Origin of the sequence: Sneathiella aquimaris, assembly GCF_026409565.1 — a bacterium.
GTDB classification, from domain to species: Bacteria; Pseudomonadota; Alphaproteobacteria; order Sneathiellales; family Sneathiellaceae; genus Sneathiella; species Sneathiella aquimaris.
On the sequence record NZ_CP112881.1, the window covers coordinates 57672 to 113432 of the forward strand.

63 protein-coding genes and 1 tRNA gene (2 of these 64 running past the window's edge) are annotated in these 55761 nt (G+C 50.1%); 21 read left to right on the forward strand and 43 right to left on the reverse strand.

The annotated features are described in order from the left end of the window. The 3 genes from OIR97_RS00295 to OIR97_RS00305 form a co-directional block, all read left to right on the forward strand. Window positions 1-173, forward strand: the 3' end of a protein-coding gene (locus OIR97_RS00295) for a porin (RefSeq protein ID WP_169543764.1). Its footprint begins 919 nt before the window's first position; only the last 173 of its 1092 coding nucleotides appear in the window; the start codon falls outside the window, past its left edge; it ends in the stop codon at window positions 171-173. Between the two features lie 122 nt (window positions 174-295). Continuing rightward, window positions 296-1120, forward strand: a complete 825-nt coding sequence (locus OIR97_RS00300; protein ID WP_169543765.1) for a sulfotransferase domain-containing protein — start codon at window positions 296-298, stop codon at window positions 1118-1120. Window positions 1121-1128: 8 nt separating this feature from the next. Next, window positions 1129-1965 carry a sulfotransferase domain-containing protein gene (locus OIR97_RS00305; RefSeq protein ID WP_169543766.1) on the forward strand — a complete coding sequence of 279 codons (837 nt, stop codon included), beginning with the start codon at window positions 1129-1131 and terminating at the stop codon, window positions 1963-1965. Between the two features lie 9 nt (window positions 1966-1974). Here the strand turns inward: OIR97_RS00305 and OIR97_RS00310 are convergent, their stop codons facing one another. Beyond that, the gene (locus OIR97_RS00310) at window positions 1975-2532 is read right to left on the reverse strand and encodes a thiamine phosphate synthase (protein ID WP_169543767.1); all 558 of its coding nucleotides are present in this window, start codon (window positions 2530-2532) and stop codon (window positions 1975-1977) included. Between the two features lie 101 nt (window positions 2533-2633). Between OIR97_RS00310 and OIR97_RS00315 the strand changes: the two genes are divergently transcribed. After that, window positions 2634-3305, forward strand: coding sequence for a YggS family pyridoxal phosphate-dependent enzyme (locus tag OIR97_RS00315; RefSeq protein ID WP_246201883.1), 672 nt, complete (start codon window positions 2634-2636; stop codon window positions 3303-3305). Here the strand turns inward: OIR97_RS00315 and OIR97_RS00320 are convergent. Further along, complete coding sequence (locus OIR97_RS00320; RefSeq protein ID WP_169543768.1) at window positions 3302-4708, reverse strand: MATE family efflux transporter; 1407 nt, start codon at window positions 4706-4708, stop codon at window positions 3302-3304. The genes OIR97_RS00315 and OIR97_RS00320 overlap by 4 nt on opposite strands. A 122-nt stretch (window positions 4709-4830) precedes the next feature. On the opposite strand from OIR97_RS00320, the gene OIR97_RS00325 reads away from it, so the two are divergent. Further along, window positions 4831-5454: a TetR/AcrR family transcriptional regulator gene (locus tag OIR97_RS00325; RefSeq protein WP_169543769.1), complete on the forward strand. Its 624-nt coding sequence runs from the start codon at window positions 4831-4833 to the stop codon at window positions 5452-5454. Here the strand turns inward: OIR97_RS00325 and OIR97_RS00330 are convergent. Then, window positions 5441-5953, reverse strand: coding sequence for a L,D-transpeptidase family protein (locus OIR97_RS00330; protein WP_169543770.1), 513 nt, complete (start codon window positions 5951-5953; stop codon window positions 5441-5443). The genes OIR97_RS00325 and OIR97_RS00330 overlap by 14 nt on opposite strands. 44 nt (window positions 5954-5997) lie before the next feature. Here OIR97_RS00330 and OIR97_RS00335 point away from each other — a divergent pair, with 44 nt between their 5' ends. Further along, complete coding sequence (locus OIR97_RS00335) at window positions 5998-6897, forward strand: DMT family transporter (protein WP_169543771.1); 900 nt, start codon at window positions 5998-6000, stop codon at window positions 6895-6897. Here the strand turns inward: OIR97_RS00335 and OIR97_RS00340 are convergent. Together OIR97_RS00340 and ribA are read right to left on the reverse strand one after the other, a co-directional pair. After that, window positions 6894-7841: a hypothetical protein gene (locus OIR97_RS00340; RefSeq protein ID WP_169543772.1), complete on the reverse strand. Its 948-nt coding sequence runs from the start codon at window positions 7839-7841 to the stop codon at window positions 6894-6896. The genes OIR97_RS00335 and OIR97_RS00340 overlap by 4 nt on opposite strands. Before the next feature lie 119 nt (window positions 7842-7960). Continuing rightward, on the reverse strand, window positions 7961-9079 hold the full coding sequence (gene ribA, locus OIR97_RS00345) for a GTP cyclohydrolase II (RefSeq protein ID WP_169543773.1): 1119 nt from the start codon (window positions 9077-9079) through the stop codon (window positions 7961-7963). 311 nt (window positions 9080-9390) lie between these two features. On the opposite strand from ribA, the gene OIR97_RS00350 reads away from it, so the two are divergent. Further along, a complete protein-coding gene (locus OIR97_RS00350) occupies window positions 9391-10080 on the forward strand; it encodes a response regulator transcription factor (protein WP_169543774.1) in 690 nt (229 codons plus the stop codon). Between the two features lies 1 nt (window position 10081). Here the strand turns inward: OIR97_RS00350 and OIR97_RS00355 are convergent, their stop codons facing one another. The 7 genes from OIR97_RS00355 to OIR97_RS00385 form a co-directional block, all read right to left on the reverse strand. Then, window positions 10082-11383, reverse strand: a complete 1302-nt coding sequence (locus OIR97_RS00355) for a bifunctional folylpolyglutamate synthase/dihydrofolate synthase (RefSeq protein ID WP_169543775.1) — start codon at window positions 11381-11383, stop codon at window positions 10082-10084. Between the two features lie 16 nt (window positions 11384-11399). Next, window positions 11400-12347 (reverse strand): acetyl-CoA carboxylase, carboxyltransferase subunit beta, encoded by a 948-nt coding sequence (gene accD, locus OIR97_RS00360; protein WP_169543776.1) that lies wholly within the window; start codon window positions 12345-12347, stop codon window positions 11400-11402. A 13-nt stretch (window positions 12348-12360) separates the two neighbouring features. Next, window positions 12361-13176, reverse strand: coding sequence for a tryptophan synthase subunit alpha (gene trpA, locus OIR97_RS00365; RefSeq protein WP_169544357.1), 816 nt, complete (start codon window positions 13174-13176; stop codon window positions 12361-12363). Then, window positions 13176-14387, reverse strand: coding sequence for a tryptophan synthase subunit beta (gene trpB, locus OIR97_RS00370; protein WP_169543777.1), 1212 nt, complete (start codon window positions 14385-14387; stop codon window positions 13176-13178). The genes trpA and trpB overlap by 1 nt, the downstream gene beginning before the upstream one ends. A 14-nt stretch (window positions 14388-14401) precedes the next feature. Further along, entirely contained in the window at window positions 14402-15058 is a 657-nt protein-coding gene (locus OIR97_RS00375) for a phosphoribosylanthranilate isomerase (RefSeq protein WP_169543778.1), read from the reverse strand. A 1-nt stretch (window position 15059) separates the two neighbouring features. Continuing rightward, window positions 15060-15767: an orotidine-5'-phosphate decarboxylase gene (gene pyrF, locus OIR97_RS00380; protein WP_169543779.1), complete on the reverse strand. Its 708-nt coding sequence runs from the start codon at window positions 15765-15767 to the stop codon at window positions 15060-15062. A gap of 90 nt (window positions 15768-15857) precedes the next feature. Further along, window positions 15858-16562, reverse strand: a complete 705-nt coding sequence (locus OIR97_RS00385) for a helix-turn-helix transcriptional regulator (protein WP_169543780.1) — start codon at window positions 16560-16562, stop codon at window positions 15858-15860. 98 nt (window positions 16563-16660) lie between these two features. Between OIR97_RS00385 and OIR97_RS00390 the strand changes: the two genes are divergently transcribed. Then, on the forward strand, window positions 16661-17434 hold the full coding sequence (locus OIR97_RS00390; RefSeq protein ID WP_169543781.1) for a glutathione S-transferase family protein: 774 nt from the start codon (window positions 16661-16663) through the stop codon (window positions 17432-17434). 103 nt (window positions 17435-17537) lie between these two features. Here the strand turns inward: OIR97_RS00390 and OIR97_RS00395 are convergent, their stop codons facing one another. The 6 genes from OIR97_RS00395 to aroA form a co-directional block, all read right to left on the reverse strand. Then, window positions 17538-17870: a LapA family protein gene (locus OIR97_RS00395; RefSeq protein WP_169543782.1), complete on the reverse strand. Its 333-nt coding sequence runs from the start codon at window positions 17868-17870 to the stop codon at window positions 17538-17540. 28 nt (window positions 17871-17898) lie between these two features. Next, on the reverse strand, window positions 17899-18186 hold the full coding sequence (gene ihfB / locus OIR97_RS00400) for an integration host factor subunit beta (protein ID WP_169543783.1): 288 nt from the start codon (window positions 18184-18186) through the stop codon (window positions 17899-17901). A gap of 51 nt (window positions 18187-18237) precedes the next feature. Beyond that, window positions 18238-19143, reverse strand: coding sequence for a signal peptide peptidase SppA (gene sppA, locus OIR97_RS00405; RefSeq protein ID WP_169543784.1), 906 nt, complete (start codon window positions 19141-19143; stop codon window positions 18238-18240). Window positions 19144-19188: 45 nt separating this feature from the next. Beyond that, entirely contained in the window at window positions 19189-20898 is a 1710-nt protein-coding gene (gene rpsA / locus OIR97_RS00410) for a 30S ribosomal protein S1 (RefSeq protein WP_169543785.1), read from the reverse strand. A gap of 152 nt (window positions 20899-21050) precedes the next feature. Further along, window positions 21051-21674: a (d)CMP kinase gene (cmk, locus tag OIR97_RS00415; protein ID WP_169543786.1), complete on the reverse strand. Its 624-nt coding sequence runs from the start codon at window positions 21672-21674 to the stop codon at window positions 21051-21053. Continuing rightward, on the reverse strand, window positions 21671-23023 hold the full coding sequence (aroA, locus tag OIR97_RS00420; protein ID WP_169543787.1) for a 3-phosphoshikimate 1-carboxyvinyltransferase: 1353 nt from the start codon (window positions 23021-23023) through the stop codon (window positions 21671-21673). The genes cmk and aroA overlap by 4 nt, the downstream gene beginning before the upstream one ends. Window positions 23024-23224: 201 nt before the next feature. Between aroA and OIR97_RS00425 the strand changes: the two genes are divergently transcribed. The 6 genes from OIR97_RS00425 to OIR97_RS00450 all read left to right on the forward strand — a co-directional run bounded on the left by OIR97_RS00425 (window position 23225) and on the right by OIR97_RS00450 (window position 25863). Beyond that, a complete protein-coding gene (locus tag OIR97_RS00425; protein WP_169543788.1) occupies window positions 23225-23545 on the forward strand; it encodes a TIGR02300 family protein in 321 nt (106 codons plus the stop codon). Between the two features lie 114 nt (window positions 23546-23659). After that, window positions 23660-23735: transfer RNA gene (locus tag OIR97_RS00430), tRNA-Ala, on the forward strand. Between the two features lie 141 nt (window positions 23736-23876). Beyond that, window positions 23877-24497: a nitrile hydratase subunit alpha gene (gene nthA, locus OIR97_RS00435; protein ID WP_169543789.1), complete on the forward strand. Its 621-nt coding sequence runs from the start codon at window positions 23877-23879 to the stop codon at window positions 24495-24497. Next, window positions 24497-25159 carry a nitrile hydratase subunit beta gene (gene nthB, locus OIR97_RS00440; RefSeq protein ID WP_169543790.1) on the forward strand — a complete coding sequence of 221 codons (663 nt, stop codon included), beginning with the start codon at window positions 24497-24499 and terminating at the stop codon, window positions 25157-25159. The genes nthA and nthB overlap by 1 nt, the downstream gene beginning before the upstream one ends. Then, complete coding sequence (locus tag OIR97_RS00445; protein ID WP_169543791.1) at window positions 25156-25521, forward strand: nitrile hydratase accessory protein; 366 nt, start codon at window positions 25156-25158, stop codon at window positions 25519-25521. The genes nthB and OIR97_RS00445 overlap by 4 nt, the downstream gene beginning before the upstream one ends. Before the next feature lie 66 nt (window positions 25522-25587). Then, window positions 25588-25863 carry a hypothetical protein gene (locus OIR97_RS00450; protein ID WP_169543792.1) on the forward strand — a complete coding sequence of 92 codons (276 nt, stop codon included), beginning with the start codon at window positions 25588-25590 and terminating at the stop codon, window positions 25861-25863. A gap of 32 nt (window positions 25864-25895) precedes the next feature. Here OIR97_RS00450 and OIR97_RS00455 read toward each other — a convergent pair whose 3' ends face one another. Further along, window positions 25896-27407 (reverse strand): 3-hydroxyacyl-CoA dehydrogenase, encoded by a 1512-nt coding sequence (locus OIR97_RS00455; protein ID WP_169543793.1) that lies wholly within the window; start codon window positions 27405-27407, stop codon window positions 25896-25898. A gap of 210 nt (window positions 27408-27617) precedes the next feature. Here OIR97_RS00455 and OIR97_RS00460 point away from each other — a divergent pair, with 210 nt between their 5' ends. Then, on the forward strand, window positions 27618-28064 hold the full coding sequence (locus OIR97_RS00460; RefSeq protein WP_267177747.1) for an Hsp20 family protein: 447 nt from the start codon (window positions 27618-27620) through the stop codon (window positions 28062-28064). A 44-nt stretch (window positions 28065-28108) separates the two neighbouring features. Beyond that, window positions 28109-28327 (forward strand): hypothetical protein, encoded by a 219-nt coding sequence (locus OIR97_RS00465; RefSeq protein ID WP_169543795.1) that lies wholly within the window; start codon window positions 28109-28111, stop codon window positions 28325-28327. Window positions 28328-28349: 22 nt separating this feature from the next. Here OIR97_RS00465 and OIR97_RS00470 read toward each other — a convergent pair whose 3' ends face one another. The 9 genes from OIR97_RS00470 to OIR97_RS00510 form a co-directional block, all read right to left on the reverse strand. Next, complete coding sequence (locus OIR97_RS00470) at window positions 28350-29366, reverse strand: M23 family metallopeptidase (protein WP_169543796.1); 1017 nt, start codon at window positions 29364-29366, stop codon at window positions 28350-28352. A 105-nt stretch (window positions 29367-29471) separates the two neighbouring features. Next, complete coding sequence (gene ptsN, locus OIR97_RS00475) at window positions 29472-29930, reverse strand: PTS IIA-like nitrogen regulatory protein PtsN (RefSeq protein ID WP_169543797.1); 459 nt, start codon at window positions 29928-29930, stop codon at window positions 29472-29474. Window positions 29931-29983: 53 nt separating this feature from the next. Continuing rightward, window positions 29984-30577 carry a ribosome hibernation-promoting factor, HPF/YfiA family gene (gene hpf, locus OIR97_RS00480; protein WP_169543798.1) on the reverse strand — a complete coding sequence of 198 codons (594 nt, stop codon included), beginning with the start codon at window positions 30575-30577 and terminating at the stop codon, window positions 29984-29986. Window positions 30578-30708: 131 nt separating this feature from the next. Beyond that, a complete protein-coding gene (gene rpoN, locus OIR97_RS00485; RefSeq protein WP_169543799.1) occupies window positions 30709-32262 on the reverse strand; it encodes an RNA polymerase factor sigma-54 in 1554 nt (517 codons plus the stop codon). Between the two features lie 42 nt (window positions 32263-32304). Beyond that, on the reverse strand, window positions 32305-33084 hold the full coding sequence (gene lptB / locus OIR97_RS00490; RefSeq protein WP_169543800.1) for an LPS export ABC transporter ATP-binding protein: 780 nt from the start codon (window positions 33082-33084) through the stop codon (window positions 32305-32307). 18 nt (window positions 33085-33102) lie between these two features. Further along, complete coding sequence (gene lptA, locus OIR97_RS00495) at window positions 33103-33639, reverse strand: lipopolysaccharide transport periplasmic protein LptA (RefSeq protein ID WP_169543801.1); 537 nt, start codon at window positions 33637-33639, stop codon at window positions 33103-33105. A gap of 24 nt (window positions 33640-33663) precedes the next feature. Continuing rightward, on the reverse strand, window positions 33664-34344 hold the full coding sequence (lptC, locus tag OIR97_RS00500; RefSeq protein ID WP_169543802.1) for an LPS export ABC transporter periplasmic protein LptC: 681 nt from the start codon (window positions 34342-34344) through the stop codon (window positions 33664-33666). A gap of 11 nt (window positions 34345-34355) precedes the next feature. Beyond that, window positions 34356-35357, reverse strand: coding sequence for a KpsF/GutQ family sugar-phosphate isomerase (locus OIR97_RS00505; RefSeq protein ID WP_169543803.1), 1002 nt, complete (start codon window positions 35355-35357; stop codon window positions 34356-34358). A gap of 175 nt (window positions 35358-35532) precedes the next feature. Then, on the reverse strand, window positions 35533-36147 hold the full coding sequence (locus tag OIR97_RS00510; RefSeq protein ID WP_169543804.1) for a ribonuclease D: 615 nt from the start codon (window positions 36145-36147) through the stop codon (window positions 35533-35535). 205 nt (window positions 36148-36352) lie between these two features. Between OIR97_RS00510 and OIR97_RS00515 the strand changes: the two genes are divergently transcribed. From OIR97_RS00515 to eda, 3 genes are all read left to right on the forward strand, one after another. Beyond that, window positions 36353-36706, forward strand: coding sequence for a YigZ family protein (locus OIR97_RS00515; RefSeq protein ID WP_169543805.1), 354 nt, complete (start codon window positions 36353-36355; stop codon window positions 36704-36706). A gap of 175 nt (window positions 36707-36881) precedes the next feature. Beyond that, window positions 36882-39182 (forward strand): methyl-accepting chemotaxis protein, encoded by a 2301-nt coding sequence (locus tag OIR97_RS00520; protein WP_169543806.1) that lies wholly within the window; start codon window positions 36882-36884, stop codon window positions 39180-39182. 206 nt (window positions 39183-39388) lie between these two features. Continuing rightward, window positions 39389-40030, forward strand: coding sequence for a bifunctional 4-hydroxy-2-oxoglutarate aldolase/2-dehydro-3-deoxy-phosphogluconate aldolase (gene eda, locus OIR97_RS00525; RefSeq protein ID WP_169543807.1), 642 nt, complete (start codon window positions 39389-39391; stop codon window positions 40028-40030). Window positions 40031-40060: 30 nt separating this feature from the next. On the opposite strand, the gene OIR97_RS00530 is transcribed toward eda, so the two are convergent. The 5 genes from OIR97_RS00530 to OIR97_RS00550 are packed head-to-tail and all read right to left on the reverse strand — an operon-like array spanning window position 40061 to window position 45159. After that, window positions 40061-40861: an FAD binding domain-containing protein gene (locus tag OIR97_RS00530; protein ID WP_267177748.1), complete on the reverse strand. Its 801-nt coding sequence runs from the start codon at window positions 40859-40861 to the stop codon at window positions 40061-40063. A 1-nt stretch (window position 40862) separates the two neighbouring features. Then, window positions 40863-41363, reverse strand: a complete 501-nt coding sequence (locus tag OIR97_RS00535) for a (2Fe-2S)-binding protein (RefSeq protein WP_267177749.1) — start codon at window positions 41361-41363, stop codon at window positions 40863-40865. After that, window positions 41356-41826 (reverse strand): SRPBCC family protein, encoded by a 471-nt coding sequence (locus OIR97_RS00540; protein WP_267177750.1) that lies wholly within the window; start codon window positions 41824-41826, stop codon window positions 41356-41358. The genes OIR97_RS00535 and OIR97_RS00540 overlap by 8 nt, the downstream gene beginning before the upstream one ends. Before the next feature lie 13 nt (window positions 41827-41839). Next, a complete protein-coding gene (locus OIR97_RS00545) occupies window positions 41840-42793 on the reverse strand; it encodes a dihydrodipicolinate synthase family protein (RefSeq protein ID WP_169543808.1) in 954 nt (317 codons plus the stop codon). Further along, entirely contained in the window at window positions 42790-45159 is a 2370-nt protein-coding gene (locus tag OIR97_RS00550) for a xanthine dehydrogenase family protein molybdopterin-binding subunit (RefSeq protein WP_219821609.1), read from the reverse strand. The genes OIR97_RS00545 and OIR97_RS00550 overlap by 4 nt, the downstream gene beginning before the upstream one ends. A gap of 157 nt (window positions 45160-45316) precedes the next feature. Between OIR97_RS00550 and OIR97_RS00555 the strand changes: the two genes are divergently transcribed. After that, window positions 45317-46117 (forward strand): aspartate dehydrogenase, encoded by an 801-nt coding sequence (locus tag OIR97_RS00555; RefSeq protein ID WP_169543809.1) that lies wholly within the window; start codon window positions 45317-45319, stop codon window positions 46115-46117. Between the two features lies 1 nt (window position 46118). Here the strand turns inward: OIR97_RS00555 and OIR97_RS00560 are convergent, their stop codons facing one another. After that, on the reverse strand, window positions 46119-47084 hold the full coding sequence (locus tag OIR97_RS00560; RefSeq protein WP_219821610.1) for a LysR substrate-binding domain-containing protein: 966 nt from the start codon (window positions 47082-47084) through the stop codon (window positions 46119-46121). 138 nt (window positions 47085-47222) lie between these two features. Here OIR97_RS00560 and OIR97_RS00565 point away from each other — a divergent pair, with 138 nt between their 5' ends. Next, window positions 47223-47783, forward strand: a complete 561-nt coding sequence (locus OIR97_RS00565; protein ID WP_169543810.1) for a 3-hydroxyanthranilate 3,4-dioxygenase — start codon at window positions 47223-47225, stop codon at window positions 47781-47783. Window positions 47784-47901: 118 nt separating this feature from the next. Here OIR97_RS00565 and OIR97_RS00570 read toward each other — a convergent pair whose 3' ends face one another. From OIR97_RS00570 to OIR97_RS00610, 9 genes are all read right to left on the reverse strand, one after another. Then, complete coding sequence (locus tag OIR97_RS00570) at window positions 47902-49170, reverse strand: TRAP transporter large permease (RefSeq protein ID WP_169543811.1); 1269 nt, start codon at window positions 49168-49170, stop codon at window positions 47902-47904. Beyond that, the gene (locus tag OIR97_RS00575; protein ID WP_169543812.1) at window positions 49171-49737 is read right to left on the reverse strand and encodes a TRAP transporter small permease; all 567 of its coding nucleotides are present in this window, start codon (window positions 49735-49737) and stop codon (window positions 49171-49173) included. A gap of 78 nt (window positions 49738-49815) precedes the next feature. Further along, window positions 49816-50802 (reverse strand): TRAP transporter substrate-binding protein, encoded by a 987-nt coding sequence (locus OIR97_RS00580; RefSeq protein WP_169543813.1) that lies wholly within the window; start codon window positions 50800-50802, stop codon window positions 49816-49818. A gap of 263 nt (window positions 50803-51065) precedes the next feature. Beyond that, window positions 51066-51782, reverse strand: a complete 717-nt coding sequence (locus OIR97_RS00585; protein ID WP_169543814.1) for a copper resistance protein B — start codon at window positions 51780-51782, stop codon at window positions 51066-51068. Further along, the gene (locus OIR97_RS00590) at window positions 51779-53557 is read right to left on the reverse strand and encodes a copper resistance system multicopper oxidase (RefSeq protein WP_169543815.1); all 1779 of its coding nucleotides are present in this window, start codon (window positions 53555-53557) and stop codon (window positions 51779-51781) included. The genes OIR97_RS00585 and OIR97_RS00590 overlap by 4 nt, the downstream gene beginning before the upstream one ends. Before the next feature lie 58 nt (window positions 53558-53615). Continuing rightward, window positions 53616-54182: a cupredoxin domain-containing protein gene (locus tag OIR97_RS00595; RefSeq protein WP_169543816.1), complete on the reverse strand. Its 567-nt coding sequence runs from the start codon at window positions 54180-54182 to the stop codon at window positions 53616-53618. Between the two features lie 152 nt (window positions 54183-54334). Continuing rightward, complete coding sequence (locus tag OIR97_RS00600) at window positions 54335-54673, reverse strand: hypothetical protein (protein WP_169543817.1); 339 nt, start codon at window positions 54671-54673, stop codon at window positions 54335-54337. 138 nt (window positions 54674-54811) lie between these two features. After that, window positions 54812-55471 carry a ChrR family anti-sigma-E factor gene (locus OIR97_RS00605; RefSeq protein ID WP_169543818.1) on the reverse strand — a complete coding sequence of 220 codons (660 nt, stop codon included), beginning with the start codon at window positions 55469-55471 and terminating at the stop codon, window positions 54812-54814. Beyond that, window positions 55468-55761 carry the end of a sigma-70 family RNA polymerase sigma factor gene (locus tag OIR97_RS00610; RefSeq protein ID WP_219821611.1) on the reverse strand. 318 nt of this gene lie beyond the right edge of the window, so 294 of the gene's 612 nt are visible here — the last part of the coding sequence; its start codon lies off the right edge, out of view — the gene reads right to left on this strand; the stop codon is at window positions 55468-55470. The genes OIR97_RS00605 and OIR97_RS00610 overlap by 4 nt, the downstream gene beginning before the upstream one ends.

Consider the following 55761-nt stretch of genomic DNA (forward strand, 5'->3'; position numbering starts at 1 on the left):
CAAACGTTGGTGACGGTACTCTGCACGCTGTTGTACTCGGCGGTCAGTACGTTCTTGGACCAGGAATCACTGCTTTCGGTGGTATCCAGTTCTGGGATGGTGACGAAGATACAACTGGTTCAGAAGGCGAAGATGCAACAGTATTCTTCGTAGGTACTTCACTGTCCTTCTAATTTGAAGAACAGATACCAATTAAAGAGGGGTGGGCTTCGGTCTGCCCCTTTTTTTATTCTATGATTGATTACCCATCGACGCCCGCTACAATGCCCTGACGTAAATAAGAGGTACTGGCTTAATGGGCGGCATTATTTGGTTGGCATCCTATCCCAAATCGGGAAATACATGGATGCGGTCCTTTCTTCACAATCTGATTCAAAACCGGACGCAATCCGTTCATATCAATGAACTGGCAAACTTCACTTATGGGGATAGTCAGAAATACTGGTATGAAAAGGCCTATGGGAAACCGCTGACAGGTCTTACCCCTGAAGAGGTAATGCGGCTTACCCCCAAGGCACAGGAAGCTATGGTGCGCTCTAAACCGGAATCCGTTTTTGTCAAAACCCACAATGCCCTGATCAAAAACTGGAATGTACCGTTTATTACCCCTGAACAAACGGCCGGCGCTCTTTTTATCGTTCGAAATCCTTTGGATGTGGTGATCAGTCTAGCCCATCATTTTGACTTTTCCATCGATGAAGCCATCGACTTTATGAACGACCCCCAGGCGCAGACCCCGGAAGATGACTATAAACTTCCGCAGATTTATGGCACCTGGACGGATCATTGTAAAAGCTGGGAGAAGTTCAATCCGGACTTCATGCATGTGGTCCGGTACGAAGATATGCTGTTTAAACCGTCAAAAACCTTTGGCGGCGTCGCAAAATTTCTGCAGATACCCGCGACCAAAAATACATTGAATAAGGCGATCAAGCAGTCTTCGTTCAAGGTATTGCAAAAACAGGAACAAAAAGACGGATTTACCGAACGGTCCGATAAGACCGAAAAATTCTTTCGTTCAGGTAAAGCCGGCCAATGGAAAACAACCCTGACAGATGATCAGGTGAAGCGTATAACCGATGTTCATTCACAAATGATGGCGCAGCACGGCTATCTATAGAGGGTTTAATGGGCAAAATCGTTTGGCTGGCCTCCTATCCGAAGTCAGGAAACACCTGGGTTCGGATGTTTCTGAACAGCTATTTCAAAGGACAGGAAGAGAAACAGGATCTCAACACCCTTGATCTGTCCACTTTTGGCGGTTCCAGTAAAACATCCTACCGCGCGGTGACCAGCAAAAATGTAGATAGCCTGTCAGATGCGGAAATCATGGCGCTAACGCCACTGGCGCATTCCCACATTGCTGCTCAAAAGCCGAACGAGGTTTTTGTAAAGACCCATAACCTGCTGTCCACCTATTACGATATTCCGCTGATTACACCCACTGTTACGGCATCGGGCCTGTATATCATTCGAAATCCACTGGATCTTGTATTGTCCGTTGCTGATCATTTTGGGCTGACAGTGGACAAAGCCATCGATTTTATCAGTAATCCCAATGGTAGCACGGCCCCGACCGAGACAATGGTCCGCCAGATATTCTGTTCGTGGACCGAAAATGTGAAAAGCTGGTCAGAAAATCCGCCTTTTCCTGTTTTTGTCGTTCGGTATGAAGATCTTCATGCAACCCCGATTGATATGTTCAGTGAAATACTGAGTTTTTTAGGCACGCAACCGGATGTGAAACAGGTTCAGAAAGCCGCCAAACAATGCTCGTTCAAGGCCTTGCGCCAGATGGAAAAACGGGATGGGTTTACCGAAAAATCCCAGCATAGCAAAAGCTTTTTCCGGGTTGGGAAAACCGGTCAGTGGAAATCCAAGCTGACGGAGACCCAAATCGAACGGATTATTCGGCCCAATTATGCCCAGATGAAACGGTTCGGATATCTACCGGACGGATATTAATGGCAGGCCTTACAGATATCTGTTTTCCAGCTCACTGATTGCCCCATATCCTGAATATCCCAGACCTTTTAAAAACTGCCCCTTTTGATTTGTAACGCCACCAAGTCCGAAAACAGGCATGGTTAGCTTTTGACGGGCGCTGCAAAGAGAATAGGGACTATATGTCCGATCGCCCGGATGGCTTTTGGTTGGAAAAAGAGGGGATAAGAAAGCTCCATCCGCCCCATTTCGCTGCGCTTGAAGGACCTGCCGGACAGAATGGCAGGCAACACTGAAATACAGATCCGGATATTGATGTTTCAATAGGGGTAATCGCTGCATCATATATTCCGGTAAATGACACCCAAAGGCCCCGATCTTTTTAGATAACTCCGGATTTTGCGCGATAATCAGCTTTAATGTCCTTTTTTTGCACAAAATAGACAGTTTATGCGCTAAGGATGTCCGATTACCCGTCTGGTAGTGGCGAAAGATAATTCCCGTATTGGCGGGAAGTTTTTCTGCCATTTTGACGGGATCGGTCCCGCGTTGGTCATCGGTAAAGTAAAAGAGTTTGGGGTCTGTCATGGTTACAGGCTATCATTGTCACGGAAGAGGCTTAAAGGTTTTTTTTAAACGCAGCCTCTGCTATTTGCTATGGAAACAGGTCCGCAATCGGAATTGAGTGAATGATGAGTGAAGTTTCTGAAAATCTGGCATCCTTAAAAAAGAAAATCGCCAAAATTGCCGTTAAATGGCAGCGTAATCCTGAGGATGTGGCCCTAATCGCCGTTTCCAAAAAACAGCCTGATGAGCGTGTACGCGATGCGTTAGAGGCGGGTCACCGGGAGTTTGGGGAAAACAGGGTTCAGGAAGCACAAGGCAAATGGCCTGGTTTCAAGTCAGAATTTCCAGACATAAAACTTCATCTTATTGGTCCTTTGCAAACCAACAAAGCAAAGGAAGCCGTTGCACTGTTTGATATTATTCAGTCGGTTGACCGCCCAAAACTTGCGAAAATACTGGCAGCAGAGATAAAAGCGGCGAAAAAGGATCTGCCTGTTTATATCCAGGTGAATATTGGGGAAGAGGAGCAAAAGTCCGGTATTCCGATTGATGAGGCGGATGCGTTCATTCAGGAATGCCGGGAAATCCATGGTTTGACGGTGGAAGGGCTTATGTGTATTCCGCCCAATGTAGAACAGGTTGCCCCGTATTTCGCACTGCTTGGCAAAATCGCCGCCCGGAATGGCCTCAGAAAATTAAGTATGGGCATGAGCGGCGATTTTGAAACAGCTGTTCAGTTTGGAGCAACATCGGTCAGAGTGGGGACCGGTGTTTTTGGCACCCGTACGTCCTAGTCTGCGGATGCATTGGCGGCGCGGGTTTCCAAAAAGGCTTTTCCGCGCTTCCCTTTGCTGAAAACCTGCCATAATACAAGAGCCGACAAAGAGAACGCGGCAACTTCAGTCACCACCCCGGCATACCAGATCCCCATTTCGCCGATCAAGGTTGGCAGAAACAGAATAAACGGAATTCCGAAGACATAAATTTTGGTAAGACCCAAAATCCCGGCGCGTTTGGCATCCCCAATTGACTGGAAGAAACTCGGCAACATCAGCAGGGGGCCAAAGAGCAAATACAGAAGGATTTGCGGTGGCAGAATGCGTGCTGTTTCCGCAATCACACGGGGATCATCAACAAAGATCGAACTGATCGGCCCGGCAAGGGTAATGAAAATAACCTGCAGGGCGGCACAATAAAGAAGCGAAGTGACAATGGTGATTTTGAGGCTGTTGACCACGCGATCCCAGTTTCTGGCTCCAAAATTGTTCCCTATAATCGCCTGTTGCGCAAGGGTTAGACCCAGTAGCGGCATATATCCGAAGGTTAAGAGCCGGGTTACAATACCATAAGCGGCAACGGTGGTTTCGTAAGTATCAGCATTCCAGATCTGAATCTGATAGATGATGCTGGCTGACATTGCCGAAACACCGATATAGGACAGGCTCGTTGGGGCACCCAAGGCGATATAGTCAAACCAATGGCGAAAAAGATCTGTAAATCGGCTTAGTTTGAACCGTAAAACCCCCTCGTTGGAATACATGTAGCCAAGGGCAATAACGCTGGCGGCGGTCTGGGCGAGGGCCGTGCCGTAGGCAGAACCGGCAACCCCCATATTAAATTCAACGATGAGCAGGTAATTAAAGAACATGTTGAAAAGAACGGACAGAACCGTAATGAGCGTCATTAATCCCAGTTTTCCCTGACAGCGAAAGCTGTCGGACAGCATGGCGATCAGGAAGAAGACCGGGGACAGGAAAATTGTAAGTGAAATATAAAGATCCCCCATCCCGGCAAGCGATGGCGATCCGTTGGCAATCGCTACAATCAGGTCTGATCCAAAAAGTTCATACAAAACCATCAGAAAGGCACAAACAAACGTAGATAAGATAAGCGCGCTGCTCATCGCATGGGCCCCGCGGTCATATTCGCCTGCGCCCAGCATCCGCGCAAGGACACTGGAAAAACCGGATGAAACCAGTGTCCCCAGTGCAATAACAATCATGTATAATGGAAACACCATAGTGACAGCTGAGAGGGCCTCTGCGCCAACAAACCGTCCTACGAACCAGCCATCGACCACCGTATAAAGGCCGTTGGTAAACATAATCAGGATGATCGGTAGCGCCGTTTTGACAAAAAGCTTTGCCAACGGGGTGCTGAGATACATGTTTTCCGCGAATTCTGGATTTTTTTGCATGGCGCTCTCTTGTCTCTTTCGACTGCTGCGAATACTCTTGTACAGAAGAACAATTATTGGTATTGATGATTTATTGACACAGTCAATTGACGTTGTCAATTTAAAAATTGAAGGTATATTTTTTGGCCAGAACACTAACAGAAGAACAAATTGCGGCAAAACGTAAGGAATTAATCCAGGTCGCTGTTCGCATCCTGGAAGAAGAAGGCTTTCAGGCGCTGACACTGCGTCGCTTGGCAACAGAGGCCGGGATCAGCCGGACAACCCCATATCTGTATTTCGAAGATAAGGCCGATCTTCTGCAGAAAATATGTGTGGAAACCTATCGATACTTATACGACCAGTGTAAAGCGGCGATGGATCAGGAAAGCGAGATTCTTGATAAGCTGACGGTTATGGGTCGGACCTATATGAAATTTGGAGAGGAAAAACCAACTCTCTATCGCCTTTCATTCGCGCCTGAGAATCCAAAGGATTATGTCGCCCCGGAAGTATTGGAGGCGGCAGAACGGTTTAGAATGATGGCTTACCAACCCATGGAAGAGGCCTTTAATCAGGGACTGTTTCTTATTCCGCCAGAACGATTAAATCCGGTTCTTTGGGTTTGTATGCATGGTTTGCTGTCGATGAGATGGGCGGGCCATTTATCAGAAGAGGGTGCTTATGATCGTGTTAAGGAAGATATGGAAAATATCCTGGCCATCGGATTTTTAAACAAAGACGCATTACCGCCTAAGGAAGCGTGATTTCCAAACAGGTTTCGGTGGATATCCGGCCTAACAAAGATTGCAAATGGTCTAAACGCAGTGCAACGCAACCTTCTGTCCCTGAATAATCTTCCTTTGCCACATGCATGAAGATGCAACTGCCCTTTCCCGGTATGGGTGGGTTGTCGTTATGTCCAAGCACAACAATCAGATCATATAAATGATCTTCCCGCATCAGGCATTCGTGACGGTCTTCAAAGGGCAGTGTAATCTTTTGATTATAGGCTGCGGACGAAGGGTCGTCACACCATCCGTCTTTTTCTGAAATTTCAAAAACGGGTACAGATGTGCGGGGTCGATCGATCCTGTCAGCCCTGAAATACACAGCACGGATAGGAAAGACGCCGGCAGGAGATGCATGATCCCCTTCTTTCTTATCGGCTGTGACCCCTGATTTCCCGACAGCACAGGGCCAGGACTGCCCGTCAAACGAGAGTGTCCCAAAGGGAATTTTATTTTGTTTGACCCGAATATTCATTGGGATACTGTAGAACGCCTTGCGACATCTCCAAAGAGAATTTCATGATAAATAAAGCACAAACCCTTGATTATGTGGCGTTGGGAGCCCTCGCCCTTATGTGGAGCTCCAGCTTTCTATTTATCAAGATTGCTGTTCAAACCCTAAGCCCGCTAACCGTGTCCTCGGGTCGGATGCTGACAGCAGCGTTGTTTTTATATGTGATCATGAAAATCAGGGGGGTATCCCTGCCTACGGATCGACAAAGCTGGACCTTTTTTGCCTTGATCGGTGTGATCGGAAACGCGGTTCCTTTTTACCTGATCAGTTGGGCCGAGTTGGAGGTCGACAGTTCTGTTGCTGCCATTTTAATCGGATCGGTGCCGCTTTCCAGTTTTCTGATCGGGCATTTCGCGACGAAGGATGAAAAACTGACAGTACCCAGATTGTTGGGTGTGTTGATTGGATTTGCCGGGATTGTCGTGATGATCGGGCCCGGCGCCCTTGCCGAGTTGGGACTGAACGCCTTTAGTCAACTGGCCATTGTCGCGGGCGGGTTCTGTTACGTGTCGGCCAGTTTCATTGCCCGTAAAATGCCGCCCATGGAACCTGTTTCAAGGGCTGCTGGTGTTTTGATCACCGCAAGTCTGGTGTCAGTTCCTATCTGCCTTGTTCTGGATGCGCCATGGCGCCAAACGCCGGATCTGTCCTCGTTGACGGCCGTCCTTGTTTTGGGAATATTTCCAACAGCGATCGCAACGTTGCTGCTGTTTTTTGTTATAATGCGCGCTGGAGCGACCTTTGTGTCTTTGAACAACTATATTAACCCGGTACTGGGTGTTGCCTGGGGATATCTGTTTTTTGGGGAAGAGCCTGTCAGCCAAACCTGGGGCGGGTTGGCTCTCATAACAGCGGGCCTTATTGTCACCCAGCTTAAACGCCGAAAATCAATTGCAGTGTCTTAAACGGCCGTATCCAGATACTGAAACGACTGTCCCAGATCAACAGGGGTGCGAACCGCTGCATCCACCGGTGGGGTATACAGGTTGGTGTGTGGCTGAGCCGAGGGTTCCTGTTTTGATGCAAGAGGATCAGCGGGTTTTGTTGTCAGTGAAACCGGTTTTACCTCAGTTTCCGGCTGAACAGGGGCTGCAGAACCAAAGGCTTTAAAAATCTCGTTCATCTGGGATTCTGACAGGTTTTTCTTCTGTAGTGTCTCCAGTTGTTTAATATTGTCGCCAATATTCGGCGCGCCGCCCTTCCATTCCAGACCCATAAACAATTTTGGCTCAGGAACGTTACTCGCGTCAGTCGGCGTGGACGGGCGGACCTCTTCATTGACAGGTAAGGCCTTGCTGGCGGGCCCTGGGGCCCCTACGGGGGCGGTATTTACGGCGGCCAGACTGGCAGCCTGCAGTAAGGGTGAGGGGGCTTGTCTATCGGTGGCTGCGGTACTTGGCTGACCGGTTACGTCTGCCACGGCCTGCGGTGCGGGGGCTGTTTCGTCATCCGAGGTGAACAGGCCGATAACATGACCGCCGATATCCTTGCCCGTTTGCATTTCGATGGCAGAGTTAATCACCGAGGAAGCCAAACCAACCCCGCCGCCAAAGATCCCGCCGCCGATCATTCGTGCGCCCGGGCTCAGTTCGTCCCCTGTGAATTCTCTATATAGGTTGGAAATAACGGGAATATGCTGTAGCGGATTGATAATATCGAGAAAATCGTCGAACCCAAATCCGTCTTCACCAAAGAGTGCTGTTGTCTCTTCTTCCGTTCCCGCCGCAGCATCTGACGGCGCTTCGGCGGTGGTTTTTTCAACAGACGTATAACGAACCTCATTATTCGCACCTTGATACGCTTGATCAAGATAGGCAAATGGATCGTTTTGAACGCTAGCAACACTCATTATTTTCTCCTCTGACCCTTTATAAGCAAAGTCTGTGCCAGAGAAGAGAGGCAGAAAACTGCGGCGTGTAAACCGGCAGGCTTCGTGATGGGCAGATTTTTCCGGGAAAAGCCTACCCCTTACAGGTAATGGCCACTTTTTTTCCGCTTGGTGGCCAGATACAGTTCGTTATGGCTGTTGGAGGGAAATTTGTGAACCACCCGTTCGACAACGTCGATGCCGCAGCGATCCAGTCCTTCGACTTTTTCCGGGTTGTTCGTCATAAGGCGAACCTTGTTGAACCCCAGATGTTTCAGCATTTCCGCTGCGGGCCTGAACACCCGTTCGTCCGCGTCAAAACCCAGACGCTCATTCGCATCAATGGTATCAAATCCATCTTTTTGGAGTTTGTAGGCCCGTAATTTGTTGATCAGGCCAATACCCCGTCCTTCCTGTGCCAGATAAAGCAATACACCAGATCCTTCATCCGCAATCGCTTTGATAGCGCCGCGAAGCTGTTCCCCGCAATCGCATTTTAAAGATCCGATGAGATCCCCGGTAAAACATTCTGAATGAAGGCGGGCTAGAACGGGTTCATGCCGGTTCGGATCGCCGATCAGGATTGCCAGATGTTCGATGCCGCCATCGATGGGTCGAAAGGACTGGATATGCGTATTCTCAGACCCTTGCAGGGGAACCCAGGCGCCCGCAACAGGATGAAGCTGAAAGGCTGCCCGTTCGTCATACTGAAAAATTTCTGACGCGTGAAGGATGCCTAAATCTTCATTTGCGGCCAAGTCCTCAGCGGTATCAGCGTCAATTTCACTGACCAGTGTTGACGGAAGCAGGCGGGCCAGTTTAGCCAATTTGATAGAGCCCTCGCACGCTTTTGAAACAGCCCCTTTTAACCGTGTAAACGGCCCCCTGAAGGGATGATCCAGATCGTGGGTTGCATCTGCAAGGGCGCGCATCAGAGGAACATCCATCCAGTCTTCAATCTTCACACGGATCGTATTTTCACCGGTCGGTTTGATATGCAAAACATTGGCCCGGTGTGCCGTTAGGGCAAGAAAAGGAGCCTCGCCCATCGCGGCCAGTTTTTCGAGCTCTGCGTCGAATGCCATTTCAGTTGATAAGGCAACAACCGCCCCATTTTCAGAATGAATAACGACCGGAAGTCCGCGCCGTAAATCTGCAATGGCTCGATCCACGCGTCGCAAGCTTTTAGTGTCGGGGTCTGTTTTTATATCTGCTGTCATGGAGTGTCGCCGAATAGGTTATTTTTGTCCTGTTGTATCAGCTGCATTGCAGTTAAGCCAACATATTTCGTTATAGTATAACATTGTACAATCTTTAACTGAAAACTTTCACTGTCCCACAGGAACGGTATTATAAGTGGTAACAGGATTGTGTCGTGGTAGAACAGGCTTATCACAGTTACGTGAGAACCGTCGGGTTTTGCTGCGTTTGCCCCTTGAACGGCGCAAAAATAGGATAACATAGAGGCAGCGGACTGATACCGAGATGTCTCGACAGACCGTTGAATAGAACTCAGTTTGGGGAGATATCCATGTCAGGCGTTAAAAAGATTCTTCTGGTGGATGATGATGACAGTCTTAGAGAAACACTGGCGGAACAGCTGGATCTGCATGAAGAGTTTGTAACCCAGCAGGCCGCCTGTGCGGCTGACGGACTGGAAATGATTAAAAAGGGTCATTTTGATCTGGTTCTGCTGGATGTAGGCCTGCCAGACATGGACGGGCGGGAAGCCTGCAAAATCATGCGTAAAAACGGATCACGGGCACCGATCATCATGCTCACCGCACAGGATAGTGACAGCGATCAGATTTTGGGTCTGGAGTCCGGGGCCAATGATTATGTGGCCAAACCGTTTCGGATCGGCGTTCTGCTGGCTCGAATTCGGGCGCAGCTTCGCCAGCACGAACAAAGCGAAGATGCCATTTTCACGATCGGTCCCTACAGTTTTCAGCCGTCAAAAAAGCTGTTGGTTCAAAAAGATAACGAGCAGAAAATTCGTCTGACTGAAAAAGAGACTTCTATCCTGAAATATCTGTTCCGTGCAGGGCAAAAGGTCGTTTCCCGGGATATACTGCTGAATGAGGTGTGGGGCTATAATGCGGAAGTCACAACCCATACGCTGGAAACCCACATTTACCGCTTGCGCCAGAAAATCGAAACAGATCCGTCGTCGGCTTCGATCCTGATTACAGAAACCGGTGGATACCGTCTTGCCCCATAGCTTAGCTGTTTTCTCTCAGGATCCGGCCCGCTAGATACAGGCTTCCACAGATCAGTAGACGGCACGGCCGTTTGGCCAGATGAGGAATTAGAATATCGACAGCCTCCTCAACCGAGGGGGCTGTTGTCATATCCAGACCTGCCGCCTGTCCCAGCGTTGCCAGTTCAGCCACCGGTGTTGCCGCCGTTTCCCCATCGATAGGCACCGCAACGGCTTTTTCAACAATCGGCTGCAATTTTCTGAAAAATGAAATCTGGTCTTTGGTGTTCAGCATTCCTGAGATCAGGTAAACGGGGACAGGCTCCGCTCCGTTCCATTCCTTAAAACTCTCTGCAATACGGGCACCTGCGGCTTCATTATGGCCGCCATCCAGCCAAATCTCGACCCCATCCGGTACCTGACCGGGAAGGACGCCTTTGGTTAGCGGCTGAAGCCGAGCGGGCCATACAATAGTTTCAAGTCCGGTTTTTACGGCGTTCGGCGATATGTGAAAATCCTTAAGCTGCTCAAGACAGGCAAGGGCAGTCGCCGCATTTGCCACCTGATGGGCGCCTTTCAGGGCTGGGTTGGGCCAGACACCCGACAGATCGCCGCCCTTGTAGATCCAGTGATCCGCCCGTATTTCGAACGACCAGCCATCCTCATGAGCCACGACCGGGGCACCCACTTTGGCCGCCTGTTCCTGAAGGGTGTCTTTTACCAGTGCGTCTTGCGGGCCAATGACCACTGGAACGCCATTTTTCATAATCCCGGCTTTTTCTCGGGCAATACCGGCAAGATCCGACCCTAGAAACTGTTCATGATCATGGGAAACGGGTGTTATGGCGGTCAGGGCTGGTTTATCCACCATATTGGTGGCATCCAGTCGTCCCCCTAACCCGGTTTCCAACAAAAGAATATCGGCTGGATTTTCTGCAAAGGCCTTGAAGGCTGCTGCGGTTGTGATCTCGAAATAGGTGATGGGATCCGTGCCATTGGCTTCTTCACATTTCAACAGAAGATCAGTTAGTTCCGGCTCCGGAATAATATCACCGTTCAGGACGATCCTTTCCGCAAATCGGACGAGATGCGGGGATGTATATACATGGACTGAATAGCCCGCCGCCTCAAGAATAGACCGTAAGGTGGCGATCAACGAGCCCTTGCCGTTGGTTCCGGCAACATGAACCACCGGCGGCAAATGCCGCTCGGGATGGTTCAGTTTTTCCAGGATATAAGCCATTCTGTCCAGATTAAGGTCAATAATCTTGGGGTGAAGGGCCATCAGGCGCGACAGGATGGTGTCGCTATGTTGATCCGGCATTCTGTAGCCTTTTATCTTACTTGGGGAGCTCAGACCCTTCGATTTCCTCGGTAACAGCCTCTTCGATGACTTCCGGGCTTTCGTCAACCACATCCTCAGCCGGTAACATGCTTTGTTTCTGGTTAGCGATCAGGTCAATAATAGAGGCCAGAGTGTTTTTCATCTCTTTCCGATGAATAACCATGTCCAGCATGCCTTTTTCCAATAGGAATTCAGAGCGTTGGAAGCCTTCGGGCAATTTTTCGCGAATGGTTTCCTCGATGACACGAGGGCCTGCAAAACAGATCAGCGCACCGGGCTCTGCAATCTGGATATCGCCCAGCATGGCGTAAGACGCTGTAACACCGCCAGTTGTCGGATCAGTCAGCACAACAATAAAGGGGAGGCGGGCTTCTTTCAGGCGCTGGACAGCAACCGTCGTCCGCGGCATCTGCATCAAAGACAAAATGCCTTCCTGCATGCGCGCTCCACCGGCTGATGTGAACAGAATAAGCGGTGCTTTTTGCAAGATGGCCAGTTTGGACGCCGCCACGATGGCTTCACCAACAGCCATACCAAGAGAGCCGCCCATGAAGTTAAAATTCTGAACTCCGATGACGGCTTTATTTCCGCCAAGTTTGCCATGGGCAACAATCATTGCATCTTTGTCAGATGTTTTGTTGCGCGCATCCCGCAGGCGGTCTGTATATTTGCGAGAATCCCTGAATTTCAGCGGATCAACCTGTACTTCCGGCAATTCGATAACATCGTAGGTATCGTCGTCAAACAGCATCTTGAAACGGTCTTTTGGTCCAATGCGCATATGATGATCACAGTGACTACAAACGTTCATGTCTGCCATCAGATCGGCGTGATACAGCATTTGACCACAGGAAGAACATTTCACCCACAGATTGTCCGGGGTATCCTTCGTTGTCGTAAGCTGACGGATTTTCGGGAGGACTTTATTGGTCAACCAGTTCATCTAGGTGTTCCTGTCAATTCTTTTTCACGGCACGAATGCCGGTAGAGAGGTCCGATGCAAGAGCCAAGGTCGCTTTGACGGCATCCTGTTTTGTCGCTGCATTAGCAACACATTCAACGAGTGCAGAGCCAACAACGACACCCTCAGCGATTTCGGCAATTGCCGCGGCCTGCTCTGGTGCTCTGATGCCAAACCCTACTGCAATGGGCATATCGGTTGCCTTGCGGATCCGTTCAAGGGATTTTGCAACATCAGCCGGTTCTGGTGCCGCAGCGCCTGTTGTTCCTGCAATAGAAACGTAATATAAAAAACCAGATGTATTTTTCAACACGGTTGGCAATCTAACATCATCTGTGGTGGGTGTCGTCAAGCGAATGAAGTTTAGCCCGGCATCCAATGCAGGGACGCAAAGCTCCGCGTCTTCTTCTGACGGAAGATCAACAATGATAAGACCGTCGATCCCTGCTTCTTTGCCGTCTTTGAGGAACGCATCAACCCCATAGGAGAAAATAGGGTTGTAATAGCCCATCAAAACAATTGGTGTGTCGTTATCGCCTTTTCGAAACGCCCGAATAAGGTCCAGTGTGGCTTTCAGGGTTGTCCCTGACGCAAGCGCCCTGAGGCCGGCTTGCTGAATGGCGACGCCATCTGCCATGGGATCGGTGAACGGCATTCCGATTTCAATGATATCCGCGCCGGCTTTGGGTAATCCCCTGATAATTTCCAGAGAGGTTTCCAGATCCGGATCACCGGCCATAACGAAAGTCACAAAAGCCGAACGGCCTTGCTCCTTCAGGGCAGCAAAGCGGCGGTCAATACGGGTCTCAATCACAGTTCAACTCCTAGTGCGTCGGCAACAGTGAAAATATCTTTGTCCCCGCGACCGGAGAGGTTGACAACAATCACATGATCTTTTGGTAGGTCTGGTGCAATTTTTTTCAAATGCGCCAAGGCATGGCTGGTTTCAAGCGCCGGGATAATCCCTTCAAGTTTGCAGCAAAGCTGAAAGGCTTCCATCGCCTCGTCATCGGTCGCATTCACATAATTTACACGGCCCATATCGTTCAACCAGCTATGTTCTGGTCCAATGCCGGGATAATCCAGACCCGCCGAGATCGAATGGGCTTCGATAATCTGTCCGTCGTCATCCTGCAACAGATAGGTGCGGTTTCCATGCAGGACACCTGGACGTCCGCCTTTCAACGAGGCCGCATGCTGTCCGGTTTCGATCCCATGTCCAGCAGCCTCGACGCCAATGATATCAATGCCCTCATCATCGAGGAAGGGATGGAAAAGACCCATGGCATTAGAGCCACCGCCGATGCACGCCAGCAGGGTATCAGGCAAGCGGCCTTCTGCTTCCATTATCTGGCGGCGTACTTCCTCACCAATGACGTTCTGGAAATCCCGGACCAAAGCAGGGTAGGGATGCGGGCCTGCAACGGTTCCAATAATGTAGAAGGTGTCCGACACGTTGGTGACCCAGTCTCGAAGGGCTTCGTTCATCGCATCTTTAAGCGTGCGGGAGCCGGATTTCACAGGCACAACTTCCGCACCCATCAATTTCATACGGAACACGTTGGGTTTCTGCCGTTCGATATCGGTCTCACCCATGTAAATGGCGCAGGGCAAGCCGAAGCGGGCTGCGACGGTCGCGGTGGCAACCCCGTGCTGACCGGCGCCGGTTTCGGCAATAATCCGTTTTTTGCCCATCCGCATGGCCAGCAGGATCTGACCCATACAGTTGTTGATTTTATGCGCGCCCGTATGATTGAGATCTTCGCGCTTCAAATAGATTTTCGCACCGCCAAAATGCTCGGTCAGTCTTTCGGCAAAATACAGCGGGCTTTCACGCCCCACATAATGCTTTAAAAGGCTTGCCAGCTGCTTGGCAAATTCAGGATCCTTTTTGGAGGCTTCATATGCGTCATCCAGCTCGAGAATGAGGGGCATTAAAGTTTCGGCTACGAAACGACCACCGAATTGTCCAAAATGACCAGTCTCGTCCGGGCCTGCCCGGTATGTATTTAATTGCGTCATGACTTACCTGTTTTTTAATTCCGTATTTCGTATACGACTTTCAGGAACTCATGGATTGCCGCGGGGTCTTTTTTCCCGGGCTTTTCTTCCACTCCTGAAGAGGTATCAACGAAATCTGCCCCGCTGATTGTAACAGCCTGAGCAACATTCTCTTTGTTTAATCCACCGGCCAGCATCCATGGCAGGGAAAGGGGAGTATTTGTCAGCATTCGCCAGTCAAACACAAGCCCATTTCCACCCGGTAGGGCATTTTTCATGTCTTTTGGTGCCTTTGCATCAAATAAAAGCATATCAGCGACATCTTTATACTGATTTGCCGCGGCCAGATCTTCTTTATCTGCAATTTTCAGGGCTTTCATGACCGGCACCGAAAAGCGGGCGCGAATTTCACCGACACGGGACGGGGTTTCCGACCCATGCAGTTGCAACAGATCAAGGGGAACGGCGTTGAGGATCTGTTCCAGAAACGCGTCGTCCGGATCAACAAACAGACCGACAATGGTGACCTCTTTTGGGACCGGACGCACAAGTTCCGCAGCCTGTTCAATGCTCACATTCCGGGGACTGGGGGGATAAAACACCAACCCGATATGGGAGGCCCCTCCAGAGACAGCGGCATCAACCGATTGTGGGTCAGTCAAGCCACATATCTTTGCTTTTACGGGTGTCATGTCACGTAAGGTCCTGAACAATAATCTGGGCCGCGGCGGCGGGATCCAGTGCGTTTGTTATCGGGCGGCCAATAACCAGATAGTCAGCGCCCTCCTGTAGAGCCTCCACCGGGGTTTTTACCCGTTTCTGATCGCCATGATCACTGCCAGCCGGTCGAATACCCGGAACGACCAATTTAAAATCCGGACCACATTCTGCCCGGAGCGCTGCAATTTCGAGAGGACTGCAAATAACCCCATCGGCACCATTTTGCTGCGCCAGATGCGCCAGTCGTATCACCTGATCCGTTGTTTGGCCCGCGACACCGGTCGCCGCCAGATCATCCTGATCCATGCTGGTCAGGACGGTGACGGCCAGTATCCATGGCCGGGCTTCTGCAAATTCGGCCGATGCGTCTGCTGCCGCGCGGATCATTGCGGGCCCGCCGCCAGCATGAATGGTCAGCATGTTTGGCTGAAAGGCTTTGGCGGCGGATCGGACCGCGCCAGCAACCGTATTCGGGATATCATGAAATTTCAGATCGAGAAAAAGAGGGATGTCCGTGCCGACAACTTCCAGGATGCCTTGTGGACCATTGGCCGTGAAAAATTCTTTCCCCAGCTTGATGCCACCGGTAATGCTGGCCACCTTTTGGGCGACCTTTGCGGCCTCTTGAAGGTCATATTTGTCAATCGCGGTAAAAACCGGATTTGAGGGAAGTTTTCTCATTTGAACCTTTTATGATGAAAAGGAGTGTATATCGCGAAAATCAAGCGATAATAGCCGATTTTGTTCAGAAGAAAAGGGATAGAAGCCAGATTATCCGGATTTTTCAGCCTGCTGGCTTTCTTTTGAGCGTTTGAGATAACTGTCCAAACTTTCAAAATCAGACCGGGAGAAAAACTGATCCAGCGGTTGTGCCTGTTGAAAACAATCCATCCGAAAATTTCGGTAATCCTGTCTGAGTTCACACCAGCCAACCAGAAGCTGAATATTCTGGAAAAAAACAACAATCATCGGGCAAATAACCCGCTGGGATGTCTCCCCGGATAGAGACCGATAAATAACCTCCAGTTTTTGCCGTTCGCGTATTGATCGACGGATCATGGGCATTGAAATCTGGATGGGGGCCTGTTGGGGCGGCTGGGGAACAACCTGCCGGGCAGACTGCATCAACTCCTGTCGGTCTTTGGGCAGGACAGAGCGAATTTTCCCAAGCACATCCCGGGCAGCCCGCTGAATATCCGGATCCCCATTGGAAAGGACCCAATGCACCCCCAACATAACCGCATCGATTTCTTCTTCATTAAACATCAGGGGTGGCAGGTCATATCCCTTGTCCAGAATATATCCGGTTCCCGCCTCACCGCGAATGGGGACCCGATTGGCCATCAGGTCCTGAATATCCCGGTATATGGTTCGTGTGGACACTTCCAATTCATCGGCGATCATGGCGGCCGTAATGACATTTCCGGTACTTTGCAGGATCTGGATCACTTGAAACAGTCGATCGGCTCTTCTCATCTTCGGGCTTTTCCTTCCTGCTGACACACTCCTGACAATATGCTGTCAGTAGCGCCCTGCTATCAAGTGATATCTGAATATCGAAGAAGGAAAGAAAGATGTCATTATCCATTACCGTTCACGAATTTCCGGCAACACCGGGCCTACAACTCAGCCCTTTCGGATTAAAACTGGAAACCTGGTTGAAAATGATGGGTCTGGACTATGATGTGCATTGGACCGCACAGGAAATGGGACCCAAGGGAAAAGTTCCGTATGCAACTGTCAACGGACATGTTCTGGGCGATTCTGAATGCATTATTGATTATATTACCGATCAGTTTTCCGTTCCCGTGCCCCCGGCCTTTCTGCTGTCGGATGTCGAAAAAGCCAGAGGGGTCATGATCCGTCGGCTGATTGAAGAACATCTTTATTTCATTATGGTGTATTCGCGTTGGTCGGATGAAAAAAACTGGCCTGGCTTTAAAGAGATTTTCTTCGCGCCAGCGCCTGCTTTTCTCAGAGGCTTTATTTCAAAAAAGGTCCGCAAAAAAGTTCAAGCCAACCTTGTGGCACAAGGGATCGCCCGTCACACGATGGAAGAAATATATAAAAAGGCGGATATAGATCTGCGGGCGCTCAGCGTATTATTGAATGACAACCTCTATTTCCATGGAAATGCCCCAACGCTTACAGATGCCAGTGCTTATGGGTTGCTCGCCAATCTATATTACTCACCGGTCAATAACACCGTAACGGATGCGCTTGAAAAACATGACAATCTGGTGGCTTATGTGAAGCGGATGAAAGGGGAGTTCTGGCCTCAATCGATACGTGGAGGCGGGGATGAAGCGTCATACAGGCATGTTGTTGACCAGCAACTCGCATCCTGAGATTTAAGCATTTGAAGTGAGGGAAGAAACCATGAGCGGAGGATAAAAGCCTGATCCCCGCTCATCGGTTTTTAAGGATTGGATGTTGGGTCCGATTTGCGGATCACTTATCCGGGCCGGCCAGCGCCTGCTGAGCTGTTTTATCGGGTTCGGGTGTTTTTTCTGCGGCTAATCGAGAGAGGTCACCCTTCAGTTTTCCAACTTCCTGTTTCAGCTGCCGGTTTTCCCGCCGAAGTTTTCCGTCAGAAATCCACGTTCTGAAGGCGCCCAGCAGCACCCCCAGAAATCCACCCGCCAAGATTAACATGAAAAGAGGCACGTCCATGACAAAGGGCAGTGGGAATAAAGAGAAACTAACGGATTCTCTATTCCCAATACTCAGCGTTATGACGAAAATGCCAAGAAAGATCAAAAAGATCCAGGAAATCAGTTTCATTGAATGGCCTTCGCAAAGATGAGAACAGTTAAGCTTTACTGTCGTTCAATCTTTCACGCAATTCTTTACCGCATTTAAAATAGGGTACATATTTCTTTTCAACCTGAACAGCATCCCCTGTTCGTGGGTTGCGACCGATCCTTGCAGAACGTTCTTTTGTAGAAAATGCGCCAAATCCACGAAGTTCGACCCGATCCCCCCGGGCCATTGCTTCTGAAATTTCGCTAAATATTGTCGTTACGATGCGTTCTACATCCCGCAGATAGAGGTGCGGGTTTTTCTCTGCAAGAATTGCAATAAGCTCCGATTTTATCATTCTGAGACGCCCTTGCTTTTTGTTGTCTAAATTTTTTAGATCAAATTGTTCCTAATTAGGGTGCCAAAGGGAGATCAGTCCGTCAAGTGTAAGTCTTTCAGATATAACGCTTTTCCCTAACATCCCTTCCAAAAGGTGCTCTAAAGCCCCTTTCGGCGCACTATAATCGACTGTAACCAGGGGCAAGTCCAAAGAAATATCCCGCTCTGATTCCAGCCAGCGACGCGCCTCAGGAACACCGCCGAGCGAGTCGATCAGCCCCGATTTGACGGCAGAGAGGCCGATTTGAATCCCGCCATCCGCAAGTGTTTCGGCCTGGGCCCGATCCATGGGCCGCCGCGCTGCTACCATGTCAACGAACCAGTTGTGGGTCTGATTGACCATTTCCTGTAAATTCTTTCGGCCCTCTTCGCTCATCGGTTTAAACGGAGAGGGTTCCCCTTTTAATTTACCAGAGGTGATGGAATTGGCAGTTACCCCAAGTTTATCCATCAAAGCGGAAAACTCGGTTGTCTGGACGATCACACCGATCGATCCGGTGATTGAGCTTTCGCCTGCAAAAATATGGTCCCCGGCAAGGGCTGTCATATAGCCGCCAGAGGCACCAATTGTTCCGATAACCGTGATAACAGGCTTTTTCTCGGCAACCCGGCGCAGTGATTTATACAATCGTTCGCTGCCATAGGTGGAGCCGCCGGGGCTGTTGATATAGACCACAAGGGCGGTCGCGTCGTCATCGGAAAGAATTTGTTCAATGGCTTCCTGACGAAGCTCATCTTCAATAATGACCCCGAAAACATCCAGTTTGGCCACATAGGGTCCACTGTCAGATTGGGTGATATTAACGGTAAATGTGATTAGGGCGGCCAGCACAACGATAACCGTGGCTGTGCGCCAAAAAAACAGGCGCCGCTTTAAACGGCGCCTGTCAATAATTGCATCAGTATCAATGGACATGCTGTCCCTCGTTCAAGTTAAACATGGCCATTAAATACCTGATCCTTACTCTTCGTCGCCTTCGTTGGCTTTGCGCATTGCTGCACCCAAGATGTCGCCAAGAGACGCGCCAGCATCGGATGAACCATACTGTGCAACGGCTTCTTTTTCTTCAGCAACTTCTTTCGCCTTGATGGAAAGAGTAACTTTGCGGGTTTTGTTGTCGATAGAAGTGATTTTCGCATCGATTTTGTCGCCAACTGCAAAGCGGTCGGGACGCTGTTCGGCACGATCACGGCTCAGATCACCCTTACGGATGAAGCCAACAACACCTTCGGATACTTCTACTTCAACGCCAGCTTCCTGGATTGCAGTAACAGTACAGGTAACAACAGAGCCTTTTTTCAGTTCAGTTGCACCGGCAAATGGGTCTTCACTCATCTGTTTGATGCCGAGGCTGATGCGTTCTTTCTCGATGTCGATATCAAGAACCTTGGCTGTAACTTCGTCGCCTTTTTTGTATTCCTGGATCGCTTTTTCACCAGGCTCGTTCCAGTCGATATCTGACATGTGGACCATGCCGTCAACGTCGTTTTCAAGGCCGATGAACAAACCAAATTCAGTGATGTTCTTGACTTCACCTTTAATGGTTGTTCCAACAGGAATTGTTTCAGCAAACTGTTCCCAAGGGTTGTCCAGGCACTGTTTCAGACCAAGGCTGATACGGCGACGGGATTCGTCAACTTCCAGAACCATCACTTCTACTTCCTGAGAGGTAGAAACGATTTTACCTGGATGAACGTTTTTCTTGGTCCAGCTCATTTCTGAAACGTGGACAAGACCTTCAACACCTGGTTCCAGCTCAACGAATGCACCATAATCAGTGATATTGGTGACGCGACCTGTGAATTTAGCGTTCAGCGGATATTTCGCTTCGAGGCTATCCCAAGGATCTGTCTGAAGCTGTTTCATGCCCAGGCTGATGCGCTGAGTTTCTTTGTTCAGGCGGATAACCTGTACTTTAACAGTTTCACCGATGGTAAGGGCTTCAGATGGGTGATTAACACGGCGCCATGCAACGTCAGTAACGTGCAGCAGACCGTCAACACCACCCAGATCAACGAACGCGCCGTAATCAGTGATGTTTTTAACAACACCCTCAAGTGTCTGACCTTCTTCCAGTGTTCCGATAAGCTCTGCACGGGCTTCCGCACGGCTCTCTTCCAGAACGGCACGACGGGAAACAACGATATTTCCGCGACGACGATCCATTTTCAGGATCTGGAATGGTTGTGGAATACCACGAAGCGGCGCAATGTCGCGAACCGGACGAACGTCTACCTGTGATCCTGGAAGGAAGGCAACGGCGCCTGAAAGGTCAACAGTGAAGCCACCTTTAACACGACCGAAAATTACACCGTCAACCCGTTCATTAGCAGCGAAAGCAACTTCGAGTTTGCCCCAAGCTTCTTCACGGCGCGCTTTGTCACGAGACAGGACAGCTTCACCAGCGGAATTTTCAATGCGTTCCAGGAACACTTCTACAGTGTCACCCGGCTTTAAATCAGCATCCTGACCAGGAGCTGCAAATTCTTTAAGAGGAATACGACCTTCAGACTTAAGTCCAACGTCGATGATGGCCAGATCTTTTTCGATGCTGACAACCGTTCCTTTAATAACAGTACCTTCAAGGCTCTCACTTGTCCCATAGGACGCGTCGAGCATGGCAGCAAAATCTTCTACTGCACGACCTTCAGCTAAAGTAGTATTAGACATATTTTGATATCCTTGGGATCCCTATCAGGCCATACCGGTTTTCCGGTGGATCCACGGCCACTTGTTTTCCAGTTTTCTGTCGCACGTATGGAAAACGCTATTCATTTGTTCCTACGTGGCGGAACGATTTGTTGAGTTGGGTGCCAAAATTGTTACCCTTTAGAGGCATCAATAATCCGGCAAGCCGCTTCAAGTGCTGCCTCTATATCCAATTTTGTTGTATCAAGCAAGTGTGCATCGTCAGCTTTTGCCAAGGGAGCAGAAGTGCGAGATCGGTCACGGGCATCCCGTTCCTCCAGATCTTTTAGAACCGCCTCATATGAGGTTGTTTCTCCTTTGGCCACCAGCTCGGCAAGTCGGCGGTGTGCGCGCTCTTCGCTGCTGGCGGTGACGAACAGCTTAACATCGGCATTCGGGCAGACCACAGTTCCAATGTCTCGACCGTCCAAAACCGCACCATCCCTATGTTTTGCAACGGATCTTTGATAATCCAGCAGGGCTGCGCGGACATCGTTATTGACGGCCACAACAGAGGCGGCGTTACCGGTTTCTTCTTTTCGAAGGTCCGGATCATCCAGCGATATTTCGTGCACATTTCGCGCCGCCGCCGCCGCCAGGGCGTGATCGGACGGATCCTGTTTATGGCGAAGCATGAACAGGCCAACAGCGCGATATAACGCCCCGGTATCCAGATATGTATAGCCATATTTAGCAGCGATTCGTTTTGCTAATGTTCCTTTTCCGGCGGCAACCGGTCCGTCCACGGCAATAATCATGATGCCCCCTTGGGTCCGATTTTAGCGCCCAAACGGTTCATCAATGTTGTAAAGCCGGGAAAACTTGTTTCCATAACTGCCCCGTCATCCACGGTCACAGGCTCTTCCGAGCCGCTGCCCAAAACAAGAAAGGACATGGCAATCCGGTGATCCAGTTCCGTGTTAACAGTTGCGCCGCCTTTTGGCGGAACCGCCCGGCCATGAATGATAAGGCCGTCTTCCACTTCTTCAAGGGAGACCCCACAGGCTTTAAGCCCTTCGGCCATTACGGCAATGCGGTCACTTTCCTTGACCCTGAGTTCTTCAAGCCCCCGCATGGTGGTTGTTCCGTGGGCAAAAGCCGCGGCAACAAATAACACAGGATATTCATCGATCATGGAAACAGCCCGCTCAGGCGGAACGGTGACCCCTTTCAGCATGCCGCCCCGGACCCGAATATCGCCTACTTGCTCGCCTGCCTGCAGGCGGACATTACTGATTTGAATATCGGCACCCATGTCAGACAGGGTTTCAAATATACCGTCGCGAAGCGGATTAAGCCCGACATTCGTAATTGTCAGATCCGACCCATCATGAATGGCGGCAGCAACGACAGGAAAAGCGGCGGAAGACGGATCTCCCGGCACCAGAATGTCGGCCCCTTCCATTTCCTGCTGACCGGCAACCGCAATGACCCTGCTGCCATCGTCGTTCTGGGTCACATCGACAGTGACGCCAAAATGGCTGAGCATATTTTCGGTGTGATCACGGGTTGGTTTGCTTTCGGTCACAGTTGTTATACCCGGCGTGTCCAAGGCCGCCAGCATGATGCAGGATTTCACCTGTGCCGATGCGACGGGCGGATGATAATCAATCGGTATCAGGTCCTGACCGGTAATCGCCAAGGGGAAACGGGCGTTGCTTCGCGATGTAATCTGCGCGCCCATTTCTTCCAGTGGGACAGCAACCCTGCGCATGGGCCGTTTATGAAGGGACGCATCCCCGGAAAAAAACGTGGTGAAGGGGGCGCTTGCCACAACGCCCATCAACAGGCGGGCGGCCGTACCGGAATTTCCCATATCCAGGACGGTATCGGGCTCTTGCAGGCCTCCAACGCCGACACCGTGAATTTCCCACGTGCCATCGTCGCACCGTTCAATGGATGCTCCCAGTTTGCGCATGGCTTCTGCTGTGCACAGAACATCTTCGCCTTCCAGAAGGCCCGAGACAGTGGTTTTGCCAACCGCCAGCCCCCCCAGAATCAAGGAACGATGTGACATTGATTTATCGCCTGGCACAGTGATTTCACCGCGCAAAGGCCCACAGCGACTGGATGTCACTGGTCTTTGAGTGCTATTTTTTGTGGTCATATGATCAAATGGATCCCTGTCCAATTAACGCTGACAGGATCAAAGGGTTTGAAACAATGCGATATTTCTATCAGTCTTTTTAACGTTTGTCACATATTCCTGTGTGTAGGGTAAAAGAAACTTTTGACAGAACCACCATATTCTGGCACTTGAGCGCAAACTGATTCTAGTAACCGTCTGTGAAACAGCTGAGGGTATGAAATGGCAAAACCGGAATGGGGCGAAAAGCATCGTTGTACATCCTGTAGTAAACCGTTTTACGATATGCAGAAGGATCCAATTATCTGTCCGGCATGTGGTGCAAAACACGTGCCTGAGAAACTTCTAAAATCAAGGAAAACGGCTGAACCTGCAAAACCAGTAAAGGCACCGGAAAAACCTTCTTCAGATGAAGAGGGCAGTGTTCTGCTGGATGATGATGCAATTCTTGATGGCGATGAGGATATTGATCTTCCTGATGACGAAGATGATGATGATCTGTCGGGTGTTGTAAGTGCGCCTGCCAAGGAAGAAGATCTCTGATTTAGGAAAAATACCAGAAAAGATCGCTTTTCTGGTTATCCTTTATTTTTTGACTTGAAATGCTCTGCGCTTCGGAATAGGTTCCGTTGCGCTTGCGATGGAAACATCGTTTTTGGGGCCATAGCTCAGTTGGGAGAGCGCTACAATGGCATTGTAGAGGTCGTCGGTTCGATCCCGTCTGGCTCCACCAGAATTCAAGAAAGGCCCGGATTGTAAAGTCCGGGCCTTTTTTCTTGGGCGCGCGGCTTCTCTTCAAACAAAGGTTATTGTCTTTCTGACCCGTTTTGTTTCATGATATCCTGTACCGCAATTTCCGTTCAAAGAGGATGCCATGGGACACAATCACAAACATAGCGCGCCATTACCAGAAACCGTGCTTCGGGTAAAAAGCCTGGAATCGTTGCTTGTTGAAAAAGGATTGGTCCAGACGTCCGCGCTTGATGCATTGGTCGAGCGGTATGAACATCAGGTTGGCCCAAAAAACGGCGCGGCTGTTGTTGCAAAAGCCTGGTGCGACCCAGAATACAAGAAACGATTGATGCAAAACGCCTCGGAGGCGATCGCCGAACTGGGCTATACCGGCGCGCAGGGGGAAGAGATCATTGCCGTTGAGAATACGGACGATGTTCATAATGTGGTCGTTTGCACTCTATGTTCCTGTTATCCGTGGCCGGTTCTGGGCCTACCACCGGTCTGGTATAAATCAGCGCCTTATCGATCCCGCGTGGTGCGCGAGCCGCGAAAAGTTCTGGAAGAATTTGGAACCGTTTTACCGGCAGAAACCCAAGTGCGGGTGTGGGACAGTACGGCGGAAACACGGTATCTGGTTATTCCAAAACGACCCGACGGAACCGAAGAGCTTACTGAAACGCAACTGGCGGCGCTGGTCAGCCGGGATAGCATGATCGGTGTGAAAAAGGCGGATGCGCCTTCTCTTGGGGAGGCTGCCTGATGGATGGTGTACATGATATGGGCGGTATGCACGGGATGGGCCCCGTCGATCCGGAAGAGAATGAGCCGGTATTCCATGGGGACTGGGAAAAACGGATGTTTGCCCTGAACAATGCAGTTAGTGCCCTTGGCGTTCGCAATATCGATGAATCCCGCCATGCCCGCGAACGGATGGATCCCGGTAAATATTTAACCAGCAGCTACTATGAAATCTGGCTGGACGGATTAATTCGGATTTTGTCTGAAAAAGGGCTGATCAGCGAAGACGAACTGTCTGGTGCTGTGGCGCCAAAGCCGGTTACGACCCCCCATAAACCGGCTATTTCCGGCGAAGACATTCCCGCGATGATGGACAAGGGCGCAAATTATACCCGAAAAGAAGGTAAGCCAGCGCGCTTTAAAGTGGGAGACCTGGTGCGCGCCCTTAATATTCATCCCGCGGGCCACACCCGCCTTCCCCGATATGCCCGCGGTCATACAGGGGAAATTGTGACAGATTACGGTTTGCATGTTTTTGCAGACAGCAGCGCTCATGGGAGCGAAGATCCGCAGCATTTATATAGTGTACGGTTTTCGTCAGAAGAGCTATGGGGGGTAGATGGAACGCCGGGCGATTATGTGTATGTGGATCTTTGGGACGACCATCTGGAGGCGGTAACATGAGTGGTCTGGAACCGGTTCTGGAAGACATGGATATCCCGCGAAATGAAGACGGACCGGTCTTTGATGAACCCTGGCAGGCGCAGGCGTTTGCAATGACAGTTGGGCTGCATGAGAAAGGGCTGTTCAGCTGGTCAGAATGGGCGGATATTTTTGGCGCCCAAATTGCCGAAGCGACACAGCAGGGGCGCGGCTGCGGGAATGAGAATTACTATCTGTGCTGGCTTGCGGCGCTGGAAATCCTTGTCGATCAGAAGAAACTGATCAGTCTGGATCAGTTATCGGTTCGCAAAGAGGAATGGCGGCAGGCAAACGCCCATACGGATCACGGTAAGCCCATCACTTTGGATCCGGAGCGCATATAATTTGCGATTTTGGTAGATTGGGATTAAGTGTTGGGCAACAGGAATAGACAAGAGTAGGAATTTATTGTGCAGGACACCCCTTCGTTCGGTATGCCGGATATGGAAACCAAAGAAAAACTGGATAAAGCGGCACAGATTATCACAGAGAGCCTGGATGGCGCCTTGCAGAAATGTCTGGAAGAAGGACTGGAACGCGAGTTTTTCAATGCGGGCGTTGTTGCAACCTTGATGCAGGCGATGGAAACCAGCCTTGGTGGCAGCGCGCAAGTCGCTGGCGCCTTGCAGGAAATGGCACGAATGGCCGCCGAGTCAGCAGAGCGTGAGGCTCAAAACGCAAACTAATAAAAAGGCGCCCATCGGGCGCCTTTTGTTTTTTAGTCTGGTGTATGAATTGGCAGATCCAATAAAGCCCTGCGCCGCAGCCATTGACTGGGGCGATATCGTTCTTCCCCTGTGATGGACTGAAGTTTCTCCAGAATTTTCAGGGTGTTTCGGCTGCCCATATAGTCTGCCATTTCAACAGATCCCAATGGATAATTCAGGCCAAGCTTCATCCCCTTATCAATATCTTCGGGGCTTGCAATGCCGATTTGCGCCATTTCACACCCTAGATTGGCAACCATTGCCCGGATGCGCTGGGCGATGAAGCCCGGGCAATCCTTGATGCGGGTAACGGTACTTGTGTGACGATATAAAGCCGAGATCACACTGTCGACAATCTCGTCGTCGGCACCCGGCGCGGCCATCACTGTTGTATGGGCGTGGGTACCGGTCAAGGTATCAATCGCAACCAGCCTTTTTGCATCCAACCGCAAACGGACCGCCAGCGAGGTGCAGTCTTCGCCGACAGGGGCCGCCAAAATCGGGCTGACACCGTCATCTTCTTTCAAAACACTGATCCCCAGATCGCGAAGTAAAGGCTCCAAGGACGGGGAGGGTTCTGCAAGAACGACACGGCCTGCCGGTGCGGCGGTTACCTGCTGGGTGTTTTCTGGCTGAATTAGGGTGCCGTCTGCGTCATAGTCGTAGAAACCGGCTTTTGTTTTCCGGCCCAAACGGCCCGCTTCCATCATACTTTCGTGCAAAGGCGCGGTTGACAGGCGTTTATCCTGAAAATATCCGTGATAAATGATTTGGCTGACCGGAAAGTTGACATCGATCCCGGTCAAATCCATCAATTCGAACGGTCCCATTCTGAAACCACAGCAATCGCGCATGATCGCGTCAACTTCATGAGGTTTTGCAACGCCTTCCGATACGATCCGCAATGCCTCGGTCGTATAGGCGCGGCCGCCAAGATTGACCAGGAATCCGGGAGCATCTTTCACCACAACAGGAACCCGTCCCATGCGTTTTCCGATGACTTCCAGGGCGCTGGTGGTCTCGGCCGATGTATCGGTGCCGTTAATTACTTCTACCAGTTTCATCAAAGGAACCGGGTTGAAGAAATGCAGGCCTGCAATCCGGCCTTTATGTTGGCAGGCAGAGGCAATACTGGAAATCCGAATGCTGGAGGTGTTAGACGCGATAATGCAGGCGTCACTGACAACTTCTTCCAACTGTTTAAAAACACTCTGCTTGATTTCGAGGTTTTCGACAATGGCTTCGACCACAAGGTCACAGTCCTTCAGGTCGGTCAAAGTGCTGGCAACCTTTACACGGTCTGCGGCTGAGGCGCCGTCTTCTGCTGACATTCGCCCTTTATCCACAGATCGCTGGATCATGCCGGAAATAAAGTCTTTTGCAGCCTGCGCGGCGCCGTCGGCAGTATCAAAGATTATGGCGTTCATGCCGCCTGTTGCTGAAACCTGTGCGATACCGCGCCCCATGGCACCAGCACCAATGATGCCGACTGTCAGACCATTTTTATTTGGATCGATACTCATTAAAACGACTCCCGTTCTATTTTTGCTTTTCTTTGGGTTTTAACCGCATTGATAAAATTTGAAATTCAAAATCTGCAATTTTAAAACTGCATCTTGATGACGACGCCCGGGCAACCTACATTAAATGCGTGGGCAGCGCCATACCGGGCTGTTCCAAAGGTGCCAAATTTGGACCTTAGGTCACACTCGCTCAACAGAGGAGACAGTACCGTGTCGCGTGTATCCATGTTTAACAGCCCATTATTATTGGGCTTTGATCACTTCGAGCATATGCTTGAACAACTTGCCAAGTCCGGCGGAGAAGGTTATCCGCCCTATAATATTGAGCAAATTTCCGATTACCACATCAAGATATCACTCGCTGTTGCCGGTTTTTTTGAAGAAGATTTACAGATAACACTGGAACAAAACCAGCTTATCATTCATGGTAAACAAAAAGAGGATAATGGTCGCATTTATTTGCATCGCGGAATCGCCGCCAGACAATTTCAAAAGAAATTTGTCCTTGCGGAAGGAATAGAGATTACCGGTGCCGAAATGGATAATGGTTTGTTGCATATCAACCTGCTCCTTCCAGAGCAAAAACGAGATGTGACGCAGATCAAAATCAATACCAAAGGGTCTCGCAAGGATCTAAAAACAATTGACGCCTCTTAGATCCACTCGGATCTGTCTGAAATTGGTGAAACAGGAGTAGTGTAATGCAGTATCAAGAAGCGACCCTTCGTCAGTTGAGTCCTGCTGCCCTCGCAGTATTGGGTTCCATGGAAATGGCTTATATTCGCAAAATTGAAGAAGACGGCAACGTGGTATATGGCATTTTTTCCGCGGACGGCCAGAAACTCGGTGAAGAACAAAGTGAAGATGTGGCGTTGGTAATTGCACGCCAAAATGATTTCGACGCCTATATGGTCAGTTAAAGACCGCGTTACGATATGACCCTCATTTAACAGAAATGAAGGCACGATCCGTGAGATGCTTACCATTTCTGGTAATGGAAATTTCACCCTGATACAGACCCGCTGGCCATCCGCCCGCGGGTTTTTTCTTGCCAATGTAAAAATTTCGGCTGATTTGATTTTTCGGCATTGGATCAGATCTGTAGTCCGCCAGTATCTGGCCATCCGGCCCTTTCAGAACCAATGTAACAATATCGTCTTTGCGACTGCCGAAATAATAACTCCAGAAAAATAAAGTGGGGGCAGCGCTGTTTAGGCTCTCTTGTTTTCGCACGCCTTTTTCCAGATCCTTTCGGCCGTTCGGTCGGGTTTCTGAAAGCCCGGTATATAAAAACCCGGTTTGTTGATAGGCTAGGGAAACCCGTGTCAGGTCATCCCAATAATTCTGTTCAGAAGGACCGCATCCGGATTTGATGGCGTTCCCGGTAAACGGATCAATGCGTTTGTTGTTATGGCGAAGTTCAAAATGAACATGCGGAAAATCGGTAACCCCGGACATTCCCACATAGCCAAGCACAGTTCCTTTTTTAACACGCTGATTTTTCTTTACGGTGATCGAGTTCTTTTTCAAATGGGCATAAAAAGTCGTCCAGCCGTTCCCGTGACCCAGAACAACAACATTGCCCAATCCTTTTTCAAAGACGCTTCTTCGTTGTGGTTTTGAGTAGTCGCTAAAATACTGATCTCGAATATTATCCCGTAACCCTGTAACGACTCCATCGGCAGAGGCAATGACCGGCACACCCTTCGCCATGTCCGCTAGCGTGCGGATACGGATATCTGTGCCTCGGTGATTATCATAGGTGAGCGATCCACATTGATAATCTGCGGCGTTTTTGGTCGGATCAGTGTCAATATAATGCTGCACGAAACAATTTTCGCCCAAACGACACTTCACGGGAAGGCCGAGTTCAGGGGGAGGAGATTTTTGTTGTGCCAGAACCGTGAGGGGCAAAATCAGAAGAATTGGCAGGAGGGCCGGTATCGACACAAAGCGCATTATTATTCCCTGTCTGTCTGCGGGTTTAAGGGCAGATCCATGGACGGGATAGTATCAGGCCTGTGTGAAATTTCTGTGCGATGCCGCACAATAATTCTCAGTTTTTCAGGCGGCAATACTATCGTCTGTCAGAACAGCAAAAAGGGCATCCGCACTTTCCGTGCCCCGCAATTTCTCGCACCGGCCGGAGTCGCGCAGAGTCCGGGACACTCTGGCGAGTGCCTTCAGATGGTCTGCGCCCCCCTCTTCAGGTGCGAGCAAGACAAAGACCAGGTCGACAGGCATGTCGTCCATGGCATCAAAATCCACGCCCGATACCAGGCGTGCAAAGAAACCTTGAATGCGATCAATCGAGGAGAGTTTGCCATGCGGAATGGCAATACCCTGACCGACACCAGTTGTGCCTAGCCGCTCTCTCTCGATCAAAACGTTCAATATCTCTCTTTCGTCGCACCCTGTGACGGCTGCGGCCCTGCGAGACAGTTCCTGCAGTGTTTGTTTTTTACTGCTTGCCTTGATATCGGCAAAAACTGTTTCCGGGCTGATAAGATCAGCTATTTCCATGGTCTCTTGTCTTGTTACCAAATTTGCTGACTGGATACAGCGTCTTTACTGTTTCATCCAGCCTTTTCCATTTTAGGATCAATCCAGCCAATATTGCCATCCGGACGCCGATACACAACGTTCAGGCCTTTTGTTCCGGAATTCTGGAACATCATGGCAGGCAGGTTGGCTAAATCCATCCTCATTACAGCCTCTCCGACTGAACAATCCGGAATATCCTCGCTTTGTTCGGCGATGATAATCGGTTGCCACTCGTCGCTAACTTCGACCTCGACCTCTGGTTCTTCTGTTTCAGGGGCGATCACATAGGATTGCGCGGCCATTGCTCTTTTGGCCTTCGCACGTTCCTTGCCGTGGTGATCTTTGAGGCGTCTTTTATATCTTCTGAGTTGTTTGTCAATGCGTTCGGCTGCCAGATCAAAACAAGAATGGGCATCTGTGTGGTCTGAGGATGCGGTAATATCTATCCCGGACCCTATATGGACACTGCACTCAATATGGAAATTATGGTTTTTTCGGCTAAGGGTAACCTGGGCATCTATCGCGTTGTTAAAATATTTTGAGACCCGCTCGTTTAGGGTGGAATCAATGTATTCTCTTAAGGAATCTCCAACGTCGACTTGCTTACCTTTAACAATCACATGCATGTGCTGATCCAATTCTTCTAGTAAATCTCTTATCTATCACAGATCGAAAATTAAAGTCTGGATAGGTTACTTAAGTTATTGATTTCAGTATTATATTTGTACAGGTGGTTCCATTTTTCTAGCTCCCGTTTTTAGGTGGTGAGAAGCTTTTTCTGTCGTCTGCGTTCAACAGACGATGGGATATTCAAGGCGTCTCTGTATTTTGCCACGGTGCGCCGTGCAATATCAATCCCTTCGCGTTTCATAAGCTCAACAATCTTGTCGTCGGAGAGAATAGCGTTGGGCTTTTCATCGTCCACAAGCTGCTTGAGTTTGTATTTAACAGATTCTGCTGAATGAGATATTCCTCCTCCTGATGTAGAATTGATGGCAGAGGTAAAGAAATACTTAAGTTCGAACACGCCACGTGCCGTTGCAAGATATTTATTCGCTGTAACGCGACTCACCGTGCTTTCATGCATTTGAATGGCATCGGCGATTGCCTTGAGGTTCATGGGTTTCAGATATTCAATTCCCTGCGTGAAAAACATTTCTTGCTGGGCGACCAGTTCAGTCGCGACTTTCAGGATTGTGTTTGCCCGTTGATCCAGGGATTTTACAAGCCAGTTCGCTGTATTCATACATTCTGAAATAAACTCCTTTTCCTGTTTTTTCAGGGGCTTATTACTGATTTGTGCATGATATCGATTGTTTACAAGAACTTTCGGCAGGGTTTCTGTATTTAGTTCAATATGCCAGCTTCCATCCGGGTTTCGGGAGACAAAAACATCCGGAATAACGGTGTTGGAAACATCATGTCCAAACTTTAACCCGGGTTTCGGATCCAGCTCGCGGATTTCACTGACCATTTCTGTGATGTCTTCGCGATCTACCCCACAGAGGGACATCAGAGTTTTCAAATCCCCACGCGCTAGAAGTTCCAGATTATCAAGCAGGGCAGCCATCGCCGGATCATATCGATTTTTATCTTTTAACTGTAAGGCAAGGCATTCGGCAAGATCCTGAGCGAAAACCCCGGAAGGCTCGAACCCTTTGAGAATGTCCAGTGTTTCCACAACCAACTGTTCCGCGCAGCCAAGGGTTTCTGATATTTCGCCTGTATCTCCGGTGAAATAGCCGGCGTCTGAAACCAGATCAATAAGGTAGGTTGCAATGAATTTCGTCGGCGCGGGTAAGGGCAGAAGGCTGAGCTGGCCTGTCAGATGGTCCTGCAAAGACAGGTCTTCGGCCAGTGTATTTTCCAGACTGAATTCTGATCCGGAATAGCCGCTGCTGCTTGTTGTGGCCGCCAGATACCCGGAATCGGTCGCGTTCGCTGCGGGACTTTCATTTGCACCATCCGCTGCGCTGTCATTGTTGTACAGGTTGTCGTAATCAGTATCCAGGGGGCTTTCAGATGTTTCGGGTAGCGCTGTTGCGTCGCCAAGGGATAAATCGGTCAGTGCAGTACTGTCGGCCCCTTCTTCACCAAACCCCGCATCATTGTCCGAGACGACCTCTGCGGGTTGGTTGACATCTAGATCCGCATCCCCGCGCTCTAGCAGCGGGTTTTTTTCAAGTTCCTGTTCGATGAAATTAGCAAGGTCCAAGTTGGACAACTGCAAAAGCTTGATCGCTTGTTGCAATTGCGGAGTCATTACAAGCTGTTGACCCTGCCGAATATCCAGTCTTGGCGTTAAGGCCATTTTTTCTCCCGATCTCCAATTTTCTGATCATTGGTGTGTTGATCAGAGATTGAAGCGATCCCCTAAATATACGCGTCTTACACTTTCGTCGGCGACAATTTCCGACGGGTTGCCTTCCTTTATGACATGACCATCGTTAAGAATGTATGCTCGATCAATGATTTCAAGCGTTTCTCGCACATTATGCTCTGTAATAAGAACACCAATGCCCCGATCTTTCAAATGAGAAATCAAATCTCGGATATCGCCAACTGCAATGGGATCAATGCCGGCAAAGGGCTCATCGAGCATGACGTAATTTGGTTTGCCGGCAAGTGCCCGGGCAATTTCAACACGCCGCCGTTCCCCGCCTGAAAGGGCAATCGCTGGCGTCCGGCGCAAGTGAGAGATGGAAAATTCTGCTAACAGTTCTTCCAGCATATTTTCCCGTTTGGCCCGGATGGGTTCAATCAATTCCAGAACTGAGCGGATATTCTGCTCGACAGTCATGCCGCGAAAAATGGAGGCTTCCTGCGGCAGATAACCGATCCCCAGCCGTGAACGGCGGTACATGGGCATGTGGGTTACATCAATCCCGTCCAGCGTGACGGTGCCATAGTCGGCACTCATAAGACCAGAAATGATATAAAAGCAGGTTGTTTTACCGGCACCGTTTGGCCCCAGAAGGCCTACCGCTTCGCCGCGCCTTACAGTGATGTCAACGCCGCGTAATACAGGCCGCTTCTTGAAAGATTTCCCAATATTCTGGGCTGTCAGCCCGCTATTTTCTGCGACGAGACGAGGACCGCTTTCTTCTGAATTTATGTCTATGTTATCGGTCATATGTCATCCGGTGGTCTGTTACTGTTTCTTTTGCGGTACAAAAATACCGCGCACACGACCGCCAGTTCCATCAATTCGGCTTTTCCCCGAAACAAGATCCAGTGTCATTTTTTGACCGCGCAGGACGCTTTGCCCCTGAGTGAGAACGACATTGCCGGTCAATTGAATTTTCTTTTCAACAACATCATAAAAGCCTTTATCGCCCTTTGCCGTTTCACGGGGGCTGGATAAAAACACATCGCCAAGTGCATCGATTTTACGAATGTTGGGTGGGTTTTCTGTATCAGAAGCAGAGCTTTTTTTGCCGTTCTGCGAATAATATACCAGTAATTTTGCAGCTTTTAAGCGGATATCCCCTTGAATGACCTGAACGTTTCCTTCAAAGGTTGCGATCTGCTTTTCCTGTTGAACTTCCAAAGAATCTGCAAGAATTTCAATTGGTTGATCGGTATCAAACCCGCCGCCCAATGCTGATTGAGCCGAGACGTTCTGGATGCCTGCCAGACTAAAAAGCAGGAAAAAAGCTGCAAGGGTTCTACTGATCATAAGTTTCATCTATTCGTCCGGCGTTGCCAGTTCTTACGGATACAAAATCATTTTTACATTGCCTTCGAAGCGAATGGTACCATTTAATTGCTTGGCCACAAGCCTGTCAGCTTCAAATTCGCCCAAAGGACCATGCCCCTTCATGCCTTCCTTGCTTTCAATGACCCGCTCGCGCAGCTTAACATGAGCGCTTTCAGCGTAGATCTGGTTCCCGTTGTCAGAGAAAATCTCGATACCGCCGTGTAAATCCAGATAGCCGGTATCCGGGTTGAGACGCCCACTTGGCGCAGTCATGGACAACCATTGTCCGGTCTTCAGCGTAATATCCGCCTGAAGATTGGTCAGATCGACCTCTTTGGAATTAATATCCGGCTGTATCGCACTGTCTGCGGTGACAACATATTGCTGGTTTCCATCATCGCTAGACAAAAACCGCGGGTTTGACATCCGGGTCTCGGTCGGGCTTGTGGTCACCTTTTTATATTCAAGGGTGATGGCATCTTCTTCCTTTTCGAGGCTGGGCAATAGAAACACCACCGCGATAAGGATAAGTGCCAGTGCGGGGAGCGCAAGTTTCATCACAGAAACAAAACTTGTATATCGCTTTGCCTGATGCTGAAGAGATTTTGCAAGTTCCGGTATGTCCTCCATCACGACCGGTGTAACCGTCTCGGGGGCAAGGCCACCGCCGGACTGATTATTTGGGGAGGACATATTTTCCATTCTTACATAACGCCGTTGCGCAGGCAGTCATGGACACTCAGGACACCGACCGGGACCACCCCTTCGAGCACAAACAGGCAGGTGATCCCGTTAAAACCGGTCTGGTTCATTTGCGCCAAAGCTTCGGCCGCCAAGGCACCGGGTTTTGTTGTTTGTGGCTGGGTGGTCATGACCTCACAGGCTTTCTTGGTGAGTAAGCCTGCTCCCATATGGCGGCGTAAATCACCGTCTGTAATGATACCGGCAAGCGCCCCTTGCGGATCAAGAATACCGACACAACCAAACCCTTTGGCAGACATTTGCAGCAAGGCTTGATCCATGAGCGTGTCCTGATCAATTAACGGCATTTCATCGCCGCGATGCATAAGATCCCCAACCTTGATGAGAGAACTGCCCAGTTTGCCGCCCGGATGGAAAACATGAAACTCATCCGGAGAGAAACCTTTGCGTTCCAGCAGGGCGATCGCCAAAGCATCGCCCATGGCAAGCGTGAGTGTTGTTGATGTCGTGGGGGCCAGACCAATCGAACAGGCTTCGGGGGCATCGGGCAGCAGCAAGGCAACATCGCTTCGCCGGCCCAGTGTGCTGTCCGCTTTGCCAACAATCGCGATCAGCGGGATATTAAACCGTCTTGTATAGGCAATAATATCGCCCAGTTCTTTTGTCCCGCCTGAATTGGACAGGCATAAAACAACGTCTTCGCGGGTAATCATGCCCAGATCGCCATGGCTGGCCTCGCCAGGATGGACAAACTGTGAGGGTGTTCCAGTAGATGCAAACGTGGCAGCTATTTTTTTACCGATGTGCCCGCTTTTTCCCATGCCGGAAATAATCACACGGCCAGTGGCATTGGCGATGATATCAAGGGCCTTGATAAACTCACCGTCCAGCGCCTGTTGCATTTGCACGATGGCATCGGCTTCAATTTGCAGAACCCGCCGGGCAGAGACCAGATCTCGTTGGTCATCCAGACGTGCCGTTTTTGTATCCTCTGGAAGTGTCATACTGATCTTCAATCCATTTTGGAATATCAAACTATCAATGAGCTGGCGCCATGACGGTCATTCCCTCCGAATATAGGAGAGTTTCCTGTCCTTAACAAGAGGCGGGGACGCCCGCAAATAATTCAATATTATCAGGTTCCTATTTCCGAATGACAGTTACATGAACCGGCTGGGTTCATGAATGGGCGAAGATATCTGTCTCATCCCAGCCCACCAGATCCAGTTCGGCGCGTACAGGCAAAAAGTCAAAGCATTCCTGAGCCAATTCTGTCCGGCCTTCACGTTCCAGCATGATGTTTAATTTATCGCGCAACTGATGAAGGTACAAAACGTCTGATGCGGCATATTCCTGCTGCGCCAGTGTCAGTTCTGCGGCGCCCCAGTCAGAACTTTGCTGCTGCTTGGAAATATCAACATTGATCAGTTCCTGGCACAGATTTTTCAGGCCGTGGCGGTCAGTATAGGTCCGGACCAGACGCGATGCGATCTTGGTGCAGTAAACCGGGCGACAGGTAACCCCCAGATACTTTTGAATAACCGCAATATCAAAACGGCCAAAATGAAAGAGTTTGGTCCGTTCCGGATCTGCCAGTTGTTTGGCAAGATTGGGTGCGTCATAAGTCTTGCCATCAAATTTGACCAGATGAGCATCTCCATCCCCGGCCGAGAGCTGTACCAGACAGAGGCGGTCGCGATGCGGCAGAAGGCCCATGGTCTCTGAATCAACCGCAATCTCGTTTCCAAGATCAATATTCGCCGGTAAGTCACCGTGGTGGAGGTAAATGGTCATTCTGTATCCAGTTGGTAATAGTGGTATCAATGTTGGCCTTCAAGCGGGACCTTTAGACTGATCCTTAGCCGTAACCGGCATAAATTTCAATGCCTGAGACAGAAGCGGTGCGCACAGGAAGGCGAAAATAAACCGGTGAGAGGTTCTTTCCTGAGGGCTTTTCCGTTAAAAAATGGTCTGACATTCATTTTACCAGGCAGAGTATATGAACATCTTTAGCAATGTCCTTTCCGATAGAGGCTCTAAATACGCCGTCTCTGGTGTGCCTGTAAAAAGCCGTCAGGAAGCCCGGCAAATGTTGAAGTCTTTAAAGAAAGACAAAAAATTTGCCAAGGCAACCCATAATAGCTGGGCCGTTCTTCTGTCTGAAGAGGGACCTGTTAAAAATGATGATGGGGAAGGCGGCGCGGGCCGGATTATTCTGCAAATGCTGGAAGGGGCTGCCTTGCAGGATCACATGATCATAGTCACGCGTTGGTACGGTGGGGTTAAGCTGGGCGGCGATCGTTTTCGGCGCGTTCAGGATTGCGTTCGATACTATCTGGATCAGTTGAAATAGCCACGGAACCGGCCGCCAGAATAGTCGAAAATCTCTCTTTCTACAATTTTAGAGAAATTTAACCCTCCCCCATTAATATCACGAAATCATTATAAGAGTCGGTCGTGACGACGTGTGGGGGAAATGGGTAACGAATATGCTTACGAAATTAAAAAACTTGTTTCAAAATTCAAAAATGAAAAAGAAACAGGCATCCACTGGTAAGCCGGTTTATACAAAATTCGGCATTGGATATCGGTTGGTTGCTGCCTTTTCTGCAGTTACGCTCCTAACCGTGCTGATTAGTATTTTTGGCTGGTTTAGCCTTGATGTTCTGACAAATGCGCAGGATAAAACGGCCAAGCATGATATTCCGTCGATAGCGTTGGCTTTGAAGCTTGCAAATGATGCCACAGAAATTTCTGCTATTGCACCTCGCCTGGGTTCAGTTTCATCAGATCAGGAACGTCAGCAGGTCGTGGTGACCCTGAATGCCGCCATTGCACAGGCAAATTCACGGCTGGGGGAATTGAACGGCTTCATTGAAGACAATGACTCTCTGCGAGCTATTTCTCAAAACCTGCTGCAATTGGAGCCGCTACTGGAAAATCTGGATGGTAGCGTGAAAGGCCGGCTCTATTTTGCAGAGCTTCGAAAAGAAAAACTGAAGCAACTGGAAGAATTTCGCAGTATTCTGGACAAAGGTATTGGATCCCTGCTGTTCCCAACCCGTATGAAGTTATTCAATGCGGCCGATGGGTGGGAAGAGTTGCTTGAAGAATCCATTGAAACCGCATTGACCGGCAAACAGCCCGAATATGATACCGAGCCCTTAAAGCAGGCAGCCACGGAAGCCATGACCGGTCAGGAAGCCGTTTTCCGTGTTCAGTCATCCGGTTATCTGCTGATCAGCCTGCTGGCTGAAGGGGCTTTGGCTGAAAATCCTGAAACAGTCGAGAAACTGATGACGCAATTCCTGTCGTCTATTTCCAGTATGGCAACCCCGCTGTCAAAAATTGGTACCGAGAAGAACAAGAAATTTGTCGCCAAGTTTGATGAACTTTTTGAAAATCTTTTGACAATTGGATCCCGTGGTTCCGATGAGGAAGTCATTTTTACCATCCGGATCAGAGAATTAGGTGCGGCAAAAAATGCAGAAGAAATACTGGCAAAAAGTCGGGATCTTGCTGAAACCCTGACAAAGAATGTAAATGCATTTGTTGCGTCCATTGAAAGTGATATTCAGCAGGTGAATGAGGAAAATCACGTTCTGGCAGAAAACACCAAGGTTTCCCTGGCGGTGGCTGCGTTGATTTCTGTTTTGGTCGCGATCGCGATCGCCTGGTTCTATATTGCCCGCAATATTGTGAAACGTCTTCTGATGATGGTTGATTCAGCCCGTAAGTTGTCCGAGGGAGATCTGGAATCCAGTATCTACCGCGAGGGGAATGACGAGATTGCGCGCCTTGGCTTTGCCATTGTGGGCTTCCGGGATTCTGCGCGGGAGGCTAAAGCCGCCCGTATTCAGGAAGAGCAGGAGCGCGTTCGCCGCGAAGCTGAGAAGGAACAGCAACGTCAGGAGCAGATCGAAAATGATCGACGCCTGAACGAAGAAAAAGAACGCCTGACAGAAGAAGCGGAAGCCAAGAAGGTTGAAGAGCTCAATCGATTGGCGGACGAATTTGAAGGCAGTGTTAAACATCTGGTGGAAAGCTTCTCTGCCGCAACAACCGATATGAACACGATCTCCGGTTCCATGAGTGGATCCGCAGAACAGACATCCTCCCTGACACAGACGGTCGCGTCTGCGTCACAGATTTCCAGCAGCAGTATTAATGCTGTTGCCTCGGCTGCCGAAGAATTGACTTCGTCGATTTCGGAAATCAGTCAACAGGTTGGGCAGGCAGCGTCAATTGCCGGGGACGCGGTAACCGAAGCAGAGCGCTCCAACGTTATGATAACAAGTCTGAATGAAGCGGCTGCCAAAATCGGGGATGTTGTCGAATTGATCAGTGATATTGCCGAGCAAACCAACCTTCTGGCGTTGAACGCGACGATCGAAGCGGCCCGCGCAGGAGATGCGGGTAAAGGCTTTGCCGTGGTTGCGAGTGAAGTGAAAAATCTGGCAACACAGACCGCAAAGGCAACGGAAGAAATCACCAGTCAGATCAAATCCGTTCAGCAGGAAACAGGAAACGCTGTTCTTGCAATTGGCGGGATCAGTTCAACGATCAGCCGGATCAGTGAAATCAACACCACAATTTCGGCTGCTGTGGAAGAGCAAGGGGCGGCGACCAACGAAATCAGCCGCAGTGTTCAAAAAGCAGCGGACAGCGCGAATGAAGTGTCTGAAAATATCAACACGGTGAACGAGACAGCCAGTAAAACGGGAAGCTCTGCGACGGAAGTTCAGGGTGTCGCCCAGAAACTGGCCCAGGAGGCAGGAAACCTTCAGGAAGAAGTCGACCGTTTCCTCAAGCAGGTTCGAGCCGGATAGCCGGACCGGCAAGGATGAAGATGAACCCGGCAATTTGCCGGGTTTTTTCTTGCCTTGATCGTTACACTGATGACCATATTTCTTTAGTCAGAAAAAGGGTAGCGTTCTGGCGGGTCTTCCGTCAGAATTTGGAGTGAGGGACTAAACGGCAACAGGCGGGCTGAAGGCCACGCTGATTTCAACGAAAAAAGAAATGGACCAGAAGGATGCGTACTCAAGTTTCTAAACTGATCGGTGCGGCAAAAGTCATACCGGTGTTGGTGATCGATGATCTGGATACGGCCGTGCCTCTTGCCCACTGCCTTGTAGAGAACGGATTGCCGGTTTTGGAGATTACCTTGCGTACGCAGACGGCCCTCGGTGCGATAGAACGGATCTGTAACGAGGTCGAAGGCGCCATTGTTGGTGCAGGAACGATCCTCGGTGCAGATGATCTGGCAGCGGCCCGAAAAGCAGGGGCTGTTTTTGGTGTGTCCCCCGGGATGACCCACGAATTGCTGGACAGCCTGAAGCAGTCAGATCTGCCGTTTTTGCCCGGTGCCGCGACGGCCAGTGAGGTGATGGCCTTGCGCGACGCTGGATTTAAGGAACAAAAGCTGTTCCCTGCCGAAGTGGTTGGCGGTACGTCCTTTATCAAATCCGTGGGCGGGCCTGTTCAGGATGTGTCCTTTTGCCCGACAGGGGGCATCCGGTATGATAATATGGAACAATATCTGACATTGCCTAATGTGATGGCGATTGGCGGAACCTGGATTGCGCCAAAAGAACTATTGCTGCGCAAAGAATGGGAAACCATTGGAAGTCTGGCCTTTGAAGCCTCAATCAAGGCGGCCTCCTTCGCAGGATGACCAATGCGGTGTCATTATTAGCGGTTGGTGTTACCTGGCGGCGCAAACAAGTTTCTGTGTGAGCGATTTAATCAGATGCGCCCTGTAATCGGCCTGTCCGTGTAGGTCGCTCATCAGATTATCCGGGCTGGGTGCGAAATCTTTCAGCGCCTTAATGCTGAAGGTTCCGGCTAACCTTTCTTCGGCTTCGGTAAGCCTGAAAACACCGTTGCTACCGGCCCCGGTTACAGCTATTCGGACCCTGGCGTCGCCGAATCTTGCAAGAAAAACCCCGACCAGGGCATAGCGGGATATGGGATTGGCAAATTTTCGGTAGCCGCAAAAGGCTGGTTTTGGAAAACTGACAGAGGTGACAATTTCAGTATCCTGCAGGGCCGTTTCAAACAGATCTTCAAAAAAATCGTCTGCATGAAGGGTACGTTTGTTGGTGTGAACCGTAGCACCTGACCCTAACAGGCCCGCCGGATAATCCGCGGCAGGATCATTGTTCGCGATTGACCCGCCGAGGGTTCCCATATTGCGGATGAGCGGATCCCCGATTTTACCAGCCAGAAACGCAAGGCCGGGTAAATATTGACGGATGATCGATGAAGCCGCAACCTCCCGATGAAGCGTCATGGCGCCAATTTCGATCCTGTCGCCCTTGTCCCGAATGAAAGAAAGGTCAGGGATATGCCGAAGATCAATAAGGTCAGTTGGTGCAGCAAGCCGTTGTTTCAGGGTTGGGATAAGGGTCTGGCCGCCTGCCAGAATTTGTGGATCATCCCGTTGCGCCAACACTGTTTCGGCGTCGTTCAAGGTCGCAGGGCGATGGTAGTGTGTTGCATACATTTCAGGTTTCGCGATCTGTGTTTTTGTGTTGATCCGTGCCGCATTTAATTGCTTCGATAATTGAAAGGTAACCGGTGCATCTGCAGATATTCCCCTCCAGTTCTTCTTTGATAATCCCATCGTCCAGCGGGCCGGGATGACGGTTGCAGATATCCAGTGCTGTCATGATCATGCCCGGGGTACAAAACCCGCATTGAAGTCCGTGTTTTTCCTGAAAGGCTTTTTGCATAGGGTGCGGGTTTGCCTCTGAGCCAATGCCTTCGATGGTGGTGAGTGTCGCGCCGTCGGCCTGCTGGGCTAAAAGGGAACAGGATTTTACTGCATGACCGTTCAGGTGAACAACACAGGCACCGCACTGCGACGTATCACATCCCACATGGGTTCCTGTGAGGTTCAGATATTGACGGATGAAGTCCGACAAAAGCATTCGATCGCTAACCTCTGCCTTGACCTTTACCGTATTGACGGTCATGGAAATCGGGCTTGACGGATCCTCATCCATCGGCGTTTTCCAAGGCAGTCTCTTGGTGAAACTGTTCTTCAAAGCTGTTGAAAAACTGAGTGGCCATTTTCCTGGAGGTGGAGGCCACAAGTCGCTGGCCCAGCTGTGCAAGCTTTCCGCCAATAGCCGCATTTACCTGATATTTGAGAAGAGTTTTTCCATCCTCGGCATCGGCGAGGATGACCGTTGCATCCCCTTTGGCAAATCCGGCTATCCCGCCACTTCCCTGACCGGTGATCCGATAAGAGTCTGGAGGACACAGATCGCAAAGCTCTACGGCGCCCTTGAATTTTGCTTTTACCGGGCCGATTTTGGCGGTTACAACGGCGGTGAATTCCGTGTCTGAAAGCTTCTCAAGTTCCTGACATCCGGGAATACAGGATTTAAGAATTTCCGCGTCATTTAGTGCCTGCCAGACCGCTTCACGAGGGGCTGGCAGCAGATATTCTTCTGACATTTCCATTGGAAAAAGGTCCTTAACGTTTTAATCCACACTGCTCGAAAGCGGTTCGGGTCGCTGTTTTTTCATCTTCGGTCAGTTCGATCATCGGTCGGCGAACAAAGCCGCCTGTCTGACCCAGAAGATCCTGCCAGTATTTCTGATGGGACTGCGGTTTACCGCCGGGGCGGGTATTTTTAAGCGCATCTCGCACCGGATTCAGACTGTCGCGGACTTTGCGGGCTTCCTCAAATTTGCCGGCAAAGGCCAACTGCGTGTAGTCATGCATCCGGCGATCGTTCTTGGTTTGAAGAAGGTATGGCGGCGAGGAACAAAGGTAAAGCTGCCAGTTCAATTCGATAATATTGTCGAGCCATTCTTCTTCTGATGCCGTGCTGACAAGGATTTTGTCACCCGCAAGCTTGCTGAGCTCAACATACATATCCCGCGGAACGCTGTATTTAATAGCAATGATATTAGGAAGATCAGCAATGCGGTTGCAGAGTTCCGGGCTCATCAGATACCCACTGTCAGGGTGGCTCCACATGGCAATACCAATATCGACCCGGTCGCTGATATATTTGTAATAGTTATAGACGATTTCGTCCTGATCCTTGACGAAATGCAGGATGGGGGCATGAACCACAATATAGTCCGCGCCATTTTCCTGTGCATGCTGGGCCAGATCCAGAACCACATCCATATTCTGGTCTGAGCAGGACATGATGGTTCCTGCCCGTCCATTGGTTGCTGCCACGGCCAGATCAAACGTGCGCTTTCTTTCTTCCAGGGTCATCGAGAAAAATTCACCCTGCTTGCCAGCGATAAACAATCCTTCGATGTCCAGATCCTCCACCCAATGGCAAATATTGTTCTGGAACGCGTCTTCATCGATACTGCCATCGGCCTTAAAAGGGGTCAGGGCCGCCGCCCAGATGCCCTTCATGTTCTGGCGGGCATAGGCTTTTGCGTCTGATTTGGTATATTTCATGGGATTTTGTCTCCGTGTTGTGCGCGTTTCAGGGCGCGCCAGATTTTTTCACTGGTCAGGGGCATTGTCAGATCGGTAACACCGAACGGCCGCAAGGCATCCAAAGCAGCGTTCATAATTGCGGCAGGTGCACCAATGGTTCCAGCCTCTCCGACCCCTTTTGCCCCCAGGCTATTGCAGGTGGACGGGGTCTGGGTGTTTGAAATATGGATGTTGGGCATGAGATCGGCACGGGGTAAGCCGTAGTCCATCAAGGAGCCGGTTAGAAGCTGGCCGTCTTCGTCGTAAACGATTTCTTCAAGGGTTGCTTCGCCAATCCCTTGGGCAATACCGCCAACGATTTGTCCGTGCACCAGCATGGGGTTAACCAGCCTGCCCGCGTCATCGACACAAAATATATCTTCAATGGTCATCTCGCCGGTTTCGGCAACAATCTCAACGGTCGCAAGGTAACTTCCATATCCCCAGGCTTCTCCGTCGGATTCAAACCTGTAATCGGCTTCCAGTTGCGAAGGGTTTTCTGCCAGGTTGGCAAGTTGCGCCAGTGACCAGCTTTGGCCAGTGTCTTCCAGCACAAAGTGACCGCGATCATCCAGCGAAATGCTGGACTCGTCCATTTGCAGGGATCGGGCAAGGAGGGCTTTAAGCTGCGCCAGCAGTTTTTCAGCGCATCCCAGAAGCGCACTACCACCTATTCCGGTGGACCTGCTGGCCAATGCGCCGACGCCAGATGGGCAGGTGCGACTGTCGCCATGTTCGAGGGTAATTTTGTCCAGCGGAGCGGCGAATACATCACTGACAATTTGACTGAACGCGGTTTCGCGGCCATGACCCTGACTGCTGGTCCCGGTGGCCGCTATCAAATGGCCGTCTTTGGTCAATTTAATATGGGCCGTTTCCCACCCAACACCCGAAGGTTCCACATAACAGGCCAGACCAATGCCAAAAATCCGGCCTTCTGCCCGACGTTTTTTCTGCCGTTCCCGTAAGGCAGGATAGTCTGCAAATTCTGACAGATGGGTGAGAGCCGCGGGGTAATCCCCCGTATCCAGCTTACGTCCGCTGACCGAGACATGGGGCAGGGCTTCAGCGCTGAGCAGATTTTGAAGCCGCAGGTCTAACGGATCGCGTCCCAGCTTATAGGCCGCCTCATCAATCAGCCGTTCCATGATCATTGCGGCTTCCGGCCGACCTGCACCTCGGTAAATCCCAACGGGGGCCGTGTTGGAAAGGGCTCCTTTCGTCGTTAGATCCACGCGATCAATATCATAGGGGCCGGGTAATATCCGCACGGCATTCCACGCGGGTACTGTTGCGCTATAGGTCAACCAATGTCCAAGAGGGGCAAGGGCCTCAGCTTGTAAACTAACGAATGTCCCGTCAGAACGCAGGCCCAATGTTGCGCGGGTCCGAATACCTCTGCCATGACTGGCAGACTGGAGATCTTCGCCGCGGGTTGATGTCCATTTGGTGGATTGTCCAAGTCTTTTGGCAGCCCAGACGGTGAGGATTTCTTCAGGATACAGGGACGCCTTCATCCCGAACGCGCCGCCCACATCCCGTGATATTACTTGGATGCTGTCCAGATCATGGTCCAGAATTTCAGAAAGATCGGTTCGCGCGCGATGCGGCGTTTGAGATGCAATCCACACAGATAAAGTGTCAGATGCTGTCTCCCATTGGACCGTGATGCTTCTGGGCTCCAAGGCAGAAGGCGCCACTCTTGGATGCTGGATGTCAAGGCTGACAGATTGTTGGGCCGGGACGGCATCCGTCGTCCAATTGTCTGATCGCCAATTTTCCTCAAAGGCAATGTTGTCGGTAAATTCTGAAAATAGAGGCCGGCTTTGTTCTGGGTCTGAGTGACCAAGAACCGTGTCTTCTTCTTCGATTTCAAGATAGATCAGTTCAAGGGCATCGGTTGCCTGCAAAGCAGTTTGTGCGATCACCGCGACAATCGGCTGGCCAACCGCCATGACCCGTTTGTCCGCAAGCAGGGGATAGTGGGTTTGTTTGGCATTTTTGATGATCGGGTTGACCGACAATCCTGCAATATGCCGGGTATCATCGGCTGTAAAAACGGCTTTGACACCGGGGGCGGATAAAGCGCCATCGATCTGAAGGTCTGTAATCCTGCCGCTGGGATAGGAACTGCGCAGAAATTTAACATGCAGGCAGTTTTCTGGGGTCACATCATCGGCATAACAGCCTTCCCCACGCACCAGCCGTGCATCTTCGATCCGCTTGACGGGTTGTCCGATGGACACTCTCTGGGGCTCTATTTGCGTAGAGTTGGCGTGAGAAGGCTGGCGCAGGATCATAAGGGGCTCGAAACCGTAATGGGCTGTATTGACATCATAATTCACGGTCCTCCAAGACCGGCATCCGTTAAAAAATACACGGCTTTGATATCAAAACAATTCAAAATAGTGTAATTAGGTATAACAAAATTATATACTAAAACCGGCCGGGTCGCTGCTTATAACAAAGACCAAATGACAACAGGAAAAGGGGACAGACCGCATGCTTAAAATTGCTCTCATTGGCTACGGGACAATCGCTGGATATGTGGCGGATCAATTGCGGGATCGGTCAGAGGTTCAGATTACGCAGGTTCTTTGCCGGTCAGGTCGGGAGGATGCGGCCCGTCAAGCGCTGGGAACAGCGGTAATCCCAGTGACGGATGTTCAGGCGTTATCAGACGATCTTTCATTTGTTGTGGACTGCGCAGGGCATGGCGCTCTCCGGCAATTTGGACCTGATATTCTGTCCCGCGGTCTGGATTTGGTCACAGTCTCCAACGGTCTTCTGGCAGATCAAAACATGAAAGACCAGCTCGAAGCCTCCGCCCGGCGAGCAGGCTCGAAACTTCATCTATTGTCAGGGGCCGTTGGTGGTATGGATGCGCTGGCGGCGGCGTCTGCCGGGGGATTGACGAGGGTAGTTTATACTGGGCGCAAGCCTGTGGCGGGGTGGCGCGGAACGGCAGCCGAAGACGTTGTCGCACTGGAGAGTTTAACAGAAGCCGCCGTTCATTTTGAAGGAACAGCGCGGGAAGCGGCGCTTCGATATCCAAAAAATGCAAATGTGGCAGCGACAATCGCACTGGCGGGGATCGGTCTTGATCAGACAGAGGTCAAACTGATCGCAGATCCGGGGATCCAGAAAAACTGCCATCAGGTTGAGGCTGAAGGGGCATTTGGCCGCTTCACTTTTACCATTGAGGGAGAACCACTGCCAAAAAATGACAAATCATCAGCCTTGACGGCAATGAGTGTGGTCCGCTTTATTGAACAGCGCGAAGCGCCAGTCCAGATTGGATAAATCAGATGGTTTCCTGCTGAATAAGCAGCGCGATCTCGCGCAGTTTATCTGCAAAGGCTGCCGCCGCAGGCGATAGGGTTGCATTGCGCCGATAGGAAATCCCTACAGGACCGCGAACGGTCTTGAATTTGAACGGCAGTGAGACAAGGGTGCCTCGTTCCACGTCTTCTGCAATAACGTGATATGGCAGCACGGTGAGCATATCCGTCCGGCTGATGATCCGTTTGTTGGTAAGCAAAGAAACAGACTCAACACCATCCACAGGCGGCGACAGTTCCATTTTCAGAAACTCTTCTTCCAGCTGGCGGCGCATGGTTGTCTCCCGTGGGGGGAGGATCCAGTCCCAATCCAGCAGATCTGCATGCCGGATCTTTTGCATTTGGGTCAGTGGATGTTCTTTTCGCGCAATGATTGACACTTGTTCTTCAAACAGTGGTTCCTGCAGGACATCTTTACGAAATCTGATTTCCGGCAGTCTGCCGACCACAATATCGATATCGCCGGTCAACAGCGCAGGAATAAGCAGATCGTTTGTGCCTTCTTTGATAACGATGGAAACATTGGGGCGCTCTTTGCGTAACATTTCAACAGCGGCAGGAAGCAAATGGGCGGATGCCGCCAGCAGGGTGCCCACAACAACCCGGCCACCGGTTCCCTCTGCAAGGTCATCCAATTCCTGTGCGGCTTGGGAAATCTGCGATAAAATAAGCTTTCCATGCCGGGTCAGGGCTTCCCCATATTTGGTGGGAATAGCCCCGCGGTTTGATCGTTCGAATAATTTAACCCCAAAATCTTCTTCAAGATCTTTCAGCAGCTTGGTCGCGGCCGGTTGGGAAATATTCAGGGAGGTTGCCGCGTGTAAAATGCTCGCATTCTCGGCAATGGCGACCAATAACCGCAATTGTTTGAGTTTGAGACGCGTTGCAATGCGTTCGACGATATTAAAATGCCGGCCAGGTTTCATCATGGCCTGTTATATAAAAATGGAATATCCAGTTCAAGTTAATTCACTTGCCGAGGGGTCACCCGCTGCTTTAAATTTTACTGGAATTGATCCCTGATCACTGAAAATGAGCAGGGCAGACAGAGAAACCGGGAGATAGAAGTGGACCACCCTTCTTTAAAGGCCTTCAACTTTGCAAAATGGGTTGAGGAAAATGAACATCTGTTGAAACCCCCTGTTGCTAATAAAATGCTGCACACTGACACAGGTATGATTGTCATGGTTGTCGGAGGGCCAAACACACGGGTCGATTTTCATGATGATCCTGTTGAAGAATGGTTTTACCAGTATCGCGGTAATATGGTGTTGAAAATCGCTGATAATGGCAAAATCTATGATGTGCCGATCCGCGAAGGGGAGGTTTTCTTCCTGCCGTCTCACGTGGTTCATGCACCGCAGCGACCTGAACCGGGTTCAATCGGTATTGTGGTGGAAAGCCCGCGCATGTTTGGCATGAAGGAAGCGTTTCAGTGGTATTGCTTTGAATGTGAGGGGCTTGTTCACCGGATTGAAGCAACCTTGACGTCACCGACGGGTATTGTAGAGCAGCTACCGGATATCTATGACGCATTTCACAAGGATATTGATGCCAGAACATGCCCTCATTGCGGGGCACTTCATCCGGGCAAAGGAAGCCCGCCGGATGGTTGGGTCAAAACCTGACATGTGAACGTTGATCGTTCCAGAAAAAGGCCATTCCCGGTTCCGGAATGGCCTTTTTTAATGGGTATCCATAGGGGCCAAGCAAAAAAGCCCGGGGGCCTGCTGATTATATCACCAATTACAGCGCTTTTTGCAGCGCGGTAACCAGCCAGGGTTGCCAGATCAACAGCAAAAGAATGAACATGGACATGGCAAGGAAGGGAAGCAGGGCTTTGAATATCGCGGTTGGTGGCACGCGCGACATGGAGGCTGCAACAAACAGGCCACTTCCCACTGGAGGGGTAAGCAGGCCGAGCACCAGATTAAGACAGACAATCACGCCAAAATGATAAGGGTCGATCCCATAAACATTGACGGCAATGGGCAGCAGGATCGGGACGACCATGACCAGCGCCGCGATACCGTCAATAACCATACCGACCAGCAGCAAGGCCAGATTGACCAACAAAAGAAAAACCAGTGGATCGTCACTGAGTGCGGCAAGCCAGGCGGCAACTGTTTGCGGTAGCTGTTCAAATATCAACGCCCAGCCCAGCAGGTTCGCCCCGGCGACCATAAAAATGACAGCTGACGAATTGAGGGCCGTATTGAACAGCAGGGTTCCAAAATTTCTGAACTGCAACTCTTTATAGACATATTTGCCGATCACAAGGGCGGCCACCACGGCGATCGAGGCGGATTCTGTTGGTGTGGCAATGCCCAGTAAAATGCCACCGATAATGACGACGGGAATAATCAGTGATGGCAGGCCCATTAACAGATCGGATCGGGCTTCGCTTAACGTAATCTTTGCGGATTTTGGATAGTTATATTTAAAGCCGAGCAGGGCGACCACAAGGATGAAGCCGGTACCCATCATCAGGCCCGGCACGACACCGGCAATAAACATATCGCCGATGGGGATTTGGGCCAGAACGCCATAAATCACAAACAGCATGGACGGCGGAATAATCGGGGACATCAGGCCACCTGCGGCGGTCAAAGCCCCTGCATAGGCCCGATCATAGCCTTTTTTCTCCATTTCAGGGACCATGACGTTGGACATAACGGCGATTTGTGCAACAGCGGATCCCATGATGGACGCCATCATCATATTGGCAATCAGATTTACATAGGCAAGGCCGCCCTTGAACCCACTGACAAAGACGGATGCCATAGCCACCAGCCGTTTGGTCAATCCCCCTTCGTTCATGAATTCGCCAGCCAGCATGAACAGCGGAATGGCCAGCAGGCCATAGCTTTCGATACCGCCAAACAGTTGCTGGGGTAAAGAGTCGAACAGGCCGAAATTTCCGGAATTGAGGATATACCCGATGGCTGTTGTCATGACGACAATGGCGATAGGCAGACCGATCAACAGAAGAATTATAAAGAGCGCTAAAATCATTTAGTCAATTCCTCCTGTTGTCGTGCGATCTGGCATTGTTTCGCGGTTGGCCAGCGAGTCTGTCAGGTTGGCAAGGGCATGTATGAAAATTGTGGTGAAGGAGAGCGGCAGGATCAGCCAAATCCAGAATTTTTTAAGGCCGATTGTATTGGTTGGTTCATCATATATGAAGTTGAAGCTATCTGCCGAGAAAGCCTCGAAATCAAAGCCAGAATTCGTCAATCCAACGGGATCATACCAACTCCAGATAAGCCATAGCATAAAGGCCGAAAAACACAGGATGATGCCATCGATGACAATGTTTAGAAAATGTCGCGTCTTGGGCGAGACCGTATCAAAGATCAGGGTAACGGCAATGCGATGCCGTTTTCGAATGGCAACCGAGGCGCCGGTAAAAACAACCCAGATCATGCAATAGATCGCGGATTCATCGACCCAGTAAAGGGCATAGGAAAAGGATCGGGTAACAACGTTCAAAAGGATCAGGCCCAGTAAACTGGCCATTAAAAATTTCAGGGCAGCGCTTTCCAGTTTAAGCAAACTGTCTGACATGCGGCTGATGAACATAAACGGATCCTCAAAAACAAACTGGGAGAAGCGAGTTCTCCCAGTATAAACACAGTTACAGTTTGAAGAATATGCTGCTTATTGCGCAGCTTCCCTCAATTTTTTAAGCGCAGGCGCCTTATCGCCCCAGATTTTTTCCCAGTCTGCGATCGCACTGGTGAAAAATGCCGGACCCGCTTTGATTACCTTTACATCCAGCGCGTTCATTTTGGCCAGCCAGGGACCTTCCAGTTCTGTATATGTATTGATCACGCCATCCAGATGTTTGCCCATCAGGTCAGAAATCTGTGCGCGTTCTTCTTTTGACAGGTTTTTCCATACTTTGGCCGACACCAGACCCACCATGGGGAACATCATATGATTTGATTCCACAATGGTTTTGGCGTGGTCGTAATATTTTAGTTTGATGATCAGTTCTACATCCATATCGATTGCATCGACCTGACCATTGGCAAGCGCATCATACACGGCGGGCAATGGCATTGGTGTTGGGGCAACGCCGACCGCATTGTAGAAATCCTTGATTGGCTCAAATGGCGTGATCCGCAGCTTTTTGCCTTTCAGGTCATCAGCGGAGGAAACCTCATCCCGCGAGACGATTTGACGAAGGCCCGCCATCCCGTAACCGACGCCAACAACCCCGACTTTTTTAGGCAGGGTTTTCAACAGATCTTTCGCGGCATCGCTGCGCAATATCCGGGCGGCGCTCTGAATGTCTTTGGCAAGATAGGGGGCGTAAAAAGCGCCGAAATCAGGCACTCTGTTGGAGACTTCTGCAATCGTCAGGAACGCCATATCAAGGCTTCCAGATTGCAGCATCTGGATCATCTGTGCTTCATTGCCGAGCTGACGTGATGGGAAAACGGCAACGGAATGCTTACCGCCACTCGCTTCTTTCAGCTCATCACCAAAAGCGTTCGCCGCCTTTGTCCAGGTATGCGGGGGTGGCGTGATCAGGCCCAACCGAAATTCTTTTGCCATCGCTGATGTTGCCGCGGTAAGGCTTCCCAAAGCGAGGGCTGAGGCAAGGACAACGCCATACGCTCTTTTTGCAGTTTGTTTCATGTTTGATCTCTCCCATTTAATTTGCTGGGCATTTTCCGGTTGTGATTTTATGGGAAATGCGGCCAGTAACTTCTGAAATTTTGCTGGTTCAGAAGTAAATCCAACCAGAGACTACTGAAGTTTGACCAAAAAGAATAATGTCTAATCGTGATTTTGGTATCACGAAATCAAATACCTGACTTGCGGTTATATTCTGTTGAAAGGGTGATGTCCGGTTGGGCAGTTGAGGCAGTCCGTTCGCCTCAACTGCTGTTGGGTAGGGATTAGAACATAAACTTGGTTCCAAGAACAAATTGCCATGCTCCTGCTTTTTCCCCTTCTTCTTTGGCCCAGTCTGCTGTCTGGCCAAAGGTTCGCTCGTAAACCACGCCCACATAAGGAGAGAGGGCGTGATCCCAGACATCGTAACTTAATCTGACGCCCAGTTCGGCGCGATTGAAACCAGATCCGGAATTGATTTCACGGTCACTGGAAAACGCGCCTGAAAGTTCAGCCGATGGGGTCAGGATCAGAGAGTTGGTCAGCAACAGCTCATACTCGATGTCCAGACTCATTGAAACGTCGCCTTTTTCACTAAGATACAGGTCTGCATCCACCTCAAACCACTGCGGGGCGAGCCCTACAACGCCGATCACGCCAAACAGTCGATCCGGGCCCTGAGGACTATCAATTCGGACACCGCCTTTCAGGTCCCAGAAATCTGCAATGGGCGTTTGCAGGGTTACCTGGTTGGTCGCAGCTTCCAGAATGTCTTTCTCAAGGTCATATTCACCATTACTTTCCCACCGAATTTTCAGGCTATCGTTGCCATAAAAAGCATCGCCATCCCAAACCAGAAGAGTATCGCCGTCGTCGGATGCCCGAAATTCAAGCGTTTCCAATTGAACGCCATAATAGGGCTCTTCCGCGCGGGCCAGGCCGATTACGAATAGAAAGACAAAGAAAGCATTTAACGCCGGGGTTAAAAGAAAGCGGATCATTGAACGGCCTCCTTGTCGGAAGAAGAGGGCGCCGCATTGTCTGGACCGCCGATTACCTCAATTTTACGAAACATGCCGCTGGCTGCGTGATAGGAAAGATGACAGTGAAACGCCCACTGACCTTCCGCATCGACTTCAGTTTCAGAATAAACTGTTGTTCCGGGTGCCACACTAATCGTGTGCTTGACCGGATCCCACTTACCGGCGCCTACATCCAATATGCTCCACATGCCATGCAAGTGCATTGGGTGGGTCATCATGGTTTCATTGACAAATTTAAACCGTACCCGTTCACCATATTGCAGGCGGATTGGTTCGGCATCGTCATATTTCACGCCATTTATCGACCAGATATACCGCTCCATATTTCCGGTTAATCTGAGTTCAATTTCACGCGTGGCTTCTCGATCCTCATAAAGTGGTTTCTGTGCTTTGAGATCGGCATAAGACAGGAACTTCCCGCCGTTTGCCGCTTTTGGCGTCAATCCACTGCCAGACGCATAAAACGGGTCCTCCTTATCAGGCTTGGACGTCATGTTGGAATGATCCATGCCTGCCATATTGCCCTGCTTCATGGACGTCATGTTGGAATGATCCATGCCTGCCATATTGTCCTGTTTCATGGACGTCATTTTGGAATGGTCCATGCCTGCCATATTGTCCTGTTTCATGGACGTCATGTTAGAATGGTCCATGCCAGCCATATTGCTGTGATCCATGCCCATATCGGCCATGGTCAGCAAGGGATCTTCTCGCATTTCTGGAATAGGGGCGGTCATGCCTGGCCGAGGGGCAAGGGTGCCCCGTGCATAGGCTGTACGCCCCATACTTTCCGCAAACAGGGTATAGGCCTTGTCGTCCATCGGACGGACGATGACGTCATATGTTTCCGCGACACCGATCCGAAGTTCGTCAACTTTAACAGGTTGCACGGGGTTTCCGTCGGCGGCGACCACTGTCATGGTGAGCCCTGGAATACGCACGTCGAAATAGGTCATGGCAGATGAATTGATCAAACGCAGGCGGATCCGGTCTGCGGGTTTAAACAATCCCGTCCAGTTCTGATCGGGGCCCTTTCCATTGATCAGTGGCGTAAAGCCTTGCAGGTCTTCAATATCGGTTGGCATCATGCGCATGCTTCCCCACGCCATGCGGTCCTTAAGTGTTTTTTCGAGGCCGTTTTCTGTGGCATCCTTGAAGAAATCCCCCACGGTCTGTTGCTTGCGATTATAGTAATCGGGCATCATTTTAAGATTGCGCATGATCCGATCGCCTGAATGGGGATGTTTGTCCGTGAATTGAACAACATAATCCCGATCATACCGGAAAGGTTCCCGATCTTTGGGGGTGATTACAATTGCCCCATAGGCGCCATCGGGCTCCTGAAAACCGGAATGACTGTGAAACCAGTAGGTCCCGGATTGGACGATCGGGAATTTATAGGTGAAGGTTTCCCCGGGGGCGATACCCGGATAGCTGATTTCCGGAACCCCATCCATCTGGTAGGGCAAAATTAAACCATGCCAGTGAATGGAGGTTTTTTCCGTCAGGTTATTGGTCACATTGATGGTGACTTCTTCCCCTTCCTTGAAGGTTAAAACCGGACCGGGAGAGGCCCCATTATAACCGATGCCTTCTTTTACAAACTCGCCGGTATTAATGGTGACCCGATCAACGCTCAGGTTATAGGTTTCGGCGGCTGCCGGGCTTGCCAAAACGGCAGAGAGCAGGGCCGTTACGGCCAGAGCCACGCTTTTTTCGAAATGAAATTTCATTGGACTTCCTCATTATGGAAAAGAGGGCACTCCCCGGTTAGGAGGAGTGCCTGCGGCCTTATTTGATCTGCATTTTTCCAAGCATTCCGGACTCGTAGTGACCGGGTATGTTGCACGCAAATTCAAGGTTGGTCTTTTCCGAAAAGGTCCAGATAACCTCATCAGATTTCCCAGGCTCTACCAGCACACTGTTTGGATCGTCATGATCCATCGTTTTGCCATTGCCCATGTCCATTTTCATCATGTCACGGTTTATTTTGTCCGCTTCCAATGCACCATGTTCCATCATCATCCTCATTTCTTCCTGATGCTTCGAATGCATTGCGGCAGTTCCGATATTAAATTCATGAACGAAGTCACCGGTATTCACGACTTTAAAACGGACAGTCTCACCCTTTTTGATGTTGATCTCTTCAGGTTCGTAATAATTATCCCGCATGATCACGGTTATTTCGCGGGTCACATCCGCGGCAGACCCTGCCTTACCGATTTTCGGTGCCTTGCCGCCATCATGTTGGTCATCATTATGGGTTCCGGACGCCACCGCCAGACCGCTCCCAAAGGTAAGCATGGCCAAAAGAGTCGCTGTTGAAAGGGTGTTCAAATATGTGTGTTTGATTTTCATAAGGGTATCCCTCAAACACATATCTTCAGTTGAGCAGACAACTTTGTCTCTCAGTTTCAGATATGTTTATCGATATAAAAATTAGAAATGGAACGGAAAGAACGACCGTGCGTGGAAACGCCGGGGCTCAATCCGATAAAGACAAATCTAGTTTATGATCGTGGAGGGTAGGGCAGCGGCCCTGTCTCGCGAGAATTGAGTTTATTCTCTACGGTAAAGAATTTGTGGTTTGACGAAAGAACGGAGGTCATTTGCACGGATACGGGCAGTAAGACATTCGTACAAACAACCATCCCGCAATTGTCAAAATGCGCTGTTGATCCGTGATGGGAAGAATTCTCTTCTTGTTGCTGAGAGAGTGTTGCAGAGGCAGGATCTGTTTGGTGATCCATTGATGCAAAGCTGTCGGACAAAGACAGGTCAAACACAAACAGCGTCGCCAACAGCAAAGCCATTGCCTTTTTAAACGTGCTTTTTTTCAACTCGGTCAACGCCAACTCAGAAAACCTCAATAATCCTATAACCGACATATAAACAGCCAGTAATCAGAATTCAAGAAATTTGGAACAGGGTCTGGTAAATTGGTGACAGGTTCAGATTACAGACGGTTTTCTGATCGCCGGCGTTGGTTATATTCCGACCAGCGGTTGTAAAAGCTTGCTGAAGAACCCAGAAAATTTCAACGGTGCATCCGTCGCAATCAGGCAGATACAATCTTTGTCAGTATCGGCAACCGGTTGATGGGTGATTGCACTGTCAAGGTCCGCAATATCACCGAACTGAAATCGTCCGAGTTCGTCAATATAGGACCCTTTCAGGATCATCGTGATTTCCTGACCTGTATGGCTATGCTCCGGTATAGGGGTGCCCGGTGAGATTTTCAGAAGCCTGAGAACTCCTTTTTTGCGGCTGCCATTTGATACTGACAAAGGATAATGGCTAACGCCGGGAATGAGTTTTTTCCACGGGATATCTTCCAGATGCACAGGCAACTGGCTTGCCAGCGGTGCAGGAACTCCCTTATCTACATACTCTGATGCAAAGGACAGATCTGCCGACGGGTCTTCCTGTTCCAGCATGTCAACGGAGGGCGGCGTGCTTATCACGTCACTTGGCTCAGAATCCAACAGATACAATGCTGCAATGTCTTCCATTAACTGCATATTTTTTCGGCATTCCGGGCAAAGCGCCAGATGGGTAGCCACAACGACAGAAATCGTTTCTGTCAATGTGCCATTTACATAGGCCATGAGCGTATCATCGCCGATATGATGTTTAATCGTATTCATGAAACACCGTCTAATTCGTTCCGTATTTTACCAAAAGCCAGTCGAATGCGCGATTTGACTGTCCCAAGAGGCAAATTCAAGGCCTCTGCAATTTCCGCATGGGATTTGTCTTCGTAAAAAGACATTGTAATGATCCTTATCTGTTCCGGCGGCAATTTCGCAACGGCCTTCCGAATAATGTTGCCCTCTTGTTTGCGGCTTACCGATTGTTCCCCGGTTTCGGGGCTGTCCGGAATGTAACTTGGATCATGGGGATCTGGTTCAGGTCGTAAATCCTTCCGTATCCGATC

Bases quoted from the DNA above. Each gene is read 5' to 3' on its own strand.
- OIR97_RS00605 (WP_169543818.1), bottom strand. From the start codon at position 55,471: ATGAATACGATTAAACATCATATCGGCGATGATACGCTCATGGCCTAT.
- aroA (WP_169543787.1), bottom strand. From the start codon at position 23,023: ATGACCACAAAAAATAGCACTCAAAGACCAGTGACATCCAGTCGCTGT.
- OIR97_RS00455 (WP_169543793.1), bottom strand. From the start codon at position 27,407: ATGAGTATCGATCCAAATAAAAATGGTCTGACAGTCGGCATCATTGGT.
- OIR97_RS00320 (WP_169543768.1), bottom strand. From the start codon at position 4,708: ATGCAAAAAAATCCAGAATTCGCGGAAAACATGTATCTCAGCACCCCG.
- OIR97_RS00520 (WP_169543806.1), top strand. From the start codon at position 36,882: ATGAAAAAGAAACAGGCATCCACTGGTAAGCCGGTTTATACAAAATTC.
- OIR97_RS00515 (WP_169543805.1), top strand. From the start codon at position 36,353: ATGAACATCTTTAGCAATGTCCTTTCCGATAGAGGCTCTAAATACGCC.
- OIR97_RS00590 (WP_169543815.1), bottom strand. From the start codon at position 53,557: ATGAAATTTCATTTCGAAAAAAGCGTGGCTCTGGCCGTAACGGCCCTG.
- OIR97_RS00575 (WP_169543812.1), bottom strand. From the start codon at position 49,737: ATGTTCATCAGCCGCATGTCAGACAGTTTGCTTAAACTGGAAAGCGCT.
- sppA (WP_169543784.1), bottom strand. From the start codon at position 19,143: ATGTCCATTGATACTGATGCAATTATTGACAGGCGCCGTTTAAAGCGG.
- OIR97_RS00315 (WP_246201883.1), top strand. From the start codon at position 2,634: ATGATGAGTGAAGTTTCTGAAAATCTGGCATCCTTAAAAAAGAAAATC.
- OIR97_RS00510 (WP_169543804.1), bottom strand. From the start codon at position 36,147: ATGACCATTTACCTCCACCACGGTGACTTACCGGCGAATATTGATCTT.
- OIR97_RS00355 (WP_169543775.1), bottom strand. From the start codon at position 11,383: ATGCCGGATCAACATAGCGACACCATCCTGTCGCGCCTGATGGCCCTT.
- OIR97_RS00530 (WP_267177748.1), bottom strand. From the start codon at position 40,861: ATGTATGCAACACACTACCATCGCCCTGCGACCTTGAACGACGCCGAA.
- OIR97_RS00555 (WP_169543809.1), top strand. From the start codon at position 45,317: ATGCTTAAAATTGCTCTCATTGGCTACGGGACAATCGCTGGATATGTG.
- pyrF (WP_169543779.1), bottom strand. From the start codon at position 15,767: ATGAGAAAACTTCCCTCAAATCCGGTTTTTACCGCGATTGACAAATAT.
- OIR97_RS00425 (WP_169543788.1), top strand. From the start codon at position 23,225: ATGGCAAAACCGGAATGGGGCGAAAAGCATCGTTGTACATCCTGTAGT.
- OIR97_RS00390 (WP_169543781.1), top strand. From the start codon at position 16,661: ATGTCATTATCCATTACCGTTCACGAATTTCCGGCAACACCGGGCCTA.
- OIR97_RS00585 (WP_169543814.1), bottom strand. From the start codon at position 51,782: ATGATCCGCTTTCTTTTAACCCCGGCGTTAAATGCTTTCTTTGTCTTT.
- OIR97_RS00540 (WP_267177750.1), bottom strand. From the start codon at position 41,826: ATGGAAATGTCAGAAGAATATCTGCTGCCAGCCCCTCGTGAAGCGGTC.
- OIR97_RS00305 (WP_169543766.1), top strand. From the start codon at position 1,129: ATGGGCAAAATCGTTTGGCTGGCCTCCTATCCGAAGTCAGGAAACACC.
- OIR97_RS00580 (WP_169543813.1), bottom strand. From the start codon at position 50,802: ATGAAACAAACTGCAAAAAGAGCGTATGGCGTTGTCCTTGCCTCAGCC.
- OIR97_RS00300 (WP_169543765.1), top strand. From the start codon at position 296: ATGGGCGGCATTATTTGGTTGGCATCCTATCCCAAATCGGGAAATACA.
- lptC (WP_169543802.1), bottom strand. From the start codon at position 34,344: ATGTCCTCCCCAAATAATCAGTCCGGCGGTGGCCTTGCCCCCGAGACG.
- eda (WP_169543807.1), top strand. From the start codon at position 39,389: ATGCGTACTCAAGTTTCTAAACTGATCGGTGCGGCAAAAGTCATACCG.
- rpoN (WP_169543799.1), bottom strand. From the start codon at position 32,262: ATGGCCTTAACGCCAAGACTGGATATTCGGCAGGGTCAACAGCTTGTA.
- OIR97_RS00330 (WP_169543770.1), bottom strand. From the start codon at position 5,953: ATGAATATTCGGGTCAAACAAAATAAAATTCCCTTTGGGACACTCTCG.
- lptB (WP_169543800.1), bottom strand. From the start codon at position 33,084: ATGACCGATAACATAGACATAAATTCAGAAGAAAGCGGTCCTCGTCTC.
- nthB (WP_169543790.1), top strand. From the start codon at position 24,497: ATGGATGGTGTACATGATATGGGCGGTATGCACGGGATGGGCCCCGTC.
- trpB (WP_169543777.1), bottom strand. From the start codon at position 14,387: ATGACGCAATTAAATACATACCGGGCAGGCCCGGACGAGACTGGTCAT.
- hpf (WP_169543798.1), bottom strand. From the start codon at position 30,577: ATGCATGTGATTGTTAAAGGTAAGCAAGTCGACGTTGGAGATTCCTTA.
- OIR97_RS00375 (WP_169543778.1), bottom strand. From the start codon at position 15,058: ATGACACCCGTAAAAGCAAAGATATGTGGCTTGACTGACCCACAATCG.
- ptsN (WP_169543797.1), bottom strand. From the start codon at position 29,930: ATGGAAATAGCTGATCTTATCAGCCCGGAAACAGTTTTTGCCGATATC.
- OIR97_RS00595 (WP_169543816.1), bottom strand. From the start codon at position 54,182: ATGAAAATCAAACACACATATTTGAACACCCTTTCAACAGCGACTCTT.
- OIR97_RS00570 (WP_169543811.1), bottom strand. From the start codon at position 49,170: ATGATTTTAGCGCTCTTTATAATTCTTCTGTTGATCGGTCTGCCTATC.
- OIR97_RS00465 (WP_169543795.1), top strand. From the start codon at position 28,109: ATGCAGTATCAAGAAGCGACCCTTCGTCAGTTGAGTCCTGCTGCCCTC.
- OIR97_RS00445 (WP_169543791.1), top strand. From the start codon at position 25,156: ATGAGTGGTCTGGAACCGGTTCTGGAAGACATGGATATCCCGCGAAAT.
- OIR97_RS00350 (WP_169543774.1), top strand. From the start codon at position 9,391: ATGTCAGGCGTTAAAAAGATTCTTCTGGTGGATGATGATGACAGTCTT.
- OIR97_RS00560 (WP_219821610.1), bottom strand. From the start codon at position 47,084: ATGATGAAACCTGGCCGGCATTTTAATATCGTCGAACGCATTGCAACG.
- OIR97_RS00395 (WP_169543782.1), bottom strand. From the start codon at position 17,870: ATGAAACTGATTTCCTGGATCTTTTTGATCTTTCTTGGCATTTTCGTC.
- ihfB (WP_169543783.1), bottom strand. From the start codon at position 18,186: ATGATAAAATCGGAGCTTATTGCAATTCTTGCAGAGAAAAACCCGCAC.
- nthA (WP_169543789.1), top strand. From the start codon at position 23,877: ATGGGACACAATCACAAACATAGCGCGCCATTACCAGAAACCGTGCTT.
- ribA (WP_169543773.1), bottom strand. From the start codon at position 9,079: ATGACAGCAGATATAAAAACAGACCCCGACACTAAAAGCTTGCGACGC.
- rpsA (WP_169543785.1), bottom strand. From the start codon at position 20,898: ATGTCTAATACTACTTTAGCTGAAGGTCGTGCAGTAGAAGATTTTGCT.
- accD (WP_169543776.1), bottom strand. From the start codon at position 12,347: ATGAACTGGTTGACCAATAAAGTCCTCCCGAAAATCCGTCAGCTTACG.
- OIR97_RS00340 (WP_169543772.1), bottom strand. From the start codon at position 7,841: ATGAGTGTTGCTAGCGTTCAAAACGATCCATTTGCCTATCTTGATCAA.
- OIR97_RS00385 (WP_169543780.1), bottom strand. From the start codon at position 16,562: ATGAGAAGAGCCGATCGACTGTTTCAAGTGATCCAGATCCTGCAAAGT.
- lptA (WP_169543801.1), bottom strand. From the start codon at position 33,639: ATGAAACTTATGATCAGTAGAACCCTTGCAGCTTTTTTCCTGCTTTTT.
- OIR97_RS00335 (WP_169543771.1), top strand. From the start codon at position 5,998: ATGATAAATAAAGCACAAACCCTTGATTATGTGGCGTTGGGAGCCCTC.
- OIR97_RS00505 (WP_169543803.1), bottom strand. From the start codon at position 35,357: ATGACACTTCCAGAGGATACAAAAACGGCACGTCTGGATGACCAACGA.
- OIR97_RS00535 (WP_267177749.1), bottom strand. From the start codon at position 41,363: ATGGATGAGGATCCGTCAAGCCCGATTTCCATGACCGTCAATACGGTA.
- OIR97_RS00545 (WP_169543808.1), bottom strand. From the start codon at position 42,793: ATGAAATATACCAAATCAGACGCAAAAGCCTATGCCCGCCAGAACATG.
- OIR97_RS00310 (WP_169543767.1), bottom strand. From the start codon at position 2,532: ATGACAGACCCCAAACTCTTTTACTTTACCGATGACCAACGCGGGACC.
- cmk (WP_169543786.1), bottom strand. From the start codon at position 21,674: ATGATTATTGCCGTGGACGGACCGGTTGCCGCCGGAAAAGGAACATTA.
- OIR97_RS00470 (WP_169543796.1), bottom strand. From the start codon at position 29,366: ATGCGCTTTGTGTCGATACCGGCCCTCCTGCCAATTCTTCTGATTTTG.